The sequence below is a fragment of the Arthrobacter sp. zg-Y769 genome (genome assembly GCF_020907405.1).
In the GTDB taxonomy this organism is placed as follows: domain Bacteria; phylum Actinomycetota; class Actinomycetes; order Actinomycetales; family Micrococcaceae; genus Arthrobacter_B.
In genome coordinates this window covers 229,319-286,989 of the sequence record NZ_JAJJOE010000003.1, presented here as the reverse complement: position 1 = coordinate 286,989, position 57,671 = coordinate 229,319, and the positions used below count along the sequence as shown (strand labels likewise).

General features: G+C 65.4%; 53 protein-coding genes (1 of these 53 cut by a window edge). 39 read left to right on the top strand and 14 right to left on the bottom strand.

The window, feature by feature from the left end; genetic code table 11:
* Positions 1-14: 14 nt before the first annotated feature.
* Positions 15-1,160 carry a glutamate--cysteine ligase gene (locus LOC60_RS01640; RefSeq protein ID WP_230021081.1) on the bottom strand — a complete coding sequence of 382 codons (1,146 nt, stop codon included), beginning with the start codon at positions 1,158-1,160 and terminating at the stop codon, positions 15-17.
* 162 nt (positions 1,161-1,322) lie between these two features.
* Here LOC60_RS01640 and LOC60_RS01635 point away from each other — a divergent pair, with 162 nt between their 5' ends.
* Positions 1,323-2,135: a shikimate 5-dehydrogenase gene (locus LOC60_RS01635; RefSeq protein WP_230021078.1), complete on the top strand. Its 813-nt coding sequence runs from the start codon at positions 1,323-1,325 to the stop codon at positions 2,133-2,135.
* Between the two features lie 30 nt (positions 2,136-2,165).
* Here the strand turns inward: LOC60_RS01635 and LOC60_RS01630 are convergent, their stop codons facing one another.
* Entirely contained in the window at positions 2,166-3,383 is a 1,218-nt protein-coding gene (locus LOC60_RS01630) for a THUMP-like domain-containing protein (protein WP_230021070.1), read from the bottom strand.
* A 54-nt stretch (positions 3,384-3,437) separates the two neighbouring features.
* On the opposite strand from LOC60_RS01630, the gene LOC60_RS01625 reads away from it, so the two are divergent.
* On the top strand, positions 3,438-4,613 hold the full coding sequence (locus LOC60_RS01625; RefSeq protein ID WP_230021068.1) for a MalY/PatB family protein: 1,176 nt from the start codon (positions 3,438-3,440) through the stop codon (positions 4,611-4,613).
* A gap of 54 nt (positions 4,614-4,667) precedes the next feature.
* Positions 4,668-5,054: a hypothetical protein gene (locus LOC60_RS01620; RefSeq protein WP_230021060.1), complete on the top strand. Its 387-nt coding sequence runs from the start codon at positions 4,668-4,670 to the stop codon at positions 5,052-5,054.
* Between the two features lie 91 nt (positions 5,055-5,145).
* Here LOC60_RS01620 and LOC60_RS01615 read toward each other — a convergent pair whose 3' ends face one another.
* The 4 genes from LOC60_RS01615 to LOC60_RS01600 all read right to left on the bottom strand — a co-directional run bounded on the left by LOC60_RS01615 (position 5,146) and on the right by LOC60_RS01600 (position 9,000).
* Positions 5,146-5,904, bottom strand: coding sequence for an iron ABC transporter ATP-binding protein (locus LOC60_RS01615; RefSeq protein WP_230021059.1), 759 nt, complete (start codon positions 5,902-5,904; stop codon positions 5,146-5,148).
* 37 nt (positions 5,905-5,941) lie between these two features.
* Positions 5,942-6,958, bottom strand: coding sequence for an iron chelate uptake ABC transporter family permease subunit (locus LOC60_RS01610; RefSeq protein ID WP_230021056.1), 1,017 nt, complete (start codon positions 6,956-6,958; stop codon positions 5,942-5,944).
* The gene (locus LOC60_RS01605; RefSeq protein ID WP_230021055.1) at positions 6,951-7,991 is read right to left on the bottom strand and encodes an ABC transporter permease; all 1,041 of its coding nucleotides are present in this window, start codon (positions 7,989-7,991) and stop codon (positions 6,951-6,953) included. The genes LOC60_RS01610 and LOC60_RS01605 overlap by 8 nt, the downstream gene beginning before the upstream one ends.
* Before the next feature lie 67 nt (positions 7,992-8,058).
* On the bottom strand, positions 8,059-9,000 hold the full coding sequence (locus tag LOC60_RS01600; RefSeq protein WP_230021054.1) for a siderophore ABC transporter substrate-binding protein: 942 nt from the start codon (positions 8,998-9,000) through the stop codon (positions 8,059-8,061).
* Between the two features lie 333 nt (positions 9,001-9,333).
* Here LOC60_RS01600 and groES point away from each other — a divergent pair, with 333 nt between their 5' ends.
* The 11 genes from groES to LOC60_RS16250 all read left to right on the top strand — a co-directional run bounded on the left by groES (position 9,334) and on the right by LOC60_RS16250 (position 23,951).
* Positions 9,334-9,630 carry a co-chaperone GroES gene (gene groES, locus LOC60_RS01595; protein ID WP_087076694.1) on the top strand — a complete coding sequence of 99 codons (297 nt, stop codon included), beginning with the start codon at positions 9,334-9,336 and terminating at the stop codon, positions 9,628-9,630.
* A gap of 81 nt (positions 9,631-9,711) precedes the next feature.
* On the top strand, positions 9,712-11,322 hold the full coding sequence (groL, locus tag LOC60_RS01590; protein ID WP_229949900.1) for a chaperonin GroEL: 1,611 nt from the start codon (positions 9,712-9,714) through the stop codon (positions 11,320-11,322).
* A 212-nt stretch (positions 11,323-11,534) separates the two neighbouring features.
* The gene (gene guaB, locus LOC60_RS01585; protein WP_230021053.1) at positions 11,535-13,052 is read left to right on the top strand and encodes an IMP dehydrogenase; all 1,518 of its coding nucleotides are present in this window, start codon (positions 11,535-11,537) and stop codon (positions 13,050-13,052) included.
* A gap of 152 nt (positions 13,053-13,204) precedes the next feature.
* Positions 13,205-14,344 carry a GuaB3 family IMP dehydrogenase-related protein gene (locus tag LOC60_RS01580; RefSeq protein WP_230021052.1) on the top strand — a complete coding sequence of 380 codons (1,140 nt, stop codon included), beginning with the start codon at positions 13,205-13,207 and terminating at the stop codon, positions 14,342-14,344.
* A 64-nt stretch (positions 14,345-14,408) separates the two neighbouring features.
* On the top strand, positions 14,409-16,133 hold the full coding sequence (locus LOC60_RS01575) for a glycerol-3-phosphate dehydrogenase/oxidase (protein WP_230021050.1): 1,725 nt from the start codon (positions 14,409-14,411) through the stop codon (positions 16,131-16,133).
* Positions 16,134-16,233: 100 nt separating this feature from the next.
* A complete protein-coding gene (locus LOC60_RS01570) occupies positions 16,234-16,710 on the top strand; it encodes a PTS sugar transporter subunit IIA (RefSeq protein WP_269440132.1) in 477 nt (158 codons plus the stop codon).
* Between the two features lie 55 nt (positions 16,711-16,765).
* Positions 16,766-17,584 carry an SURF1 family protein gene (locus LOC60_RS01565; RefSeq protein ID WP_230021048.1) on the top strand — a complete coding sequence of 273 codons (819 nt, stop codon included), beginning with the start codon at positions 16,766-16,768 and terminating at the stop codon, positions 17,582-17,584.
* Positions 17,581-17,997 (top strand): DUF3817 domain-containing protein, encoded by a 417-nt coding sequence (locus LOC60_RS01560; protein ID WP_230021047.1) that lies wholly within the window; start codon positions 17,581-17,583, stop codon positions 17,995-17,997. The genes LOC60_RS01565 and LOC60_RS01560 overlap by 4 nt, the downstream gene beginning before the upstream one ends.
* A gap of 83 nt (positions 17,998-18,080) precedes the next feature.
* Positions 18,081-19,670, top strand: coding sequence for a glutamine-hydrolyzing GMP synthase (gene guaA, locus LOC60_RS01555; RefSeq protein ID WP_230021046.1), 1,590 nt, complete (start codon positions 18,081-18,083; stop codon positions 19,668-19,670).
* 147 nt (positions 19,671-19,817) lie between these two features.
* Positions 19,818-23,663 (top strand): DUF4011 domain-containing protein, encoded by a 3,846-nt coding sequence (locus LOC60_RS01550; protein ID WP_331460763.1) that lies wholly within the window; start codon positions 19,818-19,820, stop codon positions 23,661-23,663.
* 3 nt (positions 23,664-23,666) lie between these two features.
* Positions 23,667-23,951 (top strand): hypothetical protein, encoded by a 285-nt coding sequence (locus LOC60_RS16250; RefSeq protein WP_331460762.1) that lies wholly within the window; start codon positions 23,667-23,669, stop codon positions 23,949-23,951.
* Between the two features lie 18 nt (positions 23,952-23,969).
* Here LOC60_RS16250 and LOC60_RS01545 read toward each other — a convergent pair whose 3' ends face one another.
* The 3 genes from LOC60_RS01545 to LOC60_RS01535 all read right to left on the bottom strand — a co-directional run bounded on the left by LOC60_RS01545 (position 23,970) and on the right by LOC60_RS01535 (position 25,905).
* Positions 23,970-24,710 (bottom strand): RcpC/CpaB family pilus assembly protein, encoded by a 741-nt coding sequence (locus tag LOC60_RS01545; RefSeq protein WP_230021044.1) that lies wholly within the window; start codon positions 24,708-24,710, stop codon positions 23,970-23,972.
* Positions 24,711-24,909: 199 nt separating this feature from the next.
* Entirely contained in the window at positions 24,910-25,206 is a 297-nt protein-coding gene (locus LOC60_RS01540) for an FmdB family zinc ribbon protein (RefSeq protein WP_230021043.1), read from the bottom strand.
* 96 nt (positions 25,207-25,302) lie between these two features.
* Positions 25,303-25,905: a 5-formyltetrahydrofolate cyclo-ligase gene (locus LOC60_RS01535; protein ID WP_230021041.1), complete on the bottom strand. Its 603-nt coding sequence runs from the start codon at positions 25,903-25,905 to the stop codon at positions 25,303-25,305.
* 67 nt (positions 25,906-25,972) lie between these two features.
* Here LOC60_RS01535 and galU point away from each other — a divergent pair, with 67 nt between their 5' ends.
* The 4 genes from galU to LOC60_RS16140 all read left to right on the top strand — a co-directional run bounded on the left by galU (position 25,973) and on the right by LOC60_RS16140 (position 29,876).
* Complete coding sequence (gene galU, locus LOC60_RS01530; RefSeq protein ID WP_230021039.1) at positions 25,973-26,878, top strand: UTP--glucose-1-phosphate uridylyltransferase GalU; 906 nt, start codon at positions 25,973-25,975, stop codon at positions 26,876-26,878.
* A 6-nt stretch (positions 26,879-26,884) separates the two neighbouring features.
* A complete protein-coding gene (locus LOC60_RS01525; RefSeq protein ID WP_230021037.1) occupies positions 26,885-27,499 on the top strand; it encodes a GNAT family N-acetyltransferase in 615 nt (204 codons plus the stop codon).
* Positions 27,500-27,799: 300 nt separating this feature from the next.
* Entirely contained in the window at positions 27,800-28,576 is a 777-nt protein-coding gene (locus LOC60_RS01520; RefSeq protein ID WP_230021036.1) for a hypothetical protein, read from the top strand.
* Between the two features lie 28 nt (positions 28,577-28,604).
* The gene (locus LOC60_RS16140; protein ID WP_230021035.1) at positions 28,605-29,876 is read left to right on the top strand and encodes a phosphotransferase; all 1,272 of its coding nucleotides are present in this window, start codon (positions 28,605-28,607) and stop codon (positions 29,874-29,876) included.
* A 27-nt stretch (positions 29,877-29,903) separates the two neighbouring features.
* Here LOC60_RS16140 and LOC60_RS01510 read toward each other — a convergent pair whose 3' ends face one another.
* Entirely contained in the window at positions 29,904-30,380 is a 477-nt protein-coding gene (locus LOC60_RS01510) for an Lrp/AsnC family transcriptional regulator (protein ID WP_230021031.1), read from the bottom strand.
* 133 nt (positions 30,381-30,513) lie between these two features.
* Between LOC60_RS01510 and LOC60_RS01505 the strand changes: the two genes are divergently transcribed.
* From LOC60_RS01505 to LOC60_RS01470, 8 genes are all read left to right on the top strand, one after another.
* The gene (locus LOC60_RS01505; RefSeq protein WP_230021030.1) at positions 30,514-31,761 is read left to right on the top strand and encodes an MFS transporter; all 1,248 of its coding nucleotides are present in this window, start codon (positions 30,514-30,516) and stop codon (positions 31,759-31,761) included.
* A gap of 36 nt (positions 31,762-31,797) precedes the next feature.
* Positions 31,798-32,775 carry an N-acetylglucosamine kinase gene (locus tag LOC60_RS01500; RefSeq protein WP_230021029.1) on the top strand — a complete coding sequence of 326 codons (978 nt, stop codon included), beginning with the start codon at positions 31,798-31,800 and terminating at the stop codon, positions 32,773-32,775.
* Positions 32,765-33,208, top strand: coding sequence for an NUDIX hydrolase (locus LOC60_RS01495; RefSeq protein WP_230021028.1), 444 nt, complete (start codon positions 32,765-32,767; stop codon positions 33,206-33,208). Before LOC60_RS01500 ends, LOC60_RS01495 begins: the two co-directional genes overlap by 11 nt.
* Before the next feature lie 267 nt (positions 33,209-33,475).
* Entirely contained in the window at positions 33,476-34,576 is a 1,101-nt protein-coding gene (locus LOC60_RS01490; RefSeq protein ID WP_230021350.1) for an ABC transporter ATP-binding protein, read from the top strand.
* Between the two features lies 1 nt (position 34,577).
* On the top strand, positions 34,578-35,336 hold the full coding sequence (locus LOC60_RS01485) for an ABC transporter permease (RefSeq protein WP_230021027.1): 759 nt from the start codon (positions 34,578-34,580) through the stop codon (positions 35,334-35,336).
* A 2-nt stretch (positions 35,337-35,338) separates the two neighbouring features.
* A complete protein-coding gene (locus LOC60_RS01480) occupies positions 35,339-36,100 on the top strand; it encodes an ABC transporter permease (protein ID WP_230021025.1) in 762 nt (253 codons plus the stop codon).
* A complete protein-coding gene (locus LOC60_RS01475) occupies positions 36,100-37,050 on the top strand; it encodes an ABC transporter substrate-binding protein (protein WP_230021347.1) in 951 nt (316 codons plus the stop codon). The genes LOC60_RS01480 and LOC60_RS01475 overlap by 1 nt, the downstream gene beginning before the upstream one ends.
* An 83-nt stretch (positions 37,051-37,133) precedes the next feature.
* Positions 37,134-38,351, top strand: coding sequence for a pyridoxal phosphate-dependent aminotransferase (locus LOC60_RS01470; RefSeq protein WP_230021024.1), 1,218 nt, complete (start codon positions 37,134-37,136; stop codon positions 38,349-38,351).
* A gap of 145 nt (positions 38,352-38,496) precedes the next feature.
* Here LOC60_RS01470 and LOC60_RS01465 read toward each other — a convergent pair whose 3' ends face one another.
* On the bottom strand, positions 38,497-38,724 hold the full coding sequence (locus LOC60_RS01465) for an exodeoxyribonuclease VII small subunit (protein WP_230021023.1): 228 nt from the start codon (positions 38,722-38,724) through the stop codon (positions 38,497-38,499).
* A gap of 58 nt (positions 38,725-38,782) precedes the next feature.
* Complete coding sequence (gene xseA, locus LOC60_RS01460; RefSeq protein WP_230021020.1) at positions 38,783-40,051, bottom strand: exodeoxyribonuclease VII large subunit; 1,269 nt, start codon at positions 40,049-40,051, stop codon at positions 38,783-38,785.
* A 147-nt stretch (positions 40,052-40,198) separates the two neighbouring features.
* On the opposite strand from xseA, the gene LOC60_RS01455 reads away from it, so the two are divergent.
* Positions 40,199-41,026, top strand: a complete 828-nt coding sequence (locus LOC60_RS01455) for a hypothetical protein (protein ID WP_230021014.1) — start codon at positions 40,199-40,201, stop codon at positions 41,024-41,026.
* A 67-nt stretch (positions 41,027-41,093) separates the two neighbouring features.
* Positions 41,094-42,179 carry a 4-hydroxy-3-methylbut-2-enyl diphosphate reductase gene (locus LOC60_RS01450; protein WP_230021012.1) on the top strand — a complete coding sequence of 362 codons (1,086 nt, stop codon included), beginning with the start codon at positions 41,094-41,096 and terminating at the stop codon, positions 42,177-42,179.
* Here the strand turns inward: LOC60_RS01450 and LOC60_RS01445 are convergent.
* Positions 42,176-43,849 carry an HNH endonuclease gene (locus tag LOC60_RS01445; RefSeq protein WP_230021011.1) on the bottom strand — a complete coding sequence of 558 codons (1,674 nt, stop codon included), beginning with the start codon at positions 43,847-43,849 and terminating at the stop codon, positions 42,176-42,178. The genes LOC60_RS01450 and LOC60_RS01445 overlap by 4 nt on opposite strands.
* 170 nt (positions 43,850-44,019) lie before the next feature.
* On the opposite strand from LOC60_RS01445, the gene ychF reads away from it, so the two are divergent.
* The 4 genes from ychF to LOC60_RS01425 all read left to right on the top strand — a co-directional run bounded on the left by ychF (position 44,020) and on the right by LOC60_RS01425 (position 48,412).
* The gene (gene ychF, locus LOC60_RS01440) at positions 44,020-45,105 is read left to right on the top strand and encodes a redox-regulated ATPase YchF (RefSeq protein ID WP_229949860.1); all 1,086 of its coding nucleotides are present in this window, start codon (positions 44,020-44,022) and stop codon (positions 45,103-45,105) included.
* A gap of 352 nt (positions 45,106-45,457) precedes the next feature.
* The gene (locus tag LOC60_RS01435) at positions 45,458-46,024 is read left to right on the top strand and encodes a hypothetical protein (protein WP_146361237.1); all 567 of its coding nucleotides are present in this window, start codon (positions 45,458-45,460) and stop codon (positions 46,022-46,024) included.
* A gap of 770 nt (positions 46,025-46,794) precedes the next feature.
* Entirely contained in the window at positions 46,795-47,271 is a 477-nt protein-coding gene (locus LOC60_RS01430) for a hypothetical protein (protein ID WP_230021009.1), read from the top strand.
* Between the two features lie 16 nt (positions 47,272-47,287).
* Entirely contained in the window at positions 47,288-48,412 is a 1,125-nt protein-coding gene (locus LOC60_RS01425) for an SPFH domain-containing protein (protein ID WP_230021000.1), read from the top strand.
* Positions 48,413-48,986: 574 nt separating this feature from the next.
* Here LOC60_RS01425 and LOC60_RS01420 read toward each other — a convergent pair.
* Positions 48,987-49,604 (bottom strand): hypothetical protein, encoded by a 618-nt coding sequence (locus tag LOC60_RS01420; protein WP_230020999.1) that lies wholly within the window; start codon positions 49,602-49,604, stop codon positions 48,987-48,989.
* A 929-nt stretch (positions 49,605-50,533) separates the two neighbouring features.
* On the opposite strand from LOC60_RS01420, the gene LOC60_RS01415 reads away from it, so the two are divergent.
* The 7 genes from LOC60_RS01415 to LOC60_RS01385 form a co-directional block, all read left to right on the top strand.
* Positions 50,534-50,698, top strand: a complete 165-nt coding sequence (locus LOC60_RS01415) for a hypothetical protein (protein ID WP_230020997.1) — start codon at positions 50,534-50,536, stop codon at positions 50,696-50,698.
* Positions 50,699-51,229: 531 nt separating this feature from the next.
* Complete coding sequence (locus LOC60_RS01410) at positions 51,230-51,877, top strand: SDR family NAD(P)-dependent oxidoreductase (protein WP_230020989.1); 648 nt, start codon at positions 51,230-51,232, stop codon at positions 51,875-51,877.
* Between the two features lie 511 nt (positions 51,878-52,388).
* Complete coding sequence (locus LOC60_RS01405) at positions 52,389-52,991, top strand: hypothetical protein (RefSeq protein ID WP_230020986.1); 603 nt, start codon at positions 52,389-52,391, stop codon at positions 52,989-52,991.
* A gap of 320 nt (positions 52,992-53,311) precedes the next feature.
* The gene (locus tag LOC60_RS01400; RefSeq protein ID WP_230020985.1) at positions 53,312-54,961 is read left to right on the top strand and encodes a peptide ABC transporter substrate-binding protein; all 1,650 of its coding nucleotides are present in this window, start codon (positions 53,312-53,314) and stop codon (positions 54,959-54,961) included.
* Between the two features lie 133 nt (positions 54,962-55,094).
* Positions 55,095-56,021, top strand: coding sequence for an ABC transporter permease (locus tag LOC60_RS01395; protein ID WP_230020983.1), 927 nt, complete (start codon positions 55,095-55,097; stop codon positions 56,019-56,021).
* Positions 56,014-56,967: an ABC transporter permease gene (locus LOC60_RS01390; RefSeq protein WP_230020980.1), complete on the top strand. Its 954-nt coding sequence runs from the start codon at positions 56,014-56,016 to the stop codon at positions 56,965-56,967. The genes LOC60_RS01395 and LOC60_RS01390 overlap by 8 nt, the downstream gene beginning before the upstream one ends.
* Positions 56,964-57,671: the 5' portion of an ABC transporter ATP-binding protein gene (locus LOC60_RS01385; protein WP_230020979.1), read on the top strand. The gene runs 987 nt beyond the window's last position; the window shows 708 of its 1,695 coding nt (coding positions 1-708); the start codon lies at positions 56,964-56,966; the stop codon falls past the right edge of the window. The genes LOC60_RS01390 and LOC60_RS01385 overlap by 4 nt, the downstream gene beginning before the upstream one ends.

Below are 57,671 nucleotides of genomic sequence, written 5' to 3'. Positions count from 1 at the left end.
GCAGGAAACGGTGCTTAGGCGCCGCGCAGCTGGCGGATACCGTCGAAGACGACGGCGCGCAGGTCACCGCCGTTTTCCGCCGCGACCCGGCGCTGCTGCTGGTAGCCGGCGCCGCGCTCAATGATGGTCCGGACGTCTTCCAGTTCGGCGCTGCAGCCCAGCTCGGCGGCAATCGGTGCCAGCCGGGGGAGGACATCCTCAAGCAGGTGGTCGGTGACCAGCTTCTCGTTACCCTCGGCGTCGAGGATCACGATGGCTTCGAGACCGTACCGGGCAGCACGCCACTTGTTTTCCTGGACGTGCCACGGCGGCATCGTCGGAATGCTGCCGCCGGCGTCGATAATCGAGGAGAACTCGTGCACCAGGCACTGCGTGAGGGCAGCGATGGCTCCCACGTCCCGGATATCCGCCAGCCCGTCGCAGACCCGCATTTCGATGGTGCCCAGGCCCGGAACAGGCCGGATGTCCCAGCGGATTTCACTGATGGAATCGATGACTCCGGTAGTGAACATGTCCGCGACGTAGGACTCGTACTCGCTCCAGGAGGAGAACTGGAACGGCAGCCCCGCGGTGGGCAGCTGCTGGAACATCAGGGCCCGCTGGGAGGCATAGCCCGTGTCATCGCCGGACCAGAACGGGGAGGAGGCGGACAGTGCCTGGAAGTGCGGGAAGTAGTTCACCAGGCCGTCCAGGACGGGCAGCACCTTGTCCCGGCTGTCCAGGCCCACGTGCACGTGGACGCCGTAAATGAGCATCTGCTGGCCCCACCACTGGGTCCGGTCGATCAGCTTGGCGTAGCGTTCCTTGTCCGTGACCGGCTGCGAGCGAGGGGTGCTGAACGGGTGGGACCCGGCACAGAACAGTTCCACACCCATGGGGTCGGTCACCCGCCGTACTGCCGCGAGGGAGCGGGCAAGATCGGCCTTGGCCTCCGCCACCGTACTGCAGATCCCGGTCACCAGTTCAACGGTGTTCTCCAGCAGCTCCTGCTTGATGTGCGGATGCTCTTCGTCTTCCCGCAGCGCGGGGTCATTGACGTTCACACCGCGCAGCACTTCATCCGCCACGGAGACCAGATCTCCGGTGGTGCCGTCCACGAGGGCCAGTTCCCACTCGACTCCCAGTGTTGACTGGGCCGATTTGGCGAACTCGATTTCCAAACTGTCTCCTGCTTTATGCGTTACCAACTCCAGTACCCGGACCCGCTTCATTGCGTTGAGAACCTCACCAATCCTATAGCCGCGGGCGCTTGCACCGGGCCTCGGCCCGGAAACCGGCGGCGAAACCGAGGGTTGCGGCGCGCTCACGGACATAATGGGTAGATGCCGATCCTGAACAAAGACATGACCCTGTGCATCTCCCTGGCCGCGCGGCCGAGCAATATCGGTACGCGCTTCCACAACTACCTCTATGACCAGCTGGGCCTGGACTACGTGTACAAGGCGTTTGCCCCCGCAGACCTGGCGCAGGCCATTGCCGGGGTGCGCGGCCTGCCGATCCGCGGCTGCGCCGTGTCCATGCCCTATAAGGAAGACGTGATTGCCCTCGTGGACCGGATGGATCCGTCTGCGAAGGCCATCAATTCCGTGAACACGATCGTCAACGACGACGGCGTGCTCACCGCCTACAACACCGATTACCTGGCCATCGCCCGGCTGCTGCGGGACCACCGGGTGCCGGCCACCCACTCGGTGCTGCTGCGCGGCTCCGGCGGCATGGCCAAGGCCGTGGCAGCGGCCCTGCGGGACGCCGGGTTCTCCGACGTGACGGTGGTTGCCCGCAACGAGGCCGCCGGCCGGGCGCTTGCCGACCTTTACGACTTCGCCTGGCAGGCGGAACCGGGCACCTCCGCCGCGGACCTGCTCATTAACGTAACGCCGCTGGGCATGGCCGGACAGGACGAGGATGTTCAGGCCTTCAGCGACGACGCCGTGGCCGGGGCGAAGGTGGTGTTCGACGTCGTCGCGCTGCCTGCCGAAACCCCGCTGATCGCCGCGGCCCGCGCCGCCGGGAAACCGGTGATCACCGGTGCCGAGGTCATCGCCATCCAGGCCGAGGAGCAGTTCGTGCTCTACACCGGTGTCCGGCCCACGCCGGAGCAGGTGCGCGAAGCCAGCGAGTTCTCCCGCTCCTGATCCGCTTTCCGGAGCGGGGGGCCGCACCGCCTACGCGGCCGGAACCGGTTCCACCACCAGGGCCACGCGGTCCTCGCCGATCCGGGTGAGGACAAGCGTGGCTTTCTTTGGGCCCTTTCCCGAACCGGTCAGCAGGGCCTTGCGGACTTCCTCCGGCGTCACGGACATGCCGCGCTTCTTGATGTCCAGGACGCCGATGCCGTTTTCCCTCACCCATGCCTTCAGTGCCTTGAGGTTGTACGGGCGTACGTCGAGGATCCGGTAGGCCCGGGCAAACGGGGTTTCCCGCAGTTCGGGGGCACAGATGTAGGCAATGTGCGGATCCAGGAGATGTCCGTCCAGGGTGGCCGCGACGTCGGCCACCAGTCCGGCACGGATCACGGCTCCGTCGGGTTCATACAGGTAGCCCTCGGCGGGGCCGATCGCCACATCCTGGGCACCGGCGTCGTAGTCCACCGGGGAGGTCAGCTCGGCTGCCCCGCCGGAGCCGATCACCAGGGCGGCGCGCCGGACACCCTCGCGGCGCAGCGCGTTGAACCACAGGGTCGCCTCGGTGACATCGCCGTGCACGGAGACCCACTGCACCTCGCAGCCGGCAGGCACTGCTTCGTGCGGGATGCCCGGACCCATTTTCACGCCGACGGGCAGGCCGGCATCCGCCAGCGATTCCACGAAGGACAGGGGAGGGGAGAAGGCCTCCGGATCGAAGATGCGGGTGGTGCCCGACGTCGACGTCGTCCTGCGCGCCGGATCCAGCCACACGCCGTCGTACCCGGTCAGGTCGAACTCCTCGGCGCGGCCCTGGACCACCGCGGCCTCCGGCCAGGGCATGAGGTTGATGGTGGCTGCCGCAGCGGTGATTTCATCCAGTTCGACGGCGGTCACCTGCCGGTCCAGGGTGGCAAGGGCCAGGGAGTCGGCGCCGATGCCGCAGCCCAGGTCCGCGACCTTGTCCAGCCCGGCCTCCTGGTAGCGGCGGGCATGCAGGGCGGCCACGTTCAGCCGGGTGGCCTGCTCCAGGCCGGGCTGCGTAAAGACCATGTGTTCGGCGAACGGGCCGAATTTGCCTCGGGCCTTCATCCGCAGCTTTGCCTGGGTCAGGACGGCGGCCACGAGTTCGGGGGAATGCCCGGCCTTGCGCAGGTCCGTGTTCAGCTTCAGGGATTCGGATTCGAGATAGGGGGGAAGCGAGTTCAGCAGCTGCCATCCCTCGGGGGTAAGAACATGGGCAAGGGAAGTATCGGGCATGCCCTCCAGCCTAGTTGTTCTGCCTGACGGGGCGTTAGCTGTAGGTTGGGCGGCATGACGAAGATCGCCGCCGAGCCGCTGGCTGCACTGCGGGCACGCACCAGCTACAAATGGCGGACCTATCCGGCGGACGTGCTGCCGCTGTTCGTGGCGGAAATGGACTATCCGCTGGCCGGACCGGTGCAGCAGGCCATCATTGACCGGGTGCTGGCTTCGGACACCGGATATATCGCCGGACCGGAGCCTGTGGCCGAGGCCTTTTCCGGGTATGCCGCGCGGACCTGGGCCTGGGCGGTGGACCCTGGAGACGTACGGAGCACCACGGACGTGAGCGTGGCGATTGTGGAATGCCTGCGCCAGGCCGTACCCGTGCACGGCAGCGTGGTCATTACTCCGCCGGTCTATCCGCCGTTCTTTGAGCTGCCGTTGGAAGCGGATGCGACGGTGCTGGAAGTACCGCTCCTGTCCGACGGCGACGGGTGGGCATTGGACCTGGCCGGGCTGGAGCGGGCCTTTGCCCGCGGCGCCGATGCCCTGCTGCTGTGCAATCCGCACAATCCGCTGGGTCTGGTTCATTCCACCGATACCCTGCGGGCGCTCGCGGACCTCTCGGCGAAGTACGGCGTGGCCGTGATCAGCGACGAGATCCACGCACCGTTGACCTACACGCCCGGGGAGTTCACCCCGTACCTCGCCGTCTCGGAGAACGCGCGGGAATACGGCCTCTGCGTCACCGCCGCCAGCAAGGCGTGGAACATTGCCGGTACCAAGTGTGCGGCGATGATCGGCCAAAGCGACCGGACCCGGCTGATGCTGGCTTCCATGCCCGAGGAAGTCTCGGCACGAACCAGCATTCTCGGCCTGCATGCTACGGCAGCGGCCTACAACGACGGCGGTCGCTGGCTTGCCGGAGTGATGGAGTCCCTGGCCGCCAACCGGCGCCTATTAGCCGAGCTTCTGGCGGAGAGGTTGCCGGGCACGGGATACGCCCCGCCGTCGGCGGGCTACCTCGCCTGGCTGGACTTCCGGGCCCTTGGCTGGGGAGATGATCCCGCGGCGGTGGCCCTGGAACGGGCACGGGTGGCGCTGGAACCGGGGCCGAGGTTCGGGCACCAGGGCGCCGGGTTTGTCCGGCTGAACTTCGCCTGCTCCCCGGAGGTGCTGACCGAGGCCGTGGGGCGGCTCGCTGCAGCAGCAGGTCAGGCGGGCCGGCGGAATCTACTAGGCTGACCCGCGCACGTGTTCCTCACTGGAGTTACAACAAATTGAATGGGTCCCGAATAGATGAACGCCAATACTCTCGTGGCATTGATCCTGATTCCGATGGGAATCATTCTTATGCTTTGCGGTCTCCTCGTTTACAACGGCAGGTTCCGCCACTATCGGACCGGTCTCAACATTGTGATGTCCGGGGAGCCGGCGCTTGCCGCAACGTACCTGGGTGCGGCTTTTATCCTGATGCCGCTGACACGGTTCGGCATGGACGGCGGCCTAAACGCCTTGGTGACCATGTTCTTGATCGTTCTGATGTTCATCGCCGGAATTTTGGGGGTTCTTGGCAGTTTCTGGATGCCGCCGTTCCTGCAGCCGCAATGGATAAGGGATGAAAAGAGAGCCGCCCGGCGTCGGCGCCGGGAAGAAGCTGCGAGGCGGGCCGGCGCGCAGCGGTAGGTAACCCGGTGCTACGCAGCCGGGGCGCAACCGGACGGGACCATTGTTTTGTTAGCTGGCTGCCCGGTATGGATGACGGATACTGCACCGGCTAGGCGAAATAGACGCCGATCCGGTTTCCGTCGATCTCTTCGATCCGGATATCGATTTCGTAGATATCCTTCAACACGTCCGGCTGCATGATGGCCGACGGCGGTCCCTGGTGGATCAGCCGCCCGTCGCACATGGCAATGATGTCGTCCGAGTAGCAGGAGGCGAAGTTGATGTCGTGGATGACCAGCACCACGGTCTTCCCGAAGTCGTCCGTGAGCCGGCGCAGCAGCCGCATCATTTCCACCGAGTGCTTCATGTCCAGGTTGTTCAGCGGCTCATCCAGGAGCAGGTAGTCCGTGTCCTGCGCCAGCACCATGGCGATAAACGCGCGCTGCCGCTGACCGCCGGAGAGTTCGTCCACAAACCGGTCCGCCAGCGCCGTGAGGTCCAGGTAGGCCATTGCCTGCTCGATGTGGACCTTGTCCTCGGGGCCCGGACGGCCGGCGTTGTGCGGGTAGCGGCCGAAGCCCACCAGGTCCCGGACGGTCAGGCGGACGGTGAGCTGGTTGTCCTGGCGCAGGATCGCCATTTTCCGGGCGAGGTCCCGGCCGGGAGTGGACACGACGTCGAGCCCGTCCACGGCTACCGTGCCGGAGTCCATGGGCAGCAGGCGGCTGATCATGGAGAGCAGCGTGGACTTGCCCGCGCCGTTGGGGCCGATGATCGAGGTGATGCCGCCTTCCTTGATCTCGCAGCTCACCCCGTCCACGACGACGGCGGAGGAATAGCGCTTGGTGACGCCGTTGACGGAGATCATGAAGAGGGGCCTTTCGAGCGGTGCAGGGGGAGCAGTGTCATTTCACGTTTCCCCTCAGGAGCAGGATGAGGAACACGATGCCGCCCACGAACTCGATGACGATGCTCAGCGCCGTGTCGAAGTCGAAGACCCGCTCGAGCACCAGCTGGCCGCCCACCAGGGCAATGATTCCCAGCAGGACGGCAATCGGCAGCACTGAGGCGTGCCGGAACTTCGCGCACAGCTGGTAGGCCAGGGACGCAATGAGGAGCCCGAAGAAGGTCACCGGGCCCACCAGGGCCGTGGACACCGCGACGAGCACCGAGCAGATGACCAGCGTGGCGGTCACTGCCCGCTTGTGGTCCACGCCCAGGTTCACCGCGGTTTCGCGGCCCAGGGCCAGGACGTCGAAGGAATGGCGCATCCGCCAGGCGATGGCACTGACGACGGCGACGGCGGCGGCGGAATAGCCCAGCAGGGCGGCGTCGACATTGTTGAAGCTGGCAAAGAACAGGTCCTGCAGGATGATGAATTCGCTCGGGTCGATCAGCCGCTGCAGCAGCGAGGAGAAGCCGCGGAACATGGTGCCGAAGACGATTCCCACCAGCAGCATCAGGTGCAGGGATTTCCCGCCGCCGGTGAACAGCCACCGGTAGAGCAGGAACGAGAACCCGACCATCAGCAGCACTTCGAGGCAGAAGCGGATCGGCGCACCCAGGGACAGCAGGGCACCGCCGCCCAGGGTAAACACCAGGACGGTCTGGATCAGCACGTAGAGGGCATCGAAGCCCATGATCGACGGCGTCAGGATCCGGTTGGCGGTGACTGTCTGGAACAGGACGGTCGAGACCCCGACGGCGTAGGCCACCAGGATCATGGAGCCCACCTTGACCGCCCGGCGCGGCAGTGCGTAGCCCAGGTTTCCGCGCAGCTCGATGGTCATGAACACCGCAACCAGTGCTGCCGCGACAACGCCGAGGGCAATGATCCAGAACCTGGCGGGAACGGTCCGGACGGGACGCCGGCGGTGCTCGGTGAGGGCTGCCGGCAGTGCGCTGGTGGAGGGATCAGGCATGGGAACCGCGCTTGCGTAGGAGGAGGTAGAGGAAGATGACGCTGCCCACGGCGGAAACCACTACGCCCACCGGGATTTCATACGGGTAGCGGATGGTGCGCCCGATGATGTCGCAGAGCAGGACGAAGCCCGCACCGAAGACGGCAACCCACGGCACGGCCCGGCGGACGTTGTCACCGATCAGCAGGGATACCAGGTTGGGCACGATCAGGCCCAGGAACGGGATGGAGCCGACGCTGACCACCACCACGGCGCTGATGAGCGAGACAATGACCAGCCCCAGCGCCATGACCCGGTTGTAATTCAGCCCGAGGTTGGTGGTGAAGTCCTGCCCCATGCCGGCGACCGTGAAACGGTCCGCCGCAAGGTAGCCGATCAGGGTAAGCGCGCCGACAATCCAGAGCAGTTCGTAGCGGCCGCGCAGGACGCCGGAGAAGTCGCCGATCATCCAGCTGTTCAGCGTCTGGAGAAGGTCGGTGCGGTAGGCGAAGAAAGTGGTGACGGCGGAAATCACGCCGCCGAGCATGATGCCCACCAGGGGAACGATCAGTGTGTTGCGCAGCGGGATCCGGCGCAGGATGAGCAGGAAGAGTGCAGTTCCCGCAGCGGCGAAGACCGAAGCCGTGGACATCTTCAGGAACATGGAGGCTCCCGGCAACAGCACGGTGACCGCCAGGATCCCCAGCTGGGCCGATTCCACCGTGCCGACGGTGGAGGGTTCCACGAACTTGTTCCGGGCCATCAGCTGCATGATCAGGCCGGCCACGCTCAGGGCCATGCCCGCCAGGACAATGCTCAGCGTGCGGGGGAGCTGGCTGGCCCAGAACAGCATGTGCGTCGTGGGGTCCCCGGACAGCAGCGAGGCGGGCGAAAGGTCGCCGACGCCGACAAAAAGGCTCACGGCAGCCAGCACGACGACGACGCAGACCCCTAGGACCAGTGCTGCGGTTGAACGCAGAAAGCGCCGCCGTTCCTGGGGAGCGGCGGCGGACGCGGGGGCCGGTTTATCAGCCGGCACGGCGGGGGCAGTCATATATCGGTATCCAGTTCCTCCATGGCCCGGCACGACGGGTGCCGGGCCACGGAGCGCAGAAGTGCGGCTAGAGAGCGTCGTGGACGGTATTAACCATGGTGTCCACGTTGTTCAGGCCGTATCCGACCAGGTACCAGCTGGCGGAATCCAGCATGGTGATGTTTTCGTTCTGTGCAGCCTTGGTGCTCTTGACCAGCTCGTTGTCGAGCACCGCGGAGGCGGCTTCACCGGAGGTGCCGACGGCTACGTCGCGGTCAATGACGAACAGGTGGTCCGGATTGGTATCCGCGATGTAGTTGAAGGAAACGGATTCGCCGTGCTTGCCCTCGCCCGTAACTTCGGCGGCCGGTGCCAGGCCCAGGACGTCGTGGATGATGCCGAAGCGCGAGCCTGCGCCGTAGGCGGTCATTTCCCCGCCGCTGGTCATGACGATCAGGCCGTTGCCGGCGCCGGCTGCCAGTTCCCTGGTGTCCTCGACCTTGCCCTCGAGGGCAGCCAGCTTCTCTTCCACCAGGTCTTCCTTCTCGAAGATCGTGCCGAGGGTCTGGGTGTTTTCCTTGAAGGAGTTCCAGGAATCGGCGTTGTCAACGCTCAGGTCGATGGTCGGGGCAATCTTGCTCAGTTCCTCATAGGAGTCGGCGACCCGGCCCGAAATGATGATCAGGTCCGGAGCGCCGGCGTTGATCGCTTCGAAGTCGGGTTCCTTCATGCTGCCGATCTTGGTGATCTCTTCGGCGCCGTACTGGGAGAGGCTCTCCGGGAAGTTGGCGGCGGGCACGCCGTCGACGTCAATGTCGAGGGCATCCATCGAATCGAGGGCAGCGAGGTCGAAGGTGTAGACCGTCTCCGGGTTCACCGGAACTTCGGTGCTTCCCTGGGCGTGCTCAACCGTCACGGTTGAGGCCTGTGCGGACTCGACGTCGGCATCTGCTGCTTCAGTGGAGCAGGCGCTGAGCGCGAGGAGGGACACAAGGGCGGTTCCGGCCAGCAGGCGGGACTTGGGGATCATGGGGGCTCCGGTGAGAGTCGATGTGCCTATCCGGGGATTAGGTCACAGAAATGTTTTCTAATGGTGCGCAAATGAAAACTATCCCGGTTAGGAGAGCCTAAGCAAATCCCCCTTCATTATCTGAGGCCCGGCAGGACGGGGGAGAGGGCAGGTAACGCGCTACGCGCTGGCACTCACCTTGACCGAGTGCTAACCGTTGCATAAAGTCTGAGTTAGCACTCCGAACGTGAGGGTGCTAACTCCCGAAGGGAAAGCGCGAACCGGCACCGCGACGACGGCCAGCGCCAGACCAACGGCCCCATTCCGTGAGAAACTACGCAAAGGAGAGCCCGAGTGTCGGTCTCTATTAAGCCCCTTGAGGATCGTATTGTTGTCCGCCCCCTCGAAGCCGAGCAGACCACTGCTTCCGGCCTCGTTATCCCGGACACTGCAAAGGAAAAGCCCCAGGAGGGTGAAGTAGTTGCAGTTGGACCCGGCCGCGTTGATGACAACGGCAACCGCGTCCCGGTTGACGTTGCAGAAGGCGACGTAGTCATTTACTCCAAGTACGGCGGAACCGAAGTCAAGCACGGCGGCCAGGAATACCTGGTGCTGTCCGCCCGCGACGTGCTGGCCGTCGTCGTAAAGTAGTTCCCCTGGAAAACCCCGGCCACGATTCTGGCCGGGGTTTTCTGATGTAGTGCAGATGTAGTTGTCGGAAAGGACACACACATGGCAAAGCAGTTGGAGTTCAATGACTCCGCCCGTCGCTCGCTCGAAGCCGGCGTCGATAAGCTCGCCAACACGGTCAAGGTGACCCTCGGCCCGCGCGGCCGCAACGTCGTCCTGGCCAAGACCTGGGGCGCTCCCACCATCACCAACGACGGCGTCACGATCGCCCGCGAAGTTGAGCTGGAAGACCCGTACGAGAACCTCGGCGCACAGCTGGCCAAGGAAGTAGCCACCAAGACCAACGATGTTGCCGGCGACGGTACCACCACGGCCACCGTGCTGGCACAGGCCCTGGTCAAGGAAGGCCTGCGCAACGTTGCCGCCGGTGCCGCCCCCGGGCAGCTCAAGCGCGGCATCGAGGTGTCCGTGGACGCCGTTGCCAAGCGCCTGCTGGAGAACGCCAAAGAAGTTGAAGGCAACCAGGTTGCCCACGTTGCGGCCATCTCCGCGCAGAGCACCGAGATCGGCGAGCTGCTGGCCCAGGCCTTCGACACCGTCGGCAAGGACGGCGTAATCACCATCGAGGAGTCCTCCTCGACGCAGACCGAACTGGCCATCACCGAGGGCATGCAGTTCGACAAGGGTTACCTCTCGCCGTACTTCGTTACCGATCCGGAGCGCCAGGAAGCCGTCCTCGAAGACGCCCTGATCCTGATCAACTCCGGCAAGATCTCCTCCGTGGCCGAGTTCCTGCCGTTGCTGGAAAAGGCACTGCAGACCTCCAAGCCGCTGTTCATCATCGCCGAAGACGTTGACGGGGAAGCCCTGTCCACCCTGGTCGTCAACAAGATCCGCGGCACCCTGAACGTTGTAGCCGTCAAGGCCCCGGGCTTCGGCGACCGCCGCAAGGCCATGATGCAGGACATCGCGACCCTCACCGGCGCCCAGGTGGTCAGCCCCGACCTCGGCCTGAAGCTGGACCAGGTCGGCCTTGAGGTACTGGGCTCCGCCCGGCGCATCACGGTTACCAAGGACAACACCACGATTGTCGACGGCACCGGCTCCGAAGCCGACGTCGCCGACCGCGTGGCACAGATCCGTGCCGAGATCGAGCGCACGGATTCCGACTGGGACCGCGAGAAGCTGCAGGAGCGCCTCGCCAAGCTCTCCGGCGGCATCGGCGTCATCCGCGTTGGTGCAGCCACCGAGGTGGAGCTGAAGGAAAAGAAGCACCGCATCGAAGATGCCGTTTCCTCCACCCGTGCCGCACTCGAAGAGGGCATCGTGGCAGGCGGCGGTTCCGCACTGGTCCACGCCGCCCGCGCACTGGATACCGATCCGGAGGTGACGAAGCTGCAGGGCGACGCCGCCACCGCCGTCGGACTGGTCCGCCGTGCACTGGCCCAGCCGCTGCGCTGGATCGCCGAGAATGCCGGTTCCGAGGGCATGGTCGTCGTTGCCAAGGTTGGTGAGCTTGAGGTCAACAACGGCTTCAACGCCGCCACCGGCGAGTACGAAGACCTGATTGCCGCCGGCATCATCGACCCGGTCAAGGTCACCCGTTCGGCTCTGCGCAACGCTGCCTCGATCGCTTCGCTGGTACTCACCACCGAAGCCCTCGTGGTGGAGAAGCCGGCCGAAGAGGACAACGACCACGGTCACCAGCACTAATCAGCCCTGATCCGCACCTTACGGTGCGGAAAGCGGCCCCGGCCCCGCCTCCGGAACCTGTTTCCGGGGGCGGGGCCTTTGCTTTGCCGTGGCATCCCTCACACGTGGTATTAGCTTCCGGACGGAATAGGGGCGGGCCCGCTTTCGTTTTACGATAGGTACAGGCTAAATCGGGCCTTTTCCTTCCTCTCATCCCCGAAAGAGGCGCAGCTTTGAGCCAGCAGTACCCAGAACACGATCCGTTCGGCTTCGTCGGCCTGACCTACGACGACGTCCTCCTGCTGCCCGGCCCGACGGATGTCATTCCCTCTGAAGCCGATACCAGCTCCCGGCTGTCCAAGCGCATCACCGTGCAGACTCCGCTGCTTTCGGCCGCCATGGACACCGTGACCGAATCGCGCATGGCCATCGCCATGGCCCGCCAGGGCGGCCTCGGCGTGATCCACCGGAACCTTTCCATTGCCGACCAGGCGGAGCACGTTGACCGGGTCAAGCGCAGCGAATCCGGCATGATCACCAACCCGGTGACGATTTCCCCCGACGCCACCCTGCAGGAACTCGACGACCTCTGTGCGCACTTCCGTGTTTCGGGCTTGCCAGTGGTGGATGCCGAAAACACCCTGCTGGGCATTGTCACCAACCGCGACACCCGTTTCATTCCGCGTGCCGACTACCCGAGCCGCAAGGTCGAAGAGGTCATGACCCGCATGCCGCTCATCACCGGCCGGGTGGGCATCAGTGCCGCGGAAACAATGGAACTGCTGGGAAAGAACCGCATCGAGAAGCTTCCCCTGGTCGACGACGCAGGCAAGCTCCAGGGCCTGATCACCGTCAAGGACTTCGACAAGGCCGAGCAGTACCCGCTGGCTACCAAGGATGACGAGGGCCGCCTCCGCGTCGGTGCTGCCATCGGCTTCTTCGGCGACGGCTACGAGCGCGCCATGTCCATGGTCGAGGCCGGCGTCGACATCCTCGTGGTGGACACCGCCAACGGCCACAGCGCAGGCGTGCTGGAAATGATCGCCCGCCTCAAGAAGGATCCGGCTGCCGCGCACGTCGACATCATCGGCGGCCAGGCTGCCACGCGCGAAGGTGCCCAGGCCCTGATCGACGCCGGTGCCGACGCCATCAAGGTGGGCGTTGGTCCGGGTTCCATCTGCACCACCCGCGTGGTTGCCGGTGTAGGCGTCCCGCAGATCACCGCCATCTACGAGGCTTCCAAGGCGGCCATCCCTGCCGGCGTTCCGCTGATTGCCGACGGCGGCCTGCAGTACTCGGGTGATATCGGCAAGGCGATCGTGGCCGGCGCCGACACCGTGATGCTCGGCGGCCTGCTCGCCGGTTCCGCCGAAAGCCCGGGCGACCTGGTCTTCGTCAACGGCAAGCAGTTCAAGTCCTACCGCGGCATGGGGTCCCTTGGCGCCATGCAGTCCCGGGGCAAGAACACCTCCTACTCCAAGGACCGGTACTTCCAGGCCGACGTCCCCAGCGACGAGAAGCTGATTCCGGAAGGCATCGAGGGCCAGGTGCCCTACCGGGGCCCGCTCTCCGCCGTCGCGCACCAGCTGGTCGGCGGCCTGCGCCAGACCATGTTCTACACGGGTGCACGCACCATTGAAGAGCTGAAGGCCAAGGGCAAGTTCGTCCGGATCACTCCGGCCGGGCTGAAGGAGTCGCACCCGCACGACATCATGATGACCGCCGAGGCGCCGAACTACGGCCGCCGCTAAGCCGTCCTGACTGCCGAAGGGCAGCCGCTGCGCACCATGCAGCGGCTGCCCTTCGGGCGTTAAGGACCCGGCCGCCGCCAAAACCCGGCCCCGGCGGCCCCAATACCGGGAGCTTTCGGGCCGGGGACGCGCACTGGGATAACCTAGGGAACGTGAGTAACGAGATAGAAATTGGCCGTGGCAAGCATGGGCGCAGAGCCTACTCCCTGGACGACGTAGCGATTGTGCCCTCGCGGCGCACCCGCGACCCCCAGGATGTTTCCATCAACTGGCAGATTGATGCCTATCAGTTCGAGATGCCGGTCATCGGCGCTCCGATGGACTCGGTGATGTCTCCGGCATCGGCCATTGCCCTCGGCCGGCTCGGCGGACTCGGTGTGCTGAACCTCGAGGGCCTGTGGACCCGGTACGAAAATCCGGAACCGCTGCTGGACGAAATCGCCGCCCTCAGCAGCGACAACTTCAACCCCGCAGCCACCCGACGGCTCCAGGAAATCTACAACGCTCCCATCCAGGCCGAACTGATCAGCTCCCGCCTGGCCGAGATGCGCGACGCCGGTGTGACCGTTGCCGGTTCGCTCACCCCGCAGCGCACCCAGGAGTTCTACAAGACCGTCCTGGCCGCCGGCGTCGACGTCTTCGTTATCCGCGGCACCACCGTTTCGGCCGAGCACGTGTCCAAGACCGTGGAGCCGCTGAACCTGAAGCAGTTCATCTACGAACTTGATGTTCCGGTGATCGTCGGCGGAGCCGCCGGTTACACCCCGGCCCTGCACCTGATGCGCACCGGCGCGGCCGGCGTCCTCGTCGGGTTCGGCGGCGGCGCGACCACCACCACACGGCGTGCGCTGGGCATCCACGCTCCCATGGCCACCGCCATCTCCGACATTGCCGAGGCCCGCCGGGATTACATGGACGAGTCCGGCGGACGGTACGTGCACGTGATTGCCGACGGCGGCATGGGCACCAGCGGCGACATCATCAAGGCCTTCGCCATGGGTGCGGACGCCGTGATGCTCGGCTCCGCGCTGGCGCGCGCCGAAGAGGCGCCGGGCCAGGGCTGGCACTGGGGACAGGAAGCGCACCACAGTGAGCTGCCGCGCGGCGACAGGGTCCGGCTGGACACCGTGGGACCGCTCAAGGAGGTCCTCTGGGGGCCGTCCCACCACACCAACGGCACCTCCAACCTCATGGGTGCGCTGCGCCGGGCAATGGCCACCACGGGCTACTCGGACCTGAAGGCGTTCCAGCGCATCGAAGTACTGGTATCGCCCTACCAGTACAGCCTGTAAATCCCGGCGGGCAGCCCCTAGAGTGGACGCAGCTACGGCAGGACCCTAGAGAGGAACCTGGACTATGACTGCGGACGCCCTGAGCCCCGAATACCGAATAGACGCCATGGACACGCTCCGGGCAACCACCCAGCCAGGCAACGAGCTGGATATCCTGATCGTCGGCGGCGGCGTAGTCGGCGCCGGCGCAGCCCTGGACGCGGTGACGCGGGGGCTGAAGGTAGGCATGGTGGAGGCCCGGGACTGGGCATCGGGAACCTCGTCGCGTTCCTCCAAGCTCATCCACGGCGGCCTGCGCTACCTGGAGATGCTCGATTTCGCGCTGGTCCAGGAGGCGTTGAAGGAGCGCGGCCTGCTGCTCCAGCGGATTGCTCCGCACCTGGTAAAGCCCGTGGCGTTCCTGTATCCGCTGACCAAGCGGTTCATCGAGCGGCCGTATGTCGGGGCCGGCATCTTCCTGTACGACACCTTGGGCATGACGTCGGGGAACTCCCGCGGGGTGCCGGTACAGAAGCACCTGAGCCGGCGCCAGACACTGCGCATGGCTCCGAGCCTGAAGGATGACGCCATGGTGGGCGCCATCCGTTATTACGACGGCCAGGTGGACGATGCCCGGTACGTTGCCAACATGGTCCGCACCGCCTCGCACTACGGGGCCGCCGTGGTGAACCGGCTCGCCGTCGTCAACTTCCTGCGCGAGGGCGAACGCGTGGTCGGGGCACGCGTCCGGGACCAGGAAACCGGCAGCGAGTTCGATATCGCCGCGAGCCAGGTGGTCAACGCGACGGGTGTCTGGACCGATGAAACCCAGGCCATGGTGACCGACCGCGGTCAGCTGAAGGTCCGCGCCTCCAAGGGTGTCCACCTAGTGGTTCCCAAGGACCGGATCCAGTCCACGGTCGGCATGATCCTGCGGACGGAAAAATCCGTGCTCTTCGTGATTCCGTGGGGACGCCACTGGATCATCGGCACCACCGACACGGACTGGCACCTGGACAAGGCCCATCCGGCGGCCACCTCGGCGGACATCGACTACATCCTCGAGCATGTGAACCTGGTGCTGAAGACACCGCTGACCCGCGAGGACGTCGAAGGGGTCTACGCCGGCCTGCGGCCGCTGCTCGCCGGGGAAAACGACTCCACCGCCAAGCTCTCGCGCGAACACGTGGTGGCCCATCCGGTGCCGGGGCTCGTGGTGGTCGCGGGCGGCAAATGGACCACGTACCGGGTCATGGCCAAGGATGCCGTCGATGAGGCAGCCCGGGCACTGGATGAAAAGGTCCCCGAAAGCTGCACGCAGACCATCCCCCTTCTGGGTGCCGTGGGCTATAAGGCGGCCTGGAACCGCCGGCACCGCACCGCCGAGGAATACGGGGTCCACGCGGTGCGGGTGGAGCATCTGCTGAACCGTTACGGCTCCATGGCCTATGACCTGCTGGAGCTCATCAAGGCGGACCCGGCCCTCGCGGAACCGCTGCCCGGCGCCGACGACTACCTGCGCGCGGAAGTGGTGTATGCCACCACGCACGAAGGGGCCCGGCACGTCGAGGATGTCCTGGCCCGGCGGACCCGTATTTCCATCGAGACCTTTGACCGCGGCGTGTCGGCCGCACCCGTGGCCGCCGAGTTGATGGCTCCGCTGCTGGGCTGGGACCTCGAACGGGTCCAAAGCGAAGTTGCCCACTACCTCGCGCGGGTCGAAGCGGAACGCCGCAGCCAGGAGCAGCCCGATGACAAGAGTGCCGACGCCGCCCGCCTGGAGGCCGAAGACATAGCTCCGCGCATCTGATGCGGCACCGCCAACCGATGGAAACGAAGACCGCTCCTTGAACAGCGACCTGTCACAGAACGCCGAACACCCCTTGGAACCACCGAACACAGAGCTCACCCTGAATGAGGCCGGTGCAGTGCTGACCGAACCCGGACTGGTGATCCTGGACATGGAGGCGGCCGACCGGTACGACGCCGCCGCGCAGCTGGCGGAGCGGCTGTACCGTGCCGGGCGGATCAGCAACCTGGAGGGGTTCCTCGAACAGGTCCGAGCCCGGGAGCACCAAATGGCGACCGGCCTGCCCGGCGGGATCGGCCTGCCGCACGCCCGCAGCGAGTATGTGCACGAAACCTCCATCGCGGTGGGCATCGCCCGCTACGGCCACAGCGTCGATTTCGGAGCAGCCGACGGACCGGCAACAGTGGTCCTGCTCATTGCCACTCCGGCGGCGTCCTTTTCCCATCACCTGGAAGTCCTCGCCACGATCGCCCGGTCACTGTTCAGGCCTTCCTTCCGCGAATCCCTGCGCCGGGCCAACGACGCAGAGGTCATTGCCGAGCTGATCAATTCCTCCCTGGTCTTTTTTGACCACTGAAGCGGCTGCAGACCGGCATTGGGTTTTCTACAGCGTGACGAAGTACCGTTAACGAGTGCTCAAAACTGCCCTGCAGCCGCGTTGGATCGCCGGCCTGCTTTTTGCCCTTGTCATCTCGACGGTCTTTGTGCTGTTGAGCCAATGGCAGTTTTCCAGTGCCGAATCGGAGGAGTCCGCCGAGCCCCGCGCCACCGAGGACGTCCGGCCGCTGACCGAGGCCTTTACCCCGGGTAAGCCGATGTATGAAACCGAAGCGGACCAGATGGTCTCCTTCACGGGATCCTTCGATCCGGAAAAGTCCGTCCTCGTGGAGGAGCGGCTCCAGGACGGCGACATGGGCTACTGGGCGGTGACCGCCTTCAACGTCGACGGCGCACCCTCGGGCGAATTCATCCCCGTGGTCCGCGGCTGGGTCTCCGACCCGGAAGACGTCACGGAGCCCCCGGCCGGTGAGGCCGCCGTCGTCGGGCGCCTGCTGCCTTCCGAGGCGCCGCTGCCCGCGACGCCCGAGGAAGGACGCGTTACCGCGCTCTCCACCGCCGAACTGATCAACCTCTGGGACGCACCCGCCTACTCGGCCTTCGTTGCGGCTTCAGATATCACCGTTGACGGCGCCGCGGTAGACGCAGGCGGCATGGAAACCGTGGAGGTGGGTGCCCAGCCCGAGGAAACCCCGGTCAACTGGCTCAACATCTTCTACGCGTTGGAGTGGATCGTTTTCGCCGGCTTCTCCGTCTTCCTGTGGTGGCGCCTGGTCGCCGACGAGCATAACCGCAGCCTCGAGGACGACGAATATGACGACGAGTACGACGACGAGTACACCGACGCAACCGAACCCGAAAACGATCATCCCAGCAGTGAGGTAACTAAGTGAGCGAATCCGCAAGCACCGCCAAGGCACCGAGGAAAAAGAAGCGCCGGTTCGGCGGTACCCACGCCCAGATTCGCTCGGCCCTGAAGTTCTACAAGGTCTTTTCCTACGTCACCGGCGTGCTGCTGCTCGCCCTCGTAGTGGAGATGATCGCCAAGTACGGCTTCGACACCGAGATCATCGTCGGCGGCGTCAACCTCTCCATCGGCGTGCTGATCCTGCACGGCTGGATGTACGTGGTGTACCTGCTGTCCGACTTCCGGCTGTGGCAGCTGATGCGCTGGCCGTTCTCCAAGTTCATCCTGATTGCGCTCGGCGGCGTTGTGCCGTTCCTCTCCTTTGTGGTTGAAGGGCGGATCCACAAGCAGGTCCTGGCGGAGCTCGAAGCGCATCCTGAAGCGGCCAAGCGCTACTAGGGGAGTCCGCAGCCGTCCGGGACGGACGCCGGCGGCTGCGGCGCGGTGTGCATGGCCGGGGGCGGGCCGACTATCCTTGGAACGTGACTAATCCCGCGACTGATCCCATTGAAGAGCGGCCCGTCCTTGTTGTGGACTACGGAGCGCAGTACGCCCAGTTGATTGCCCGCCGGGTGCGCGAAGCAGACGTCTACTCCGAGGTGGTTCCCCACACCTACAGCACCGAGCAGCTGCTCGCGAAGAACCCCGCCGCCATTATCCTCTCCGGCGGCCCCTCCAGCGTGTACGCCGAGGGCGCCCCCAAGGTCGATGCAGACCTGTTTGAGTCCGGTGTCCCGGTCTTCGGCATTTGCTACGGCTTCCAGGCCATGGCTGCGGCCATGGGCGGCAAGGTCGCCAAGACGGGGCTGCGGGAGTACGGCTCCACCGACGCACGCGTGATTGGCGGCGCCCGCTCCATCCTCGAAGGCACTCCGGACGAGCAGAACACCTGGATGAGCCACGGTGACAGCGTGCAGGAGGCTCCCGAGGGCTTCGACGTCCTCGCCAGCACCGCAGGCGCGCCCGTGGCGGCGTTCGCCAACGAGGCCAAGGGCCTTTACGGCGTGCAGTGGCACCCCGAGGTCAAGCACTCCGCACACGGCCAGGCCGTCCTGGAGAACTTCCTCTTCAAGGGCGCCAAGCTTGAACGCAGCTGGACCACGGGCAACATTGTCGAAGAGCAGGTTGCACGCATCCGCGCCCAGGTAGGCAGCGCCCGTGTGATCTGCGGCCTGTCCGGCGGCGTCGACTCCGCCGTGGCAGCCGCCCTGGTGCAGCGCGCGGTCGGGGACCAGCTGACCTGTGTCTTCGTTGACCACGGGCTGCTCCGCGAAGGCGAAGCCGAGCAGGTGGAACGCGACTTCGTGGCAGCCACCGGCGTAAACCTCTATGTCGCCAACGAGCAGGAACGCTTCCTGACCGCCCTGGCCGGCGTCTCCGATCCCGAGACCAAGCGCAAGATCATCGGCCGCGAATTCATCCGTGCCTTTGAAGAGGCCGAACGGGCCATCATGGCCAAGGCCGAAGCGGAGGGCGAGCCTATCCGCTTCCTGGTCCAGGGCACCCTGTACCCGGACGTCGTCGAGTCCGGCGGCGGTGAAGGCGCAGCCAACATCAAGAGCCACCACAACGTCGGCGGTCTGCCGGAGGACATGAAGTTCGAACTGGTCGAGCCCCTGCGGGCGCTCTTCAAGGACGAGGTCCGTGCAGTAGGCGCCGAGCTCGGCCTGCCCGCCGAAATCGTCGGCCGCCAGCCCTTCCCCGGTCCCGGACTGGGAATCCGGATTGTGGGCGAAGTCACGCACGAGCGGCTGGAACTGCTGCGCCGTGCGGACGCCATCGCCCGCGCCGAACTGACCAGCGCAGGCCTCGATGACGACGTGTGGCAGATGCCGGTAGTGCTCCTGGCCGACGTCCGCAGCGTCGGGGTCCAGGGTGACGGCCGGACCTACGGCCATCCCATCGTGCTGCGCCCGGTTTCGAGCGAAGACGCGATGACTGCTGACTGGTCCCGGCTTCCGTACGATCTGCTGGCCCGCATCTCCAACCGCATCACCAACGAAGTGGACGGAATCAACCGCGTGGTACTGGACGTAACCAGCAAGCCGCCGGGAACAATCGAGTGGGAATAGCCTAAAGGGGACCGAGGACGGCCGTTTCGGCCGTCCTCGTTTTCGTCCCCCGCGTTGCTATGTTCGGGAAACCCGCCCCGACGCGATAGTTTGGAAGGTATGCCAATTTGGTCGAGAACGCGCGGAAGTGCAGAAAAGAGGGCACTAGTGTCTGAGCAGAATACCGGGGAGAATCCCTCGGACTTCCTGCTGCCGTGGCTGGGACAATTGGGACAGCACGCCGGAACGGACACATTGCTCCATTTCACGCCGTCCGCCGCGAACAGCATCGACCTGACCCACGCGCATCCCTCCGGCCTGGCCCAGCTGCTGGCCGGCCGCCGTACCCGCCTGTCGACCCTGCTGCGCGATCCCGACCAGTACGGTGCCGCCATGAAGGCAGGGCGCCTGCTGCGCGCCAAGATCTACGAACTGGGCACCGACCGGGGCATCGACGTCGGCTACATGGCCGCCGGCACGGCGTCCTGGCGCTACGCCTCGGATGAGGCGCTGCGGCCGGAGTCCCTGACCGCACCCGTGCTGCTCACCCCGGTGGCGCTGACGGTCCACGCCTCGCAGGATGACTACGAACTGCAGCTGACCGAAAAGGCGGCACTGAACCCCGCCCTGGTCCGCCACCTGCAGCACGAGCAGGGCCTGGACCTCGACGTCGACGCCCTCACCCGCCTGGCCTACGGCACTGCCCGCTTTGATCCCCATCCGGTGCTCGAAAAGCTCCGGGCCGTCACCGGCAGCGTCCGCGGGATCAACATTGAACACCGCCTGCTGGTTTCCACCTTCGCCGACCTGTCCGACCTCGGCGAGGACCCGGCGCTGGATCCGGCCCACCCGATCCTTCGCGCCCTGATCGACGCCGCCCGTGACGGCTCCGCCGGTCCGGCGCTTCCGGAACCGCTGGATCTGCCGGCACTGGACGAGCGGGACCCCGCGGATGAACTCCTCATCCTCGACGCCGACCGGCAGCAGCAGGAAGTCCTGGACCTGGTCAACGCGGGCCAGTCGCTGGTAGTCTCCGCGCCGGCCGGTACGGGCCAGACCCAGACCGCGCTGAACGCCGTCGCGGCGCTGGCCAATGCCGGCAAGTCCGTCCTGGTGGTGGCCGAACGCCGAAGCACCCTGAACCAGTTCGTCTCCGAGCTGGACGCGATGCAGCTGGGCTCCCTGGTCCTGCAGGCCAACGCCGGGCTCACGCAGCAGCAGCTGAAGGACCAGCTGGTCCGCGCGATTGTCCGCAACGAAAAGTCGCAGGCCCCTGAGCTGCAGAGCCTGCACAAGGTCTTGCTCGAAAACCGCCACCAGCTCCGCGACCACGTGAAGTCGCTGCACAACGTCCGCCGCCGCTGGGGCTGCTCGCCCTACCAGGCCATGCAGTCGCTCGCCGAGCTGACCTCCATGAACCCGGCGCCGGCCACCACCGTCCGGCTCAAGCGGAGCGTCCTGGACAGCATTACCGACCGCACTGAACTTTCCGGCCGCCTGCGCCGGGCCGCCGAACTCGGCAGCTTCAGCCGGGCGGCAACCACCAGCCCGTGGTACGGCGCCAAGCTGCTCAACCGCAAGGAAACGGAAGAAGCGTATGCGCTGACCCAGACCCTTGCAGCGGACCTGCCTGCCCTGCGGGCCAAGGTCCAGGACGTGGCCGAACACTCCGAAATCCGTCTCGGCGAAACATTTGCCCAGTGGGGCGAACAGCTGGAACTGCTGGTTGCCGTGCGGGAAAGCCTGGACAAGTTCACCCCGGACATTTTCGACCGCCCGGTGACGGACCTGATCTCGGCGACGGCTTCTTCCTCCTGGCGGCGCGAGCGCGGCATCGACATGAGCTCCATGACCCGTTCCCGCCTGCGGCGCGTGGCCAAGGAGTATGTCCGGCCCGGCGTGCACATTTCGGACCTGCACGCTTCGCTGGCCGAAGTCCAGCAGCAGCGTGCCGTCTGGACCCGCTACGCCACCACCCAGCGGCACCCCTCGGTGCCCACCGGCCTGGCCGAGATCAACCGCTCCTACCTGCTGGTGAAGCGGCAGCTGGACACCCTGACCGGCATCCTCTCCGAGACACCGCTCCACCCGGACCTGGCCTCCCTGCAGCTCGATGAACTCGAGAAGCAGCTCAGCCAGCTGGCGGGAGACCGCGAAACCCTGGAAACACTGCCCGAACGGACCTTGCTGCTCGACGAGATGCGCGCCCAGGGCCTGGGTGAACTTCTGGATGACCTGAGTGCCCGTGAGGTGCAGCCCCGCCACGTGGGTTACGAGCTGGAACTGGCATGGTGGCAGTCCGCCCTGGAAGCCATGATCAGCGGTGACGACTACCTTGCCATGTCCGACGGCAACAGCCTGCGCCGGCTGGAGGCGGAGTACCGGCTGGCGGACAACGCGCACATTGCCTCGGGCGCCGCCCGCCTGCGCTGGAGCCTTGCTTCGCGCTGGCACTCGGGTGTCCAGGCCGCAAGGGGTGCTGCCGAGGACCTGCGCGAGCTGCTCAAGGACGGCGAGCTGTCCCTGGAGAGCCTGAGCCAGCAGTCCGAGGAACTCGTTTCGTCCCTGCTGCCGGTGTGGGCTGCCAGCCCCCTCGTGCTGCCGATGGTCCTGCCCGAACACCGCCGCTTCGACACCGTGGTACTGCTCGACGCCGAGTCCACCAGCCTGCAGTCCGCTGTTCCGGCACTGGCCCGCGCCTCGCAGGTGATTGCCTTCGGTGACAGCTGCCTGGGCGGACCGCGGCCGTTCACGATCGGTGTTGAACCCGCAGGTACGGCGCCCCAGCACGTCGAACTGGTCAGTGCCTTCGAAGCGCTGGAACGTGTCCTGCCCACTCGCTGCCTCTCCACGGTTTACCGCGGCACCGACAAGGCACTGCTGCGGCAGCTGAGCGACTCGTTCTACGGCGGCCGCCTCTCCATGGTTCCGAGCGCCGACGAAGTCACCACCGGACACCGCGCCCTCTCCGTGGAATACCTGCCCGACGGGACCGGCATGCCCAGTGCCGACCACGAAGGCGTGGAAAGTGTTGCAGCGGAGGTCAACCGCGTGGTTGACCTGGTCTTCGAACACATCCGGCGCCGTCCGCACCAGTCCCTCGGCGTCATCACCGCCAGCCCGCGCCACGCCGTGCGGGTAGCTGAAGCAATCCGTGTGCAGATGGCCAACTTCCCGTGGGCCGCCGATTTCTTCACGGCGAAGACCGAGTCCTTCCGGGTGGTTCCGGTGGACCGTGCCGTTGGCATGGTGCGGGACTGCGTGATCTTCTCCCTCGGCTTCGGACGTACCCCGCACGGGCGTGCCCTGCACAACTTCGGCCCGCTGTCAGCACCTGACGGCCGTAAGAAGTTCGTCACGGCCATGACCCGGGCACGGTACAAACAGCACGTGCTGACCTGCTTCCAGCCGGCAGACCTCGACCGGACGCGGCTGGGCTACGGTGCCCTGGACTTCTACGAGCTCATCAAGCGGGAGCTCGATCCGGAAACCGGCCGCGAGGAACTCCCCGCTGCCGGAGGCATCATGGACGAGGATCCGCTGGTGGCGGATCTGGTGGGCCGCCTGCGTGAGCGCGGGGCCAAGGTCTGGGACCACTACGACGGCACCATCGATATTGTCGCCGCGGCTCCCCATTCGGCGGGCCCGACGGGCACGCCGGCGCCGCTGGCCATCGAATCGGACGGCACCGAACGCTACCGCGCCATGTCCGTCCGGGAACGGAGCCGGCTCCGGCCGCAGCTGCTTGAACGCCGCGGCTGGCGCTACATGCCGCTGTGGACCATCGAGGTCTTCAGCGACCCGTCCGCCTGCGCGGATCTCGTGAGCCGATACCTCGAGCTGCCGGATCCCCCCGTCGGTCAGCAGCCCGTCCCACGCACTGCGGACTCCGCCGAGCCCGGCGCGGACAAAGCTGCCCGTCCTGCCCAGCAGGCGAAAGTGACCCCGCACGGAAGCAGCCGGATGCGCGAACGGAGGGCGGAATCCGTTCCGGACAGCGCCTCAGGAGAGTGAGTGATGACTGAGGAACCCGTCACCGGGAAGGCCGCGGCGGAGGAAGCCGCTGCGGCCGGCGCCCCGGAGCAGGGCACCCCGGCCGGCGCCCCGGAGCAGGGCACCCCGGCCGGCGCCCCGCGCGGCGGCCGCAGGCGCGGCAACCGCCGGGCGGTTTCATCCGGAGCGGGCGGGCAGGCGGGCCTTTTGCCCGTGACCGCCAAAGAGGACGATCCCCGCGCGTGGGGCGACAGCCCGGAGGACACCGATTCCTGGCTCCGGGAGCAGCGCCCGCCGCACTGGGGATAAACGCCGGCGGGAAGCACCCTACCCGTCTGTCAGGACGAGATAGATCCTGCCGGACCCGGAAGCAGCCGTCAGGCGGGCCGCGTTCTCCCGGTCCGCAGCCACGACCACCAGCCCGTCGCCGTCGCCGCTGCCGCTGCCCGGCCAGCCGCCCCCGGACTTCCCCCCGGACACCCACAGCACCGGTACCCTGGCGGCCAGGACAACGGCACCGCTGACGTCACCGGCCGCATGTCCCGCACCCGGGTTCTCCCACCCCGTTGCGGCAACAACGTTGACCAGTTGCCCGGGCCCCAGCAGGTCGAGAACGGAAGGATCCGCCGGGCGCAGGGGCACTGCCACGGAACCCGGCGGGGCGCCCGCCAGGAGTCCGGCGCCGGCCAGGGAAACATCCGTAACAGGGCTGCCCCGCAGCAGGGGAGTGGCGAGGCGTCGGCCGACCAGTGCCTCCGGCTGTTTATGGGCGCCGGGGGGGACGGCCTCAACCGGAACATCCACCGTTTCCAGTGTCCCCGCGGCCAGGACCGTCCCGGCGGGCAAATCACGGGCGGCCCGGACCATGACGGCGTGGTCCGAAGTTTCCGGTCCCAGCGCCTCAACCGCGGTACCCGCAGCAGCGCAGCAGGCCAGGGCTGCCAGCAGGCGCCGGTGGCGGACCATAAAGCGGCGGACTCTCGAGCCGGAGTACAGGGAGACCGGCGGCTGACCCGGATAGGCAGAGGTGCCGGCGGACTCGCTGGCGGACAAACGGTGAAAACGCATGCCGTCACGCTAGCCGTGGAAACCCCGTCGGCAGCGGTCAGCCGCCGGCACCTCCGGCAAACGGGAAGAGTCCCGGGCCGTATGGCCAATGTGGAGGCGAAGTGGGCGCGTGGCGCGTGGCCAACCCGGGCCGGCGAGGCCGGACCCGAGGCGCGCCCGGGCAATTACAGTACCCGGGAAGCAATCCCTGCGGCAGGATTTAGGACTGGGAGCCGCCGGCGGGTGCGGCAGCTGCAGGGGTTCCGCTGCCGGATGCTGCGGGCGCGGACGGTGCCGCACCGTCAGCCTTGGCCGGAGCTGCCGGAACCGTGGAGGCGGCGTCGCGTGAATCGGTGCGGTAGAAACCGGAACCCTTGAATACGACGCCGACGCTGTTGAACTTCTTACGCAGACGGCCGCCGCACTCGGGGCAGACCGTCAGGGAGTCTTCACTGAAGGACTGCTGGATATCGAACGAATGGGAGCAATCCTTGCAGGCGTAGGCATACGTTGGCACTCTGGTAATCCTCCTGGCATTCAAACCCTGGCACCCTCGGGCCCCGGCACATCAACTTTTGGCACTCTCAAGCCTTGAGTGCTAAGTATACAACGGCTACGACGGCACCTGCCGCCAGTCGGAAGGGGTCAGCACCGCGTCCACGGGTGCGTCCAGGGGAGTGGTTTCGAAGCTGCCCGCCGGAACGAATTCGTGCCCGTAAACCACCGCGACAGCCGGCGCCGGGTTGCCGTCCGCCCGCAGCGCGGCCAGGAACCGGTCATAGTAGCCGCCGCCTTTGCCAATCCGTCCGCCTGCGGAGTCAGCGGCCAGTGCGGGTACGAGCACGAGGTCGAGTCCGGGAAGATCGGCTGCCGCATAGCGCTCACCAACGGGTTCCAGCAGTGAATCGTGCAGCCCGGGCGCCAGTTCTGTTTCGGGGGTCCAGTAGCACCATGACAGGCGCCGTTCGGGTTCGCACACCGGCAGGACCACACGGTAACCGGAGCGGAACAGACCCTGGAGCAACGCACCCGTACCGGGTTCCGTGCCGACGGCGAGGTAACCGGCAACGGTTCCACCCCGGGGTACCAGTTCCGAAATGCCGCGCAGCCCGACGCCGGCCAGCCCCTGGGCGGCCCGGGATCTTTCAACGTCCGTCATTTCCCGGCGGAATTGCTGGAAATCCTTTCGGGCCTGGTCCTTTTTCAGCGTGTGCATACGCCCATTGTCCCCATAAGGCTGCATATTTGGTGCAATCAGAGACCTCTTAGGTACGCTTACGACTATGACGACGTCACGCCCCTCCATAACCAAAGCCGTAATTCCCGCCGCCGGTCTGGGTACACGCTTCCTCCCCGCCACCAAGGCCATGCCGAAGGAAATGCTTCCCGTGGTGGATAAGCCCGCCATTCAGTACGTGGTTGAAGAAGCCGTAAACGCAGGCATGCCGGACATTCTTATGATCACGGGGCGGAACAAGCGCTCCCTGGAGGATCACTTCGACCGTGTTCCCTTCATCGAGAAAACGCTGGAAGACAAGGGCGATCTCGACAAGCTCGCGTTGGTGCGGGCGGCATCGGAGCTCGGCGAAATCCACTACCTTCGCCAGGGCGATCCGAAGGGGCTTGGCCACGCCGTGCTGCGGGCAAAGCTGCATATCGGCGACGAGCCCTTCGCGGTCCTGCTTGGCGATGACCTGATTGACGCCCGCGATGAGCTGCTGGAAACGATGGTGGAAGTCCAGGCCAAGACGGGCGGATCCGTTATTGCCCTGATCGAGGTGGATCCGGAGCAGATCAGTGCCTACGGCTGTGCGGATATCTCCGTGGTCGAGGGCGAGGATTACGTCCGCGTCAACAAGCTCGTGGAGAAGCCCGACGTCGATGACGCGCCTTCGAACCTGGCCGTGATCGGCCGCTATGTCCTGCATCCCTCGGTCTTCGGTGTCCTCGAAGAAACCGGTCCGGGCAGGGGCGGCGAGATCCAGCTCACCGACGCGCTCCAGACGCTGGCGGCCGCCGAAGGCGAAGGCTCAGGGGTCTACGGCGTGATCTTCCGCGGCCGCCGCTATGACACCGGCGACAAGCTGAGCTACCTCAAGGCAGTGGTTTCCCTGGCCTCCGAACGCGAAGACCTCGGCCCGGCCCTGCGGGACTGGCTGAAGGATTTCACCAGCACCCTCGAAGACTAATTGCCCATGTCGGTTTCATGGCCGGTGACGCTGGAGAGCGACGACGTCATTCTCCGGCCGATCCGGCACCGGGACCGGCGGGAATGGACCGACGTCCGGTCCCGCAACGCCCGCTGGGTGGGTCCCTGGGAGGCCAGCAATCCGGTGCCCGGCGGCGAGCCTCCAACCTTCGGCGACATGGTGCGAAGCCTTAACCGCCAGGCACGCCAGGACTCCGCCCTGCCGTTCCTCATCACGGAGCGGCAGGATCCTGCACGGCCGCCGGCGATCGTGGGGCAGCTGACGGTTTCCACCATCGTCTGGGGATCAGCCCGGATGGCGACCCTCGGATACTGGGTGGACCAGGGGAGGGCAGGCCGGGGTATTGTGCCGACGGCTGTGGCGCTGGCAACGGACCATTGTTTCCAGGCCCTCGCCCTGCACCGGATGGAAATCAACATCAGGCCGGAGAACGGTCCGAGTCTCCGGGTAGTCGAAAAGCTGGGTTTCCGGGACGAGGGCATGCGGGAGCGTTACCTGCACATCGACGGCGAATGGGCCGACCATCGAAGCTTTGCACTCACCGCCGAGGAGGTGCCGGAGGGGCTGTTGAACCGATGGAAGTCCCGCCGGGAACGCTAGTTGACAATTTTCCCACGCGACACGCCGACACACCGAACGTAATGCGCCTGCCGGTGGCCCCGAGCTTCTACCGTCGTAAGTGTGGACTTCCCTCTAAACAGCTCATTGGTGCTGGCACTTGCCGTTGCACTATGGCTGGTGTGGGTGGGTCCGTATTTCCTTAGACGTCCAGCTACTTCCGCGGCGCAGACAGCAGCACAACCAGCAGCACAAACAGCAGCACAACCTGCCGCACGCAGTCTTGCCGCCAACACCATCCGCCCGCCCGCCTCACCCGACAAGGGGTCCCAGGGGATCATTATGAACAACATCAGCAATACGCCCAGCGGGGGCGGGTCAATGCAGGTCCATAGCCAGGGGCAGCCAGCCGTGCGTCCCGTGCAGCCGGCTCCTGCGTTCCATATCCGCACCGGCCGTACGGCCCTGGCCGCCACCGGCGTCCTTGCCATCCTGGCCGTGGTTGTCGGCACGGTTCTTGCGGCCTTCACCTCCGTGTCCTGGCTTCTCCCTGCCGCCGGCCTGGCGGCCATAGCCGCAGTGGTGGCGATGCTCCGCTCGCTCGCGGTGCGGGACCGCAGGCTCCGGGTGGAAAAGGCGTTCCGTGCAGCTATGGGACCGGAACCACGTTACGTTTCGGACCGGACCGCTGCAGCGCTGCCCGAAGAGGCTCCGGCCCCGGAAGCGCCGGACGCCGAGCCGCAGCCCGAAACGGTCCTGTTCGACCGCGAGTCAGCTGCCGTGCCGGACCAAAGCGTAGCCGTCGCCGGCGCGGTCCCGGCCCGGGCCCCCGTTGACGAGCTTCGCACCGAGGCCCTGAACGTGGCAGCAGCAGCCGTCCAGCCGCCGCCCCGGCCCAGCACCACCCCGTGGCAGCCCGTGGAACTGCCCAAGCCGGTGTACGTTGACGCGCCCAAGGCGGAGCGTCCGGCACCCGAGCCGATAGCCCTCGAAGCCCCGCGGTCCGTCGCCAACACGCCGCTGCGTCCCGCCGCCGCACCGGCTGTGCCCGCGCAGCAGGAGCGTCCGGAGACCGGCAAGATCAACCTCGACGACGTCCTGCAGCGCCGGCGGGCCTAGGCACCAGGCAAAGGCCGCGGACCCTGCCGTGCCGGCCGAGGACAGGATCCGCCACGGACGGGCAGTAGACGCCGTCTCGATTCTGGGCGGCCCCGCCATGCGGGGCCCCCTCCAGGACCTGCTGCGGTCCCGCGGGCTAAGCCTGGAGCACTGGGAACACCTGCGCACCCACCACCGGCCCGGGGGAGCCGTCTCGGCCCTTTACCGGGTCCGGTGCAGCCGGCGCCAAACCCGGTCTGCCCCTGCCGGAACAGCCCCCGAAGCTTCCCTGACCCTTCACCTCGGGGCAACCACTGTGGATGCCCCGTGGGACGCACCCGCAGCCCCTGCAGGGTTCGAAAGCGCCGCCGCAAGGATCGCCGGGCTGGACCTGCACCTCTGGTTCCACCCCCATGACCCCGTGCTTCAGTCCCTGCCCTGGGCCACCGATGCCGACGCCGTGGCGAGGGACGTATTCGGCGCAGCCGGGCCGGCCCGGCTGTCGCTTGCCGCCTACCGGCCCCTCCGCCGGGCAGTCGTCAGGGCACAGCATTCCGGCCAAGCGGCCTACCTGAAGCTCCTCCCTCCGGCGCAGATGCCCGCCCTGTACCGGCGGCACCGGCTGCTCGAGGGCAGCGGCGTACCGGCCCCGCAGCTGATGCCGGGCATTGGGGCCCCGGCACGCGACGCCGCGGTCCTGGGTGCATTGCCCGGCACCTCCCTCTTCCGGCTCCTGGTCGACGACGGTGCCGCCCCGGTGCGCCCCGAAGTCCTCCTGGAGCTGCTGGACGCACTGCCTGCCGGAGCGCTGGACCTGCCGCTGCGCCGGCCCTGGGCGGAGCGGACAGCGGATTATGCCGCGGCGGCCGCAGCGGCCGTTCCTGCAGAACGAAACGGCATCTTCGAACTTGCCCGGGGTATCCGGGACATAGCGGCCTCGGCACCGACAGGGCCGCTGGTGCCGGTCCACGGTGACTTCCACGAAGGCAACCTGCTGCTGAGCGGCGGAGCGGTCACCGGGCTGCTCGACGTGGACGGGCTGGGCCCCGGGCACCGGGTGGACGACCTGGCCTGCCTGCTGGGCCACCTGGCTGTCCTCGCCGCAGCCAATCCCTCCCGTCCGCAGCTGGCCCGGGCCTTCGCCGGCTACCGGCAGGTCTTCGAAGGCGCGGTGGATCCCTCCGCACTGAACGCACGTGCTGCCGGCGTCGTGCTGACCCTCGTGTCCGGTGCCCGCGCCGGGCGGGGTATGAGCCGGATCCAAAACGCCGGGATCCGGTTGGACGCGGCCCGGCAGCTGCTCCGCGCGGCCGGTCATTAGGCAGCTGCAGGGCAGCAGGCCGGGCGCTCAGGCCGGAGGCGGGACCAGTTTTTCCAGCAGCGGTTCGGTCCGGTACGGGATGTGCTCATGCAGGGCCAGGACCGTTTCCGTACGGATCACTCCCTTGATCCGAAGGACGGAACGCAGGGCCTGCTGCAGCTGCTGGGTATCCGTGGCCGTCATCCTGCACCACACATCGCCGCGGCCGGAGATCTCGTGCACCTCCAGGACCTGGGGGAGTGTGCGAAGTCCGGAGATGACGCCGTCGAGTTCGCGGTGGTTCACCTCGATGGTGACAAAGGCCTGCACGTCATAGCCGAGCTGTGTGAGGTCGACGTCGCGGCCGGACCGGCGGATGACCCCGGTCCGCAGCAGGTGCCGGACATGGGTCTGGGCGGTGTTGCGGGCAACACCCAGCCGCTCGCTCAGGTCACTGATCTGCGCCCTTGGATCCCGCACCAGTTCCAGCAGCAGCCGGCGGTCCAACGGGTCCAGATTGGCCATCTAGCGCATCTCCTGTCAGCTGCCTCGAAAAATATTGAGCGATTCGATCAATAGAACACTCTAATGTGTCTTCCCTGCTCCGCGACACTTCATCCTGTAGGAGCATTAGCTACAAATAGGATGGAAGTGCCCCGTGACAGTGCTCAGTGAGCTGCGCATGCAGCCCGCCGCCCGCACAAGGCGGAAGGAGTGGGACGCGGCCATCCGGCCCCGGCTGCTCCTGACGCTGGCCGTAATGAGTACGCTGCTGATCGGCGCGAACCTTGCGACCCCGCTGTACCCGCTGCTGGGTGCGTCCCTGGGCCTGTCCTACTTCGGCGTGACCCTGGCCTTTGCCTCCTATGTCCTGGTCCTGGTCGCGGGCCTGCTGCTGGTGGGGCACTGGTCCGACTACATCGGCCGCCGTGCGGCACTGGTGCTGGCCGGCGTCGTTTCCCTCGCCGGAGGACTGATTTTCGGCACCGCCACCGGGGTCGGCGCCCTGATGCTCGGGCGCGCCCTCCAAGGCGCCTCCGTGGCCCTGGCCACCGGAGCCAGCTCGGCGGCGCTGCGCGAACTGCTGCCGCATAAACCCGAATGGGCCACCCGCTTTACCCTGCTCGTATCGGCCGGCGGGGTGGCGGCCGGACCGGTGATCGGCGGACTTCTTTCCCTGCTGCCCGCGCCCACAATGACGCCTTTCCTCATCCACTCCGCGGTCCTCGCAGCGCTTTTGATCCCGCTCTGCATGCTGAAGGCCCGCCCGGCTATTTCCGTAGCCGAAGGGCCGCCGCTGGCCATGCTGCGTCCGCGCAAGCCCGCAGTCTCCCACCGCGCCCGCACGCAGTTCTGGATTGCCTCCAGCACCGGATTCCTCAGCTTCGCGGCCTTCGGGTTCTGCCTTTCCCTGGCGCCTACCTACTTTTCCTCGATCGCGGGCACCACCTGGCGCCCCGCCATCGGACTGCTTGCAGCGCTGGCACTGGGTGCATCGGCGGTCAGCCAGCTCACCGGCATCCGCGGCCGGTACACGGCTCCCGTCGGCCTGGCAGCCATGGGCACAGGCATCGCACTGATTCCCGTGGCCGGGGCCACCGGAAGCCTCGTGCTCCTGACTGTTGCCTGCCTGACGGCAGGGTTCGGCCAGGGCATGGCGTTCCGGGTGGTGTTCAACGAAGTTGCCGCGGCCGTTGAGGCTGCCGAGCATGCCCGGATCATCAGCACGGTCTACGTCATCACCTATCTCGGCAGCGCCATCCCGGTGCTGGGACTCGGAGCAGCGGGCGGTATCTGGGGCCTGGACGTTTCGGTGGCCTGGTTCTCGGGCCTGATCACGGCCGCCTGCCTGGTCCTGGCCGTCCTGAGCCTGCGGCGGAACAGGCGCCGCGTCTCCGCCGGCTAGGTTCGCCCCGCACCGGCGGGAAAGTAGGGTGGACGAATGCAAGCATTTCCTCCTCCCGCTGCCCGCGGCTCCGACCCGGGACCTGGCCGCCGCGACGCCGGGCCGGACACCATCGGCCTCGACATCGGCGGCACCAAGACGCACGGCATCCGCCTGCACCGCGGTATCCGGACAGCCGAAGCCATCGCCGGCAGCGCCAACGTGCAGAACGTCCCGGTGGAGGCGGCACGGGATTCCCTCGCAGAAGTTTTCGCCGCGCTGGGAACCGACGGCGTTGGCCGGGTGATAGCCGGCTCCGGGGGAGTGGACACGGACCGGGACGCGGCCGCCCTGCGTGCACTGATCGCCGAGCACGTCCCCGGCGCCGTCGTCGACGTTATCCATGACACCCGGCTGATCCTCGCGGCAGGCGAAGCTTCGGAGGGTATCGCGGTCATTGCCGGCACCGGTTCCGTGGCCTGGGGTATTGACGGCTCCGGGCGGCAGGCCCGCTCGGGCGGCTGGGGCTATCTGCTCGGTGACGAGGGCAGCGGCTACTGGGTGGGACGCGAAGCCGTCCGCCACACGCTCCGCCGCCGCAACCTTGACCTCGCACCGGATTCCCTGAGCCTGGCCCTGCTGCGGGAATGCGGCGTCGCGGACCCCGAATCGCTGATCGGCCTGTTCCACGGGCCCACCGACCGCCGCTACTGGGCGGGCAGGGCGGGGCTGGTTTTCGACGCAGCGCAGCAGGGGAACCCGGCGGCAGCGGCAATCGTGGAGGAGGCCGCGGGGCACCTGGCGGGATTGATCCTCGACGTCGCCGGCGTCCTGCAGCTCTCCGGGCCCGTGGTGATCGGCGGGGGACTGGGCATGCACCAGCCGCTGCTGCAGGATCTGCTGCGCAGCAGGCTGTCCGCGGCCGGACTGACCGATGTCCGCTTCCTCACCACCGACCCCGTTTTCGGGGTGGCCTATCTCCTGGCTGCCGGAAACAACGGTGCGGATTCAACGGGTGCCGGCAATGTCCGCTGACTTCGACGTCCGGGTCGGGGCCTATGCGGTGATTGTCCGTGAGGGGCAGCTGCTCCTGGCGCACTGGAACCAGCACGGCAACTCCCGCTGGACACTCCCGGGAGGGGGACTGGAACGGGGCGAGGACGCCCCCGCCGCCGCGGTCCGGGAAGTGCAGGAGGAAACCGGCTACGAAGCCCGGCTCGAGGAGCTGCTGGGCGTGGACAGCATCTTCATCCCCGCGGAAAAACGCATGCGCGGCGAACCCCGGATGCTGCACGCCCTGCGGATCATCTACCGGGCCACGCTCATCAGCGGCTCGCTGCACCATGAACAAGGCGGAAGCACGGACGAGGCCGCCTGGGTACCGCTGGACGAGGTTCCGGCCCTGGCCCGGACCGAGCTGGTGGACGCGGGGCTGCGCCTGCTGGCCTCCGGCCGCCGGATACCCTGAGGCGCAGCCCGGTCCTGTCCCTCTTCGTTCCGTTCCAGAACAAATCCCGCACCGCTATGACGCTGGACTACCGCCGCACCTGTGAAATACCGTGATGCTTCACGGCAGGTCGCGAGCTGCCCGGCACTCCGGCACCCCCACGGAAGGCATGCACCGATGACTCCGCCGCCAGAACCCGCTGATAGTTCCGTTTCCGCCGAGCCGCCCGCCGAGCCGCCCCCCGAGCCGCCCGCCGAGCCGCCCGCCGGCACCGCAGCCGGCCAGCCGATGATCCGGTTCCGGTCAGTGACCAAGACCTACGGCGACGCCGCGCCGGCGGTCCGGAACCTGGACCTGGACATCGGGCGGGGTTCCATTACGGTTTTCGTTGGCCCGTCCGGCTGCGGCAAAACCACCTCGCTGCGCATGATCAACCGCATGGTGGAGCCGACGTCGGGCACCATCGAAGTTGACGGCCGGGACATCTCCACCGTCAAGGCCGCGCAGCTGCGGCGTTCCATGGGCTACGTGATGCAGTCCTCCGGGCTGCTGCCGCACCGGACGGTCTTGGACAACGTGGCCACGGTTCCGCGCCTCAACGGCACCCCGCGGCGCGATGCCCGCCGCCGGGCCGCGGAACTGCTCGACGTCGTCGGACTGGCCTCCGCCCTGGGGGACCGGTACCCCGCCCAGCTCTCCGGCGGCCAGCAGCAGCGCGTGGGTGTTGCCCGTGCCCTCGCCGCGGACCCGCCGGTGCTGCTGATGGATGAACCCTTCAGCGCCGTGGACCCGGTGGTGCGGGCCGAGCTGCAGGACGAACTCCTGCGGCTGCAGCAGGAACTCTCCAAGACCATCGTCTTCGTTACCCACGACATAGATGAAGCGACCATCCTGGGGGATAAGGTGGCGGTCTTCGCCACCGGCGGCAGGCTCGCCCAGTACGCCGCGCCCGAGGAGATCCTCCGGGCGCCGGTGGATGACTTCGTGGCGGGGTTCGTGGGGCGGGACCGCGGCTTCCGGCACCTGTCCTTCCAGGACGGCAACGCAGTTCCCCTGCATCCGGTGCAGCTCATCACCGCTGACCGGCTGCCGGACAGGACCGCAACGGCGGACAGCGGATGGGCACTATGCGTGGATTCCGACGGCGCACCGCTTGGCTGGGTGCCGCCGGGACGCCGGGACGCGGTCACCGGCACCGCGGACCTGGTGCCGGGAGGCTCCCTCTATCCGGCGGGTACGAGCCTGCGCCGGGCGCTGGACGCTGCCCTGTCCTCACCGTCCGGGCTGGGCGTTGCCGTGGACGCGGCAGGGCGGGTGGCCGGCGTCGTACGGCCGGCGGAAATCCTGGCCCTGATCGAGGCCGCACGCCTGCAGCGGACCGGGAGCTGACATGGAATGGTTCCTGGCCCACACCGATGACGTCTTTCGGCTCAGCGGGCTGCACCTCTACCAGTCACTGCTGCCCCTGGTCATCGGCGTGCTGATTGCCCTTCCCCTGGCCCAGCTGGTGCGCGGCCGGCGGAAAATCCGGGGCTTTGTCCTGTCCGCAGGTTCACTGCTGTACACGATTCCGTCGCTGGCCCTGTTCGTCACCCTGCCGGCTCTTCTGGGAACCCGCATCCTGGACCTCGCCAACATCATCGTGGCGCTGACCATCTATGCCGTGGCCCTGATGCTGCGGGTGGGCATCGACGCGTTCGACTCCGTCGACGACGGCGTGCGCCAGGCCGCGGTGGCCATGGGCTACCGGCCGCTGCGCCGGTTCCTGACGGTGGACCTCCCGCTGTCCGTTCCGGTGCTCATTGCCGGCCTGCGCGTGGTCTCGGTCAGCAACATCTCCATGGTCAGCGTCGGGGCCCTGATCGGCGTCGAAAACCTGGGGTTCTTCTTCAGCGACGGCCTGCGCCGCTTCTTCCTGACCGAGATAGTGGTGGGAATCATCGCCACCCTTGTCCTGGCCTTCCTGATGGACCTGCTGCTGGTGCTGATGCAGCGGTTCCTCACGCCCTGGACCCGGGCCGGTGCTCCCGGCAGGGGCGCACGGCGCCGCTCCGGCGGCAGCGGCGGCACGGACGGTGAAGGCCGGCCACGGCCCGCCCGCCCGGCGCCGGTGGCGGCTGCGCCCGACGTCGCCTTGAAGGGGGCATAGGCATGGTGGGCATCCCCCGAACCGACTACACCAGCACCAACGCCCTCGGCCAGGGCGGAGAATGGCTGATGGATCCGGCCAACTGGACCGGCCCGGCCGGCATCCCGGTACGGACCCTGGAACACCTGCAGTACACCGGGCTGGCCCTGCTGATCGCCGCGCTCATCGCCGTTCCGCTGGGACTACTCATCGGACACACCGGCCGCGGGCAGGTTGCGGTGGTGGCGGTTTCCGGGCTGCTGCGGGCGCTGCCCACCCTGGGCATGCTTACCCTGTTCGTCCTGCTGGCCGGGCTGGGCCTGATGCCGCCCATCTGGTCGCTGGTCCTCCTGGCCGTCCCGCCGCTGCTGGCCGGCACCTACGCGGGAGTCGCGTCGGTGGACCGGACCGTCGTCGATGCTGCCCGCAGCCTGGGGATGACGGAAGCGCAGGTACTGTTCCGGGTGGAGGTCCCCAACGGCATGCGGGTTCTCCTGGGCGGACTGCGCGGTGCCACCCTTCAGGTAGTGGCGACGGCGGCAGTGGTGGCTACGATCAATCTGGGCGGCCTGGGCCGCTACCTGATCGACGGCCTGGCGGTGGGGGACTACGGACGGGTCTTTGGCGGGGCGGTCATCATTGCCCTGCTGGCGCTCGCCGTGGACGCCGTGATTGCGTTGGGATCGCGCTTTCTGATCCCGTCAGGACTCGGCCGCCTCGACGCGGCCGGTAAATCGACCGGCGGCGGAGTATCCGCCGTCGGCGCACAAGGAGGAAAACAATGATGCAGCACCCGCGCCCCAATGCACGGCGGAAGGCCCTGGCGGTCCTGGCCGGCGGTATGGCCCTGGCCCTGGCCGGCTGCAGCGGAGGAGGGGACCCGCTGGAGAATGAAAACACGCCGGAAGCTTCCGGCAGCAGCACCGGGCAGGCACTGGTGGTGGGATCCGCCGACTTCCCGGAGAGCAGCACCATCGCCGAGATTTATGCCGGCGCCCTCAATGCGGCGGGCATCGATGCCGAGACCCGTCTCGGCATCGGCTCCCGCGAGGTCTACGTGCCCGCACTCGAGGACGGCTCCATTGACCTGATTCCCGAGTACACCGGAGCGTTGCTGGTTCATGTGGACCCGGAAACGGATCTGGTGGACGCCGGCGAGATCGTGGAGTCCCTCAGCGAGAAACTGCCGGAGAACCTGGTGGTCCTTGAGCCCTCCGACGCCGAAGACAAGGATGCCATGGTGGTCACTGCCGCCACGGCGGAGAAGTACCAGCTCGAGAGCATTGAGGACCTGGCAGAGGTGTGCGGCGAACTGACCCTCGGTGCACCGGCCGAGTTCGCTGAGCGGACCCAGGGCCTGGCCGGCCTGAAGGAAAAGTACGGCTGCGAATTCAAGGAATTCACTGCCATCGGTGACAGCGGCGGCCCACTGACCGTTGACGCCCTGCTGAACGACGACGTCCAGGTGGCGGACATCTACACCACCACCCCCGCCATCGAGGAAAACGGACTGGTCGTCCTGGAAGACCCGAAGCAGAACTGGCCGGCCCAGCAGGTCATCCCGCTGATCGCCGACGACCGCGTGAGTGACGAGGCCCGGGAGGTGCTGGACGAGGTTTCCGCCCAGCTGACCACCGAGGACCTCATTGCCCTGAACCAGGCCGTCAGCGGTGACCAGAAGCTCGACCCGGCAGACGCTGCCCAGGACTGGCTGGAGGAAAAGGGGCTGGCCTGAGCTGCACCTTTCCCGGCTGACGGCGGCGTCCTCTACAGCGAAACATACGCTGTGGGGACGCCGCCCTGTGGCATCCTAAGGAAATGGCAGAATTCAAGCAGTCGCATAAACTCCACAACGTCCTGTATGACATCCGTGGACCGTTGCTCGAACACGCGCAGCGGATGGAAGCAGCAGGTCACCGGATCCTCAAGCTGAACATCGGCAATCCCGCGCCGTTCGGATTTGAAGCGCCCGAGGCCATCCTGGTGGACATGATGCGGCACCTGCCCAAGGCGCAGGGCTACAGCGATTCGCGCGGCATTTTCTCCGCCCGCACCGCCGTGGTGCAGTACTACCAGGGCCGCGGCATCAACAACATCGACGTCGACGACGTGTACCTGGGCAACGGCGTCAGCGAACTGATCACCCTGTCCCTGCAGGCGCTGCTGAACAACGGCGACGAAATCCTCGTCCCCGCCCCGGACTACCCGCTGTGGACCGCCTCGGTTTCCCTGGCCGGCGGCACGGCGGTGCACTACATGTGCGACGAATCCGAGCACTGGTGGCCGGACGTGGACGATCTCGCTTCGAAGATCACCGACCGTACCAAGGGCATTGTCCTGATCAACCCGAACAACCCCACCGGTGCCGTCTACCCGGAGCACGTGGTGAAGTCGATCGTGGATCTGGCCCGCAAGCACGGCCTGATCATTTTCTCGGACGAAATTTACGAAAAGATCCTTTACGACGACGCCGTGCACGTCAACGCCGCAACGGTCACCGGCGACGACGTCCTCTGCCTGACGTTCAGCGGCCTGTCCAAGGCGTACCGGATAGCCGGCTACCGCAGCGGCTGGATGGCCATCTCCGGTCCGAAACAGGATGCGGCGGACTACATCGAAGGCATCAACCTGCTGGCGAACATGCGCCTGTGCGCGAATGTTCCCGCCCAGCACGCCATCCAGACCGCCCTCGGCGGGTACCAGAGCATCAATGACCTGATCCTGCCCGGCGGACGGCTGCGTGCCCAGCGCGACAAGGCACACCAGATGCTCAACGACATTCCCGGTGTCAGCTGCGAGCTGGCCCAGGGCGCCCTGTATCTGTTCCCGCGCCTGGACCCTGAGGTCTATCCGATCAAGGACGACGAACAGTTTGCCCTGGACCTGCTGAAGCAGCAGAAGATCCTGGTGTCAGTGGGTACGGCCTTCAACTGGGTGCGCCCGGACCACTTCCGGATGGTGACGCTGCCCAATGTGGAGGACATCGAAGACGCCATGACCCGGCTGGGCGAGTTCCTGAGCAGCTACAAGCCGTAGGGGGCAGGGCAGGGGACAGCCCGCCGCCCCTTAGCGCAGCGAACCGCCCCTGGCCTCGCAGGCTCGGTCAGGGACCCTGGTTCGCTGCTTCCCCGCTCGTTCCTCGCTCGGCGATGCGGGGCTCACGGGCTGTCCCAGCCCCGCCTTACTCGCCGGTTGCCTGGCCGCGCGCCGCGTCCAGGCGCTGGCGGGCGCCTTCGAGCCAGGATTCGCAGCGGTTGGCCAGGTGCTCGCCGCGCTCCCACAGGGCCAGGGATTCCTCGAGGCTGGCGCCGCCGGTTTCGAGCCGGCACACTACGGTCAGGAGTTCGTCGCGGGCCTGCTCGTAGCTCATGGCCTCGATGTCTGCGGGTACTGCTGGTGTTTCACTCATGGCTTGTCCTTTTCGGTCTTCGGTGATGTTTTCGATGATCAGAGCAGCGGGGTGCAGGCTAGCGGGTGCCTTCGGTGGCCGTGAGCTCACCGACGGCCACGCGGATCCGCAGCTGTGCGGCGGAAGGGACCGTACCGGCGTCGCGCACCACGGAGCCGTCCTGCAACTGGACCACTGCGTATCCGCGGTCCAGGGTGTTCTGCGGGGAAAGCGCGCGGACCTGGGCACGCAGGTGCCCTATCCGGTCCGCGTCGCGCCGAACTTCGGCGCTGACGGCGGACATCGCCCGGGAGCGGAGGCGGGAGATCTCTTCCCCGCGCCGTTCTACCATGGACAGCGGTGCGGCCAGGGCGGGACGGGAGCGGATGTGGTCCAGCCGGTCCGTTTCCCGGCCCAGCACGGTGGTGAGGATCCGACGCAGCTGCGCGCGGGACTGGCGGATCCGTGCCAGCTCCTCGCCGACGTCAGGTACCACCCGCTTGGCGGCATCGGTGGGTGTCGAGGCACGCAGGTCGGCGACGTCATCGAGCAGGGGCCGGTCGGCCTCGTGGCCGATGGCGCTGACCACCGGCGTGGATGCGGCCGACACCGCCCGGACCAGGTCCTCATGGCTGAACGCCAGCAGGTCCTCCAGCGAGCCGCCGCCGCGGGCAATGATGATGACATCCACTTCGGGCATGGCGTCGAGTTCCGCCAGGGCGCGGCTCACCTCAGCCACGGCGTTGACGCCCTGCACGGCCACCTCCCTGACCTCGAACTCGACGGCGGGCCAGCGCAGCGCGGCGTTGCGCATCACGTCCTTCATGGCATCGGAGTTCCGGCCGGTGATCAGCCCGATCCTCCCCGGCAGCAGCGGCAGCGGCAGCTTGCGGTCCTCCCGGAAGAGGCCTTCGGCGGCCAGGGCATGCCGCAGCCGTTCAATCCGGGCCAGCAGGTCTCCCAGCCCCACCGGCCGGATGTCGCGGGTCTGCATGGACAGGCGGCCCGTCTTGACCCAGAAATCGGGCTTCACCAGGGCCACCACCCGCGCGCCGCGTTCCAGCGGCAGCTCCAGCCGGTTCATGACCGTGCTCCACGCCGTCAGCGAGAGCGAGACCTCCGCGTCGACGTCCCGCAGGGTGATGTACGAGGCATTGGCGCGGCGGTTCAACTCGATCACCTGGCCCTCCACCCAGGTGGCCGGGGCGCGGTCGATGTAGCTCTTGAGGTTCTTCGAGAGCAGCGCCAGCGGCCAGGGGTTCTCCGGGGTCGTCTGCGCGGCAGTCGCGGGCAGGGTGGTCTGCTCCGGGGTATTCTCGGGACTCAACGGTCCGCTGTCGTCTTGCATGTTGATGCTCCCGCAGTGGATTGGAACTGGCTCTCGGGCCGGTGGAGGAACCGGCCCAGGCTTAATGTCTATCAGGTGCTTCCCCCGGTCCGGTTCCGCCGGCCGCCCTCAGGGCCTGCCGGACCCCACGGACAAGGAATTTTCTCTATGCGCACATTCGTCTCAGCCGTTCTCGGCCTGCTCGCCGTCCTGCTTGCCGTGGCGGCTTTCTGCGGAGCGTGGCTGAACACGAACGTGGTCTCGGAAAGCGGCTTCGTTTCCCTGGGCGAACCACTGGCACAAGATGAGGGCTTCCAGCGCGAACTCGCGTCTTCCCTGTCCGCGGAGGCCGCCGGGTCCGTGGACGTGCCCGCACCGTTGGCCGGACTGGTGGAGCCGCTGATCACCTCCGCCGTGGAGCAGGTCCAGACGCTGCCGGAGTATCCCGAGGCGTGGAATGAAACCCTGCGCCGCTCGCATGCACTCACCTTCGGGGATGCCGCCGGCGGGACCGCGGCGGCACTGACCCTCGACGTCGCGCCGCTGGTGGGGCTGGTCACCGGGAGTGTGGGAGGCGAACTGGGCGTGACCGTGCCGGCAGCGGAGCAGGTGCCCGTGGAAATCGGCGGAGCCGGCCACGCGGAGCTGATCCGAAACGCCGAGCGGGCGGGCGAGGCCTGGCCCATGCTGGCGCTCGCGGCCGCCGTCGCCGGTCTCCTTGCACTGCTCGCCGCACGACGCCGGACCACCGCGTTCGCGCTAATGGGTCTGGGGGCGGCGCTCGCCGGGGGAGTGCTGTGGCTGGCGGCCGGGATGGTGCCGGGACAGGTATCCGCACAGCAGTTCGGCAGTCCGGTGGCATCTGCGTTCGCCGAGGCCTTTGCCGGCCAGGCGGCAGCCAGCCTGCGTACCTGGACCATCGGCCTGATGCTGGCCGGGGCCGCCGCGTTCGTGGCCGGGATGCTGGCGCGGGTCCTGGCGGGTTCCCGGCGGTAGGTCTGCTGTGAGCGTACCCACGGCCCGCGGGGACGGGATCGCAGGCCCCAGCCGATAGCATAGGTGCATGACCAGCACAGTTATCTCCGTGCCTATGCCCACCGTGCCCCGGCGGCGCCGCACCCCCGAGGAAGTGGCAGCTGCCGCTCCCGTTTTCGGTCCGCGGCGCGTGATGCTTGCGGCACCGCGCGGCTACTGCGCCGGAGTGGACCGCGCGGTTATCGCCGTCGAAAAGGCGCTGGAAGCCTACGGGCCGCCCGTTTACGTCCGGAAGCAGATTGTCCACAACCTGCACGTGGTCACCACCCTGGAGGAAAAGGGTGCCATCTTCGTGGACGAGACCGATGAGGTCCCCGAGGGAGCCCGGCTGATTTTCTCCGCGCACGGCGTTTCACCCGCCGTCGTCCAGTCCGCCAAGGACCGGAACCTGCAGACCATTGATGCCACCTGCCCGCTGGTCACCAAGGTGCACCGCGAAGCCGTCCGGTTTGCGCGCGACGACTTCGACATCCTGCTGATCGGCCACGAAGGCCACGAAGAGGTCGAGGGTACCTACGGCGAAGCGCCGGAGCACATGCAGATTGTCAACGGCCCCGAAGACGTGGACAAGGTCACCGTCCGCGACCCGGACAAGGTCATCTGGCTCTCCCAGACCACGCTGAGCGTCGATGAAGCCATGCACACCGTCAATCTGCTGCGCGAACGCTTCCCGTCCCTGCAGGATCCGCCCAGCGACGACATTTGCTACGCCACCTCCAACCGGCAGGCAGCCATCAAGAAGATTGCCCCGGAAGCAGACCTGGTGCTGGTGGTCGGGTCGGCGAACTCCTCCAACTCCGTCCGGCTGGTCGAGGTGGCGCTGGAGTACGGTGCCAAGGCCTCCTACCGCGTGGACTTCGCCAACGAGGTGGACGAAAGCTGGTTCGAAGGCGTGGCCACGGTGGGTGTCACCTCCGGCGCCTCCGTGCCGGAAAACCTGGTCCAGGACGTGCTGCACCTCTTGTCCCAGTACGGCTACGGCGACGTCGAAGAGGTAGTGACTGCCGAAGAGGACATCATCTTCTCCCTGCCCAAGGAAATCCGCGCCACGCTGAAGGCCATGGGGGACTCCTCCTACGGCCTGGGCGGACGCCGCCGCGCCGACGAAGCTTAGCCCGGCTGGGGCGGAGCCGTCGACAGATAGCGGTGACCGGACGGCGTAGTGATTTCCACGGTGTGCCGCTCCCACACCCGCGAGTGGACGTCCTGCCGGTGGTGATCCCTGCGGTCCGGAGAAGCTTCGGCTTGGTGCATGCCCGCAGCGAGTTCATTGTTTTTGCCTTGCGGGCCCGGGACCTTTCCAGCAGGCCCGATGGCCTGCGCACTCCAGCCCGGGGCTTCCTTCGCGTGGTTGCAGGCTTCACAGAGGCCCTGGATGTTCGCTGCATTGGTCGTTCCTCCGTTTCGGTGCGGCCGGATATGGTCTTGATGCCTGACCGGTGCGCTGCACCACGGCGTTCGACAGGTCTGGTCCCTGGCCGTGATGAACCGTGCCAGGGAAGCCGGTACGAAGCGCGCCCTGGAGTCCATCGCGATTAGTTGCCCGGACGACGGGGCCGTGTAGAGCCGCCGCAGCCAGATGCCGGCTGCCGCTGGAGAGCCGCCGGGTCCGGTGGATCCGGCAGGGCCGGCGGAACCACTAGCAACGCCGGCGCCGTCGGTGAACCCGTCAGGGCCGGTGGAACGACTGGCAGGGCCGGTGCCGTTGGTTGAATCGGCAGCGGAATCCGCCGGCGTCGATCCGCCTGGATCTTCGAGCCCTGCTCCGTTTCGCACCACGGCCCGCGCCCAGCCGGAGGGGACAACGCCGTAGCCGCTGAGATAGGCGGGTTCAGCAGATCCCGCCAGGAGCGTCCGGTCGGTCATGACCAGTTGCACTTCGACGGGAACGTTCCCGGCGTGGGCCTGCCCGGTGATGCGTTCGACCATGGTGTCTGCCATGATCTGTCCCCGGCCGCGCGAATCGCCCCGGGACCGCAGCGAATCCGCTTCCCGGCTCAGGGCCGCGAAGACCGCTACGCCCTGCGCCACCGGCAGGAGGCCGGTGAGATACGTCATGGTGTCCGGGGCCGGGCGGCAGGAGACATAACGGTCCGCCTGGGCCTTGGCCGCACGGCGGACCAGCGCTTCCTGGTCAATGCGGTAGGTAAGTCTGCGGATCTCACCGAGCAGGCGGCCGTCACCGAGTCCTTCCAGCTTTTCAGGGTCGCCGGCGATTTCCTGATCCACGAGCCGCCGGTTTTCCATGGACAGGCATGCGGTCTCGCGTACGAGAAGGGTCGCGCGCCATTCACTGATGCGCCCCTCCGACAAGGCACGGAGCGTGTCGGGCATTTCATGGGTCAGGGCCTTGGCGAAACCCAGAATCCGGCCGCCGCGTGCCGGGGATTCACGTCTGGCCAGCGCCACCTGTGCCGCCGCACCCTTGCCCTGCTGTTCTGCCGGGATTCCTGCCCGCGCATGTGCAGCACGGGTCGACGCATCAAACGCGGCAGCAGCACGGGCCTGCGCCGCACTCGCGGCAGCCTTCAGCTCCTCGAGACAGCGCAACCGGTCAATAAGCACGGCATCTGAGTCTGCCGCGATACCCGCCAGAGCTTCCGCGGACGAAAGTTCCCGGAGCCAGGACGTGATTGCGGTGACGGACCCGGTTGCGGCGACCAACGCCGTCGGCGCCGGTTGAGAAGCGGAAACGGAAGCAGCAGCAGCTGCCCCGGCCGCAGGTATTTTCCTGCCGGCGGAGGCGGGACTTACGCTCTGCGCCCCTTGTAATGATTCGAACATGTGTTCGAGAATATGGGCTGCCCTTAGCACCGGCACCGGGGATATTGGCACCTGGGGAAAGGTGCTGGCCTGCATTAGACGGCAGCATCCCTGTGGAGGGACCGTGCGTGTGCGGGCCGAATTTCCGTCGCTGCTAGAGGTGCAGCCTGCGCCCGGTATCATTTACTAACGTGGCTCTTACTATTGGCATCGTCGGCCTGCCCAACGTCGGCAAATCAACCCTGTTCAATGCGCTGACCCGCAACAACGTGCTGGCGGCGAACTATCCGTTCGCCACCATCGAACCGAACGTCGGCGTCGTGTCCCTTCCCGACCCGCGGCTGGCCAAGCTGGCCGAAATCCACGGTTCGGCGCGCATCCTGCCCGCAACCGTGTCCTTCGTGGACATCGCCGGGATCGTCAAGGGCGCTTCGGAGGGTGAGGGTCTGGGTAACCAGTTCCTCGCCAACATCCGCGAAGCCGAAGCCATTGCCCAGGTCATCCGCGTGTTCGATGACCCCGACGTCATCCACGTGGACGGCAAGGTGGACCCGCGTTCGGACATGGAAACCATCAACACCGAGCTGATCCTGGCTGACCTGCAGACGCTGGAAAAGGCGATCCCGCGGGTGGAGAAGGAAGTCAAGATCAAGAAGCGCGACGCCGCGCAGCTGGCCGCCATGGAGGCCGCCCGCACCGTCCTCGAACGCGGCGACACGATCTTCTCCTCCGTCGCCAGCGACAAGCTGGACATGGAACACCTGCGCGAACTGAGCCTGCTCACCGCCAAGCCGTTCATCTACGTGTTCAACGTCGACGACGCCGTGCTGGGCAACCCGGACCGCCAGGCCGAACTGCGCGAACTGGTGGCACCGGCAGACGCGATCTTCCTCGACGCCAAGCTCGAAGCCGACCTGGTGGAGCTGGACGAAGAAGAAGCCCGCGAGATGCTGGAAATGAACGGCCAGGAAGAATCCGGCCTGGACCAGCTGGCCCGCGTCGGCTTCCACACCCTCGGCCTGCAGACCTACCTGACTGCCGGCCCCAAGGAAACCCGCGCCTGGACCATCCGCAAGGGAGACACCGCGCCCCAGGCCGCCGGCGTCATCCACTCCGACTTCCAGCGCGGCTTCATCAAGGCCGAAGTTGTGTCCTTCGACGATCTGGTCGACGCCGGCTCCATGGCCGAGGCCAAGTCCCGCGGCAAGGTCCGCATCGAAGGCAAGGACTACGTCATGGTCGACGGCGACGTGGTTGAGTTTAGGTTTAATGTATAGATTCTTCGTCTGATTCAATAGAAATGCCGCCCTCACCGGAAACATTGAGGGCGGCATTTCTTGTTTACGGATCGAGGGTTGTATCGTCACCAGCCTTCGCGGATCTCGTGCGGTACCGCCCACGAGCCTTTGAAGAGGAATAGCCAACACGGGTCACGACTTAGTTCGCCTCCGGAGGCCCCGATCCCAGCGGACATTTCCGATCGGGGCCTGTAGCTTTGAGCGAACCATTTACTGAAGGCAGGTCGAATGCGATGCTTGGCACCAACGGCTGTTCTCCGTCCGGCCGACAAATCAAGGAGTCACTATGTGGGGAATGGGGCTTAGACGGCGGGCTGTTTGGCCAAAGGAAATGACCATCCGGATTGATGACCACGCGCAGAACCTGAAGATGCTTCTCTTTATCCGACAGGCATGGATGATCGCCCAGGACATCGAAATTCCGGAACTCAGCCCTGTGCCTGCGACGGGTGCATCGAAGATCCCGGCGTCAGCAAGCCGTGAGGTATGGGATGAACGCTGGAAGCAGCAATGGGACCGCAGCTGGGACTGGTTCAACGTAAGCACAGTTCAAAACGAACCGATCTCACAGGAAGAGATGCAAAAACTCTCGAGCCCTGGACAGGAACTCCACCCGATTGTGCCACCGTTCTGGCCCGTCGAATACGGCGAGGATGGGGTAGATCTGGTGGCCTTCAATACGTGGGATAAACAGACAACGCCGAACTTTCCTTCCCGGTCCGAACAAGATAGCCTTCCGGCGCTGGTTAAGGCATGGCAAGACGGGCTCACGACGATCATCGTACTGCCCTATTTGGGGTACTTTGCGCAGCGTCTCAACGGCAGTCATCTTGTCATCTCAGCTGAAACCAGGAACGACCCGAAACTCTACACTGAGGCACTCCAAACCAGTCGCTGATACCAAGAAGCGCCCAGGTGGCAAAGGACGGCGGCGCCGCTGGCAGGGTCCGGTGCCGCGCGCCGGCGGCAGGACCTCCGGCGCGGGAGCGGGGTTCCGTCAGCGGCCCATGCTGCCGCCGCCGGAGACATTCCTCAGATCAACCGGGACGTAACGCTCGGCTTCCCCTACCTCGAAGGTAATCTGACTGCGAATGTAAGAGGTTGATTGGCTACGGAACGTGGTGGAGTTTAGATTTAATGTCTAGATTCTTCGCCTAAAGCATTGAAAAAGCCGCCCTCACGGAAACGCCGAGGGCGGCTTTTCTTGTACCCGAATCGATAGCTATATAGCCATATGACCCTTTGGAACAGAACCGGAGCAGTGCAGTCTATTGCTGAGTCGTCCGCGTCTGGCTTGGGGAGCCGGGTCATCGAGGATGGCTGGCGCCCCAACCAGGGAATTGGTCCGGCGATGAGTGAGTCGAGGACGACATTTCAGAGGAGGCAACGTGCCGAAAGAGGTCCCGGGGTATGAGCCCGCCGTCCGGCGGCCTCCCGATTGGTGACAGTGCGATGAAGCAGAAAGAGGTAATGCACGAACTGTCCCTCGGGTGACTCTATGCTGGGGTGGAGGACTGCCAGCTTGCCAGGGTGGGCCAACAGCATCATTGTTTACGGCCCATACAGGAGAGATCAGTGGCGGGATACAATCTTCAGCCCAACGAGTCGTTTGTGCATAGGTATGAGGGGGTGCTCCACGGTGGATTCTTAGCGGTTTACACTGACGAGTTGATCCTCACCAGTCAGAACCTTGTGCTCATCAAGAAGGGCGCTTTCGGCAACAAAAAGGGATTTAAGGTCTTCCCACTTCGCGAGATCAAGATTTTCCAAGGTCAAGCTCAGGCGCTTCTCGGCAAGCGGAACGGCTCACCAGCCCTGGACGTGTATTTCCACAATGGCACGGAACACTTCGGCTTCCCGAACAAGAAAGAAGCCACCTTCTGGTCTAAGAAGATCAACGAGGTTATTACTGGCGCCCCGGCTGCCTCGCTCAACTCTTCAGGAGCGGAGAAGGTTGCAGGGGCCGTGAAAGACACGGTGGACGCCTTCAAAGATACCTTTGGATTCAAGTCCAAGGGTGAGATCGCCGCCGCTGCCGCAGCGGTGCCTGTCGCGAGTGATTGCGGTTCCTGCGGCGCCCCAGTCTCAGGCGTCCGGGGGCAAGCCATCGTCTGTGGCTACTGCGACACTCCTATCCGACTCTGACCGAGGCGACACTGCAATGGGCATCATTCAAGCATTTACAGGCGCACTAACTGGCACCTTTGCTGACCAGTGGAAGGACATCATCACAGCTGGCCACTTCGACGAGGGTACGGCAATAGTTCCGGGCGTCCTTAAGCAGACAAACAATGGTCGAGGCACGAATTACAAGGGGTCAATGGGGGTCATCTCCAACGGTTCCAAAATATTCGTGCCCGAAAATACTGCCGCCGTCATTTTCAGTCAGGCCGGCATCGAGGCCATTATTACTCAGAGTGGGGGCTATGAGTACCAGAACGGCCAGAGCAGCGTCTTTAACGGCGAAGGTGTCATGGAGTCGTTTGTTGAGCAGATAGCCGGCCGCGTTGGCTTTGGCGGACAGGCCTCAGACCAGAAGCATATTGCCTTCGTTAACCTCCGGGAGATTCGAGGTATCAAGTTCGGCACTCGAGGACCGCTCGTTTATAACGACCTGTTCTATGGCACGGATTTGGAGATCAGGGCATTCGGTACCTTCTCACTGCGGATCGTCAACGTGGAAACGTTCATCAGGAGCTTCGTGCCTGCCAACGTTTTCCACTACAGCTTCAACACCCAGGAGGCCCGTCAGCAGCTCGTCTCCGAGTTCATCCAGTCCTTCACGGTAGCGCTGAACTCGCTGTCATCGATGTTCCGCATTTCACAGCTACCCTCTCAGGCTCACACGATCGCCGCCCAGATCTCGGCTGGCAGCATTGGTGCGCGGAGCTGGGCTGAGCGCTTCGGCATCGAAGTGGTCAATGTGGGCATCGAGAACATCGAATTCACTCCCGAAGCGCGGACCCTGGTCAAGCAGTACTCCACAAACGTGATGAACCTCAAGGCCTACGAAAATGTCTCACAGCAGTCCTCGAACATTTCTGCACAGCAGACAATCGCTCAGGGTGTGCTGGCACACGGACTCGGTGATGGCGGCGGGACGATCTTTGGCATGAGTCTCGCACATGGCATGAACACTCAGACAGGGGCGCAGGCAGGTCAGACAACCATGCTGTCCTTCGATGAGCAGATCGAGGCTGTGAAGAAGATGAAAGAACTGATGGACGCAGGGCTTCTCTCGGAGGGGGAGTTCGCAGCGAAAAAGCGGGAGATCATGGGGCTGTAGCCCGACTCGTCCAACGACTGCGTTTCCGCTTAGGCAGAGGCGCGGATGTCAGCGATTTGAGACGCCGACGATGGTTCCTGCAGCAGACCCCGATATTTCTGTCGCACGGCGTCAAGCGCCGGCAGCCAGGATCACGCGAGCGGCACGTTCTCGTTCTCGAGCATTGCCAGTGCTGCCCGCAGCAGTCTGTCGGAATTGGTGAGCTAGGCGTCCTGTAGCGCGACTACCTGCGCGGGGGAGAGGTCTGGGAACGTGCTGTGATCGGGCCGTGAGGCTAGCCTCGATTATGTCTCTGAAACTCCTGGTTGTGAGGTTATTCGGCTACGGAATGTGGTGGAGTTTAGGTTTAATGTCTAGATTTCTCTTCTGAATCAATAGAAATGCCGCCCTCCGCGAAAACGTAAGAGGGCGGCATTTCTATATCGGGGGCAAGCTTTGATAAGTGTCTATTCCGGCAGGCGCCAGTCGGTTACCTCCGACTGCTTGCCGACGATGCTTACACCACCAATCAGGATTTCTCGCCCGCAGGCGCCCGAAATACCTAGTCTAAACAAGGACGCGGCGCTGCGGGCATCTACCCTGCGAACTCAAAGGCGACGGTGACCTCGGGATCGACGCCTGCGATGATCCCGGAGTAGAACACTTTGGCCTGCTCTTTCAATTCTGCTTCGTTTTGGCTGATGTACTTCTGCTTGTTCTCGTCGCTGAGAATGTTGTTGATCATGCGGGTTTGAACGGCTGGCGGTGCCAGCCAGCTAAGCGCGTTTTTGTCCTCGACGGCGTCCTCGAACACGGGCTCGTCAAAGCCGATGCCGATGAATTCAGGGATAGTCACGAGAAACGACTCTGGGCCGGTGGGTTCGATCTTCACCTGTGACCCATCGATGCCTAATTTTGCGTCGAACTTGTACTGGATCAGCGTCGTTGTCTCGCTCGCGGGTATGGCCACGCCGAGTATCTCGCGATTGCTTTCGGCTCTCGCGACACCCTCGATGTAAAGGCTCAGCAGGGCGACCTCTTGGATGCGCGTGACGGACTGAACCACCTGGGAATCGCGTTCGCTCGAACTGCTGGTGAACAGCGAATTGAAAGTGAGTCCACCGAACGCTAAAGCGGCGCCCATTCCCGCGAGAACCAAGAAGGTGATCAGCAGGAGCGGCCAAAGCAGAACCCGTGCTTTGAAAAAGTTCATTACGATTAAGTCTCCAGTTTCGTTCGACGTCGAAACGCCTTCGGAATTCCGCGGTGTTGAATGGTCACAACAGATCGCCGCGTCAAGTCACCTCGAACCATATACGCAATTGGGAGTTGGCCGATTATGGCGCGCCTTCCGACCTAGATATGCGGCTGCCAGCCGATGCGGACGTGTCGGGCGCCCTGAAGCCGGAGGTGGGCGGTTCCCTTGCCTCGGGGTCGACTGGCAGCTTCCAGAGGGTATTCGGCTACGGAATGTGGTTGAGTTTAGATTCAATGTCTAGATTCTTCGCCTGAAGCATTGAGAAAGCCGCCCTCACGGAAACGTCGAGGGCGGCTTTTCTTGTACCCGAATCGATAGTTTTTCGAGAAGTAAATATCCTAGTGGGGTTCCTGGTCCAGAAGTGCTTTGGACGGTCGTAAACGGAAGGAATCTCCGGTCGACAGATGGTTCATTTCTTACGGTGGATCCGGTGTTGGCGGTCCGGTGGGCGTGGCGCTGATTGGTGCCGCATCCGTTGGTTCCGGCCGTTATCAGCGGTGGGCTCAACGGCTCCGGTGGACCCATCGTTCGGCACCATGAGTTATCAAATTAGTATCAAGGGGGAACAGGTTTAATTGGGTAAAGGAGAGGAGGATGAATTGAACCCACAAGCCGAGGGCAACGTCTCAGCGGATCCGCCGAAGAAGCAGTCACGGTCTTTGAAGAGTAATTTGGCCTTTTGGGGAATTTTGCCCACCTTTGGGGTGCTCGTCCTAGCGCTAACGGTTGGACCGTGGGTTATCAACTCCTATGACGACGACCACCGGGTTCGAATGGAATGCACTGTCACAGATGCTGAGGGAGGCACCTACAGTGGTGCCGGTCGTAATGTCGGATCAAGGACGGAGCTAATCATCAGGACGTCTGACTGCGGGACATTGTCCTTGATTCATGAATTTGACCAGGCGGCCAACGAGGTGATGGCCGCTGAGCTGGCGCAGGGAGGTAGGTTCGAGTTCGAACTGGGCCAGGCGACGCGCACCTTGATGGGTTTCTTTGACGTCATCGGTATGACACCCGTGGTTTCGTCATACGAAAAAGTCGACTGACTCAGCTGAAGTCTAGGTGTTCTGCCTCCCAGAGACTGGTGGGCAGACGACCCAGCGCACCCGTCCGTTTTGATTCACAGGGCTGCCCGTATAAGCAACGCCCAGGGCCTTCTGGCCGGGGCGTTGCTTATACGGGCAGCCGAACTAGCTGTTGGCGGGCCTTGCCGTTACCGGCCGCGTTTGGGGCATGTGTTAAAGATCAAGAAACGCCCCCATTCAGTGTTGCCTGAAATCTCGGACCTGAGCTTCGCGTTTTTGGTGTTCCTACGGGGACCGAGTCTGCTCTTCGAGGAGACCGAGCGGACGATGAGCAACGATCCGCTGAGAGGGGATCAGGCGGGGACGTAGGCAGGGTCGGCGGGTCTGGTCGGCCTTCGGCGGGACTCATCAAGAGGTTGCCTGGCTACGGACCGTGGTGGAGTTTAGGTTCAACGTCCAGCTCTCAACGGATTGCTCGAGGAAGGCCCGGGATGCTCAGCGCATTCCGGGCCTTTCTGTCTTCGCCCTCGATCGGGACAACATTGATAGGCAGTGCCTAGATCCGCGCGTGAGCTCGCTGCTCGCGGTTACCACGTCCTCGCCGGCGTCAGACGGGACGAGGACGCTGACGCGATCCGCGCTGAGCGCATCGAACCGGTGATGCTGGACATCACCATTGGCAAACACGTCGAGGCGCTCGCCGCCCGAGTCGCCCTTGATCCTCAGGCGCGACTGCTGCGAGCGGTGATCAACAACGCCGGGATCGAGATCAACGCTCCCATCGAGGTCCTCCCGCTCGACACATGGCGGGAGCAGTTCGAGGTCAACCTCTTCGGACACATACGGGTCATCCAGGCGTTGCTGCCCGCTTCGCAGGGCATCCAAGTCGTGATCGTCCAGTCCGGCGGAGTGAAGACCCCGATGGCGGCCAAGAGCGGGCCGCTCTCCCTCAAACTCGCACTGGGTATGAACAGGGAGCATACCCGCCTCTACGGGGCCTTGATCTCTTCAACCGTGAGCTTCCTGTCCTCGTTCCTGCAGCGGGCGATGACGGCAGACCAGGCCGCGAAAAAGATCACGAAGATCGCCACCACCAAGCGTCCTCGAACCAGATACGGCCTCGGCACGGATGCTGCCTTCACCCTGCCAATGGCGCGGCTCCTGCCTGCCCGCCTCATGGATCGAGTCGTCCCCCGATAGCTCAGTAAACCCGCAGGAGCAACACTCGTGCACTCGACCCGCATTCTGTCACCCGGCACCGCACTGCAACGCGCTCGAAGCCTGGGCGACCTGAGACGAGACAGCCGCCCGCTGGGGCCGGAAGCCGGAGGTTAGGGCAAGCCGACGTGCACTTTGGAATTGCCGAGAGGGACATAGGGGATTGGTACTTCACCGCGGTCCGCGGCACTAAATAAACGACGGCATGTAGAAGCGCGTCACCGATGCCCGGATTTCGGTCAACGACCGTACCAGAGCCGAGCACCATCCGAAGCCACTTTCAACTGAAAGCACGGGCAAGAAAGTGGCATGTTTCAGGTACCGCAGGCGCGCCCGGATACGGGCGAACGCGGCATTTCTACGAGAAGCGGGGATTCCTTCCCCTGGAGGAGACGGACCTCTGGGGAGAAGCTACGCCGTGCCTGATCATGGTGAAGCCGATAGCCCGGCGCGCCGTCGAACTCCCCGCAAACGGCCCCGCTAGATTGGCCCGATGACTCCGGAAGAACACCGCTTCAATGCCCTTGTCCTCATGTTTGCCAACCTCCAGCGACTCATGGTGTTCCATAACGCCCTCGCGCTGAGCGAAGGAAGGGAGCTGGATCCGGACCTACGCGAAGAGCTCACTACGCGCCTCGACCTGGTGGGGGAGACCAGCCAGCGGGCGAGCGAAACCAAAGCAGTCAGCGAGGCCGACGTCGACGCCGTGACCCCGGTCGCCGGGTACCTCGCACGCGAGGTCCGCTCCTATTTCGCAACCGAGATGGAGAACGACCTGGGCAAGCAGGCTGCATTCGGTGCCGCAGCGGTCTACGCCGCCTCATACCTTGACGACGGCACCATTCAGATGGGCCGCGTCTTCGGGCATTCGGACTGGGTTGACCGCACTATGCAGAACAAGCCCGTCCTTATCAGCCTGCGCAACCAGGCAAACGCCGCCGTCGCTTCCGCAGCCAAGGGAGAGTTTTCCCCGGAGGTCCGCGGGTACATTAACCACCACGTCAGCGTCTCGCATGGCAACCGCCAAGGCGCCATGGACCAGCTGGACGGACTGCTGGCGATGCTGGACGGACGGGACGCGCGCCAGTATCAATAAGGTGCCGATCGGGTTATGCGTGCGGACAGCGCCGATTCTCAACGTTGAACGGCGAATATGACATGTCATTGCATGTAATACAGCCGCCGTATGCCAAATCGTTACCGGACGGTACTAACCGGCCTTTGCCCACGTCATCCCGCCCTTTTGCGCAACGTAAGCCACGGCACGGTCTGCACGCCGGGACCACATGCCGGACATAGTTACCTGACGGCAACAAAGTGGGCTTATGCTTTTGGCTTTGTGAGTCGGTTCACCATTTGGCAGAGCCGCAACACCGGCGTTATCAACGCCGGAACCGAACAGAACTAGGAGGCGGAATGCGCGTCACACGCACTTCCAAAATGCTGAGCGTAGCGGCACTTGCCGCACTTACGCTGAGCGCCTGCGGTGGAGGATCCGACGAATCGGCCGAAGGCTCGGGTGAAGGCGAAGCTAACAAGACCGCCATCATCACCGCTAACGGCACCGAACCGCAGAACCCGCTGATGCCGGTCAACACCAACGAAGTTGGCGGCGGACGCATCATGGACCTGCTCTTCGAAGGCCTGGTCAGCTACGACGCTGACGGCAACACGGTCAACGAACTCGCCGAGTCCATCGAAACCGAAGATTCCCAGACCTACACCATCAAGGTGAAGGCGGACCAGAAGTTCACCAACGGCGAGGCCATCACGGCCAAGTCCTTCGTTGACGCCTGGAACTTCGGTGCAGCCGCCAAGAACGCCCAGCTCAACTCGTACTTCTTCGAGAGCATCGAAGGCTACGACGAAGTCAGCGCCGAAGGCGCCACGGCTGAGACGATGAGCGGCCTGACCGTGGTGGATGACAGCACGTTCACCGTCAAGCTCAGCCAGCCGGAGTCCGACTTCCCGCAGCGGCTCGGCTACACGGCCTACTTCCCGCTGCCCGCCGAGGCCCTTGCGGACCCCGCCGCGTTCGGTGAGAACCCCATCGGCAACGGCCCGTACAAGCTCGACGGCGACGACGCCTGGCAGCACGAGGTCCAGATCGACCTCGTCGCCAACCCGGACTACACCGGAACCCGTGTACCGCAGAACGGCGGAGTGACCTTCAAGTTCTACTCCTCCTTCGACGCAGCCTATGCAGACCTGCAGTCCAACGAGCTGGACATCCTCGACACCATTCCCAATATGGCGCTGAAGACGTTCAAGACCGATCTGGGCGAGGGCCGGTACGACGAGAAGGCCTACGCCGGTAACCAGACCATCACCATCCCCGGCTACCTTCCGGAGTTCTCCGGCGAAGCGGGCCAGCTCCGCCGCCAGGCCATCTCCATGGCCATCAACCGGGACGAAATCACCGAGGTTGTCTTCTCGGGATCCCGCGAACCGGCCACCGAATTCACCGCTCCGGTAATCGACGGCTACAACGACAGCATCCCCGGCAACGAGGTGCTCGAATTCAACCCCGAAAAGGCCAAGGAACTCTGGGACGAAGCCGAGAAGCTTTCACCGTGGCCCGCCGACCAGACCTTCACGATCGGCTACAACGCCGACGCGAACCACAAGGAATGGATTGACGCCGTCGCAAACGGCCTCAAGAACAACCTTGGTATCGAGGCCGAAGGCAAGCCCTACGCAACGTTCAAGGAACTGCGCGCGGACGCCACTGCCAAGACCCTGACCGGTGCCATCCGCACCGGCTGGCAGGCGGATTACCCGTCGCTCGCCAACTTCCTGGGTCCGAACTACGGCACCGGCGGCGGCTCCAACGACGGCGGCTACTCGAGCGAAGAGTTCGACACGCTCCTGGACGACGGCCTCGGAGCTTCCACGCCGGAAGAGGGCGCTGAAACCCTCAACAAGGCGCAGGAAGTCCTGCTTAAGGACCTCCCGAACATCCCGCTGTGGTACCAGGTGGCACAGTCCGGCTGGAGTGAAAACGTGGACAACGTTGAAACCGGCTGGAACGGCGTCCCGGTGTACTACAACATCACGGCCAAGTAGCAGTATCTAGACCGACCACTCCGGGGCCCGGCCAGAAGGCCGGGCCCCGGCTTGTTCGGGTTCTATACCAAGAACAGGCATACAAAAAAATGCGAGACTTCAATCCCCCACAGCTGGCAGGAGGCCACCCCTAATGGCCGGCTACGTCATTCGACGCTTCCTCCAAATGATCCCCGTTTTCTTCGGGGCCACCTTCCTCGTTTACTTCCTCGTGTTCTCGCTGCCGGGAGACCCCATCGCCGCGCTCTTCGGCGATAAGCCGGTTAACGAGGCAGTCGCCGCACAGCTGCGCAGCCAGTACAACCTGGATCAGCCCTTCATCATCCAGTACCTGCTGTACCTGCAGAACCTGGTCACCTTTGACCTGGGTGTCGACTTCTCCGGCCGCGAGGTTTCGGCCGTGCTGGCTCAGGCCTTTCCGGTGACCATCCGCCTCGCCCTGCTTGCCCTGCTCTTCGAAGCGGTCTTCGGTATTGCCTTCGGCCTCATGGCCGGGCTGAAGAAGGGCAGGATCTTCGACAGCACTGTCCTGGTTGTCTCCCTGATCGTGATCGCGATCCCGGTGTTCGTGCTCGGCTTCCTGCTGCAGTTCCTGGTGGGCGTCAAGCTCCAATGGACCAGTCCCACCGTCGGCGGCGACGCCGGCTGGTCGGACCTGATACTGCCGGCAGTGGTCCTGGGCCTGGCGTCCTTTGCCTACGTCCTGCGCCTGACGCGTACCTCGGTCATCGAGAACATGAACGCCGATTACGTCCGCACCGCCACCGCCAAGGGGCTTTCCCGTCCGCGCGTGGTCACCGTGCACATCCTGCGCAACTCGCTGATTCCCGTGGTGACCTTCCTCGGGGCGGACCTGGGTGCCCTGATGGGCGGCGCCATCGTCACCGAAGGCATCTTTAACGTCCCCGGAGTGGGACAGCGACTTTACCAGTCAGTCATCAGGGGAGAGGGGCCGACGATCGTGTCGATCGTGAGTGTCCTCGTCTTCGTTTACGTCATCGCCAACCTCCTGGTAGACCTCCTGTACGCCTGGCTTGATCCGAGGATCCGTTATGCATAAAGACACCACACACATCGAGCACTACGTCGCCCCGCTGGAGGAAACCCCTCTGGCGGCGACCGACAGCGTTAAGGAAGATGTCCAGCCGCTGAGCCTCTGGGGGGAGGCCTGGCGCAACCTGCGCCGGCAGCCGCTGTTCATCATTTCCGCATTGCTTATCCTGCTGATCCTCACGGTCGCGGCTTTCCCGGGACTGTTCACGAATGCGTCGCCGGATGAAAACTGCCTGCTGGCCAACTCCAACGGGGCACCCTCCGCGGGGCACCCGCTGGGCTTCACCTTCCAGGGCTGCGACGTTTACGCCCGGGTCATCTACGGCACACGCGCGTCGGTCCTGGTGGGTCTGCTGACCACCATCGCCGTCGTGATCATCGGCGGCGTCCTGGGCGCCCTGGCCGGATACTACGGCGGATGGCTCGACGCCGTCCTCGCCCGGGTCGGCGATGTCTTCTTCGCCCTGCCGCTGATCCTCGGCGCCATCATCATCATGCAGCTGCCGACCTTCCGGGAGAACCGCACGGTCATCACGGTGGTCTTTACGCTGCTGATCTTCGGGTGGCCCCAGGTAGCCCGCATTACCCGCAGCGCAGTGATATCGGTCCGTAACTCGGACTTCGTGGTGGCGTCCCGCTCCCTCGGCGTTTCGCGGTTCTCGGCGCTGGTGAAGCACGTTATTCCCAACTCCACCGCTCCAGTGATCGTGATCGCCACGATCTCGCTGGGAACGTTCATCGTTGCGGAAGCCACGCTGTCCTTCCTGGGCATCGGGCTGCCGCCGGGCATCATGTCCTGGGGAAATGACATCTCGGCTGCCCAGTCTTCGTTGCGGTCCAACCCCTCAACGCTGCTCTGGCCTGCGGCCGCCCTCTCCATCACCGTGCTGAGCTTCATCATGCTCGGCGACGCGGTCCGTGATGCTCTTGATCCGAAGGCGCGCAAACGATGACCATCAATACACAAAACACGGCCGTCCAGCCACTGCTGGAAATACGCGACCTGGCGATCACCTTCGCCACCGCCAACGGTGACGTGGAAGCAGTCCGAAACGCACACCTGACGATCATGCCCGGCGAAACCGTGGCCATCGTGGGTGAGTCCGGCTCCGGCAAGTCGACGACGGCGCTGGCGGCCATCGGCCTGCTGCCCGGCAACGGCAGGGTCAGCTCGGGCCGGATCCTCTTTGACGGCGAGGACATTTCCAATGCCAGCGCCAAGCGGATCCAGGAGCTGCGCGGCAACTCGATCGGCATGGTTCCGCAGGACCCGATGTCCAACCTGAACCCGGTGTGGAAGATCGGTTTCCAGGTCAAGGAAACCCTGCGCGCCAACGGGCTGCCCCACTCCGCGGCGGACATCGCCAAGGTCCTGGAGCAGGCCGGGCTGCCGGACGCGGAACGCCGTGCCAAGCAGTATCCGCACGAGTTCTCCGGCGGCATGCGCCAGCGCGCGCTGATCGCCATTGGCCTGTCCTGCCGGCCGCGGCTGCTGATCGCCGACGAGCCGACATCGGCGCTGGACGTCACCGTCCAGCGGCAGATCCTGGACCACCTGGACACCCTGACCGATGAACTGGGCACCGCGGTGCTGCTGATCACGCACGACCTCGGCCTCGCCGCGGAACGGGCGCAGAAGGTCGTGGTGATGTACAAG

Coding starts and splice junctions, on each gene's coding strand:
- LOC60_RS01500 (WP_230021029.1), top strand. CDS start 31,798: ATGCAAGCATTTCCTCCTCCCGCTGCCCGCGGCTCCGACCCGGGACCT.
- LOC60_RS01485 (WP_230021027.1), top strand. CDS start 34,578: ATGGAATGGTTCCTGGCCCACACCGATGACGTCTTTCGGCTCAGCGGG.
- galU (WP_230021039.1), top strand. CDS start 25,973: ATGACGACGTCACGCCCCTCCATAACCAAAGCCGTAATTCCCGCCGCC.
- LOC60_RS01475 (WP_230021347.1), top strand. CDS start 36,100: ATGCAGCACCCGCGCCCCAATGCACGGCGGAAGGCCCTGGCGGTCCTG.
- LOC60_RS01455 (WP_230021014.1), top strand. CDS start 40,199: ATGCGCACATTCGTCTCAGCCGTTCTCGGCCTGCTCGCCGTCCTGCTT.
- LOC60_RS01510 (WP_230021031.1), bottom strand. CDS start 30,380: ATGGCCAATCTGGACCCGTTGGACCGCCGGCTGCTGCTGGAACTGGTG.
- LOC60_RS01390 (WP_230020980.1), top strand. CDS start 56,014: ATGCATAAAGACACCACACACATCGAGCACTACGTCGCCCCGCTGGAG.
- LOC60_RS01445 (WP_230021011.1), bottom strand. CDS start 43,849: ATGTTCGAATCATTACAAGGGGCGCAGAGCGTAAGTCCCGCCTCCGCC.
- LOC60_RS01610 (WP_230021056.1), bottom strand. CDS start 6,958: ATGCCTGATCCCTCCACCAGCGCACTGCCGGCAGCCCTCACCGAGCAC.
- LOC60_RS01600 (WP_230021054.1), bottom strand. CDS start 9,000: ATGATCCCCAAGTCCCGCCTGCTGGCCGGAACCGCCCTTGTGTCCCTC.
- LOC60_RS01520 (WP_230021036.1), top strand. CDS start 27,800: ATGAACAACATCAGCAATACGCCCAGCGGGGGCGGGTCAATGCAGGTC.
- LOC60_RS01625 (WP_230021068.1), top strand. CDS start 3,438: ATGACGAAGATCGCCGCCGAGCCGCTGGCTGCACTGCGGGCACGCACC.
- LOC60_RS01480 (WP_230021025.1), top strand. CDS start 35,339: ATGGTGGGCATCCCCCGAACCGACTACACCAGCACCAACGCCCTCGGC.
- LOC60_RS01575 (WP_230021050.1), top strand. CDS start 14,409: ATGACTGCGGACGCCCTGAGCCCCGAATACCGAATAGACGCCATGGAC.
- LOC60_RS01465 (WP_230021023.1), bottom strand. CDS start 38,724: ATGAGTGAAACACCAGCAGTACCCGCAGACATCGAGGCCATGAGCTAC.
- LOC60_RS01470 (WP_230021024.1), top strand. CDS start 37,134: ATGGCAGAATTCAAGCAGTCGCATAAACTCCACAACGTCCTGTATGAC.
- LOC60_RS01400 (WP_230020985.1), top strand. CDS start 53,312: ATGCGCGTCACACGCACTTCCAAAATGCTGAGCGTAGCGGCACTTGCC.
- LOC60_RS01405 (WP_230020986.1), top strand. CDS start 52,389: ATGACTCCGGAAGAACACCGCTTCAATGCCCTTGTCCTCATGTTTGCC.
- xseA (WP_230021020.1), bottom strand. CDS start 40,051: ATGCAAGACGACAGCGGACCGTTGAGTCCCGAGAATACCCCGGAGCAG.
- LOC60_RS01495 (WP_230021028.1), top strand. CDS start 32,765: ATGTCCGCTGACTTCGACGTCCGGGTCGGGGCCTATGCGGTGATTGTC.
- LOC60_RS01605 (WP_230021055.1), bottom strand. CDS start 7,991: ATGACTGCCCCCGCCGTGCCGGCTGATAAACCGGCCCCCGCGTCCGCC.
- LOC60_RS01615 (WP_230021059.1), bottom strand. CDS start 5,904: ATGATCTCCGTCAACGGCGTCACCAAGCGCTATTCCTCCGCCGTCGTC.
- LOC60_RS01420 (WP_230020999.1), bottom strand. CDS start 49,604: ATGAACTTTTTCAAAGCACGGGTTCTGCTTTGGCCGCTCCTGCTGATC.
- LOC60_RS01425 (WP_230021000.1), top strand. CDS start 47,288: ATGGGCATCATTCAAGCATTTACAGGCGCACTAACTGGCACCTTTGCT.
- LOC60_RS01635 (WP_230021078.1), top strand. CDS start 1,323: ATGCCGATCCTGAACAAAGACATGACCCTGTGCATCTCCCTGGCCGCG.
- LOC60_RS01525 (WP_230021037.1), top strand. CDS start 26,885: ATGTCGGTTTCATGGCCGGTGACGCTGGAGAGCGACGACGTCATTCTC.
- LOC60_RS01490 (WP_230021350.1), top strand. CDS start 33,476: ATGATCCGGTTCCGGTCAGTGACCAAGACCTACGGCGACGCCGCGCCG.
- LOC60_RS01545 (WP_230021044.1), bottom strand. CDS start 24,710: ATGCGTTTTCACCGTTTGTCCGCCAGCGAGTCCGCCGGCACCTCTGCC.
- LOC60_RS01535 (WP_230021041.1), bottom strand. CDS start 25,905: ATGCACACGCTGAAAAAGGACCAGGCCCGAAAGGATTTCCAGCAATTC.
- LOC60_RS01435 (WP_146361237.1), top strand. CDS start 45,458: ATGACCATCCGGATTGATGACCACGCGCAGAACCTGAAGATGCTTCTC.
- groL (WP_229949900.1), top strand. CDS start 9,712: ATGGCAAAGCAGTTGGAGTTCAATGACTCCGCCCGTCGCTCGCTCGAA.
- LOC60_RS16250 (WP_331460762.1), top strand. CDS start 23,667: ATGACTGAGGAACCCGTCACCGGGAAGGCCGCGGCGGAGGAAGCCGCT.
- LOC60_RS01395 (WP_230020983.1), top strand. CDS start 55,095: ATGGCCGGCTACGTCATTCGACGCTTCCTCCAAATGATCCCCGTTTTC.
- LOC60_RS01620 (WP_230021060.1), top strand. CDS start 4,668: ATGAACGCCAATACTCTCGTGGCATTGATCCTGATTCCGATGGGAATC.
- LOC60_RS01450 (WP_230021012.1), top strand. CDS start 41,094: ATGACCAGCACAGTTATCTCCGTGCCTATGCCCACCGTGCCCCGGCGG.
- LOC60_RS01630 (WP_230021070.1), bottom strand. CDS start 3,383: ATGCCCGATACTTCCCTTGCCCATGTTCTTACCCCCGAGGGATGGCAG.